At 44.8% G+C, this 57387-nt stretch carries 59 protein-coding genes (2 of these 59 running past the window's edge); 40 read left to right on the top strand and 19 right to left on the bottom strand.

Features of this window, described 5'->3' with window-relative positions:
• Window positions 1-478 carry the beginning of a sensor domain-containing phosphodiesterase gene (locus tag K6Y31_RS03910; RefSeq protein ID WP_233051538.1) on the bottom strand. It extends 1922 nt beyond the left edge of the window, so 478 of the gene's 2400 nt are visible here — the first part of the coding sequence; the start codon lies at window positions 476-478; the stop codon falls past the left edge of the window.
• A gap of 405 nt (window positions 479-883) precedes the next feature.
• Between K6Y31_RS03910 and K6Y31_RS03915 the strand changes: the two genes are divergently transcribed.
• The 14 genes from K6Y31_RS03915 to K6Y31_RS03980 all read left to right on the top strand — a co-directional run bounded on the left by K6Y31_RS03915 (window position 884) and on the right by K6Y31_RS03980 (window position 13552).
• Window positions 884-1786, top strand: a complete 903-nt coding sequence (locus tag K6Y31_RS03915; RefSeq protein ID WP_233051539.1) for a LysR substrate-binding domain-containing protein — start codon at window positions 884-886, stop codon at window positions 1784-1786.
• A 298-nt stretch (window positions 1787-2084) separates the two neighbouring features.
• Complete coding sequence (locus K6Y31_RS03920) at window positions 2085-2747, top strand: cysteine hydrolase family protein (protein ID WP_233051540.1); 663 nt, start codon at window positions 2085-2087, stop codon at window positions 2745-2747.
• An 8-nt stretch (window positions 2748-2755) separates the two neighbouring features.
• Complete coding sequence (locus tag K6Y31_RS03925; protein ID WP_233051541.1) at window positions 2756-3601, top strand: oxamate carbamoyltransferase subunit AllH family protein; 846 nt, start codon at window positions 2756-2758, stop codon at window positions 3599-3601.
• Window positions 3602-3626: 25 nt separating this feature from the next.
• Window positions 3627-5171 carry an acyl-CoA synthetase FdrA gene (gene fdrA, locus K6Y31_RS03930; RefSeq protein WP_233051542.1) on the top strand — a complete coding sequence of 515 codons (1545 nt, stop codon included), beginning with the start codon at window positions 3627-3629 and terminating at the stop codon, window positions 5169-5171.
• Between the two features lie 13 nt (window positions 5172-5184).
• Window positions 5185-6597: a YlbE family protein gene (locus K6Y31_RS03935; RefSeq protein ID WP_233051543.1), complete on the top strand. Its 1413-nt coding sequence runs from the start codon at window positions 5185-5187 to the stop codon at window positions 6595-6597.
• A gap of 9 nt (window positions 6598-6606) precedes the next feature.
• On the top strand, window positions 6607-7560 hold the full coding sequence (arcC, locus tag K6Y31_RS03940) for a carbamate kinase (RefSeq protein ID WP_233051544.1): 954 nt from the start codon (window positions 6607-6609) through the stop codon (window positions 7558-7560).
• A 58-nt stretch (window positions 7561-7618) separates the two neighbouring features.
• Window positions 7619-8014: an allophanate hydrolase-related protein gene (locus K6Y31_RS03945; protein ID WP_233051545.1), complete on the top strand. Its 396-nt coding sequence runs from the start codon at window positions 7619-7621 to the stop codon at window positions 8012-8014.
• Window positions 8015-8091: 77 nt separating this feature from the next.
• Complete coding sequence (locus tag K6Y31_RS03950) at window positions 8092-9108, top strand: cytosine permease (protein ID WP_233051546.1); 1017 nt, start codon at window positions 8092-8094, stop codon at window positions 9106-9108.
• Window positions 9109-9119: 11 nt separating this feature from the next.
• Window positions 9120-9353, top strand: coding sequence for a hypothetical protein (locus K6Y31_RS03955; protein WP_233051547.1), 234 nt, complete (start codon window positions 9120-9122; stop codon window positions 9351-9353).
• 384 nt (window positions 9354-9737) lie between these two features.
• Window positions 9738-10403 (top strand): amino acid ABC transporter permease, encoded by a 666-nt coding sequence (locus K6Y31_RS03960; RefSeq protein ID WP_233051548.1) that lies wholly within the window; start codon window positions 9738-9740, stop codon window positions 10401-10403.
• The gene (locus K6Y31_RS03965) at window positions 10403-11077 is read left to right on the top strand and encodes an amino acid ABC transporter permease (protein ID WP_233051549.1); all 675 of its coding nucleotides are present in this window, start codon (window positions 10403-10405) and stop codon (window positions 11075-11077) included. The genes K6Y31_RS03960 and K6Y31_RS03965 overlap by 1 nt, the downstream gene beginning before the upstream one ends.
• Window positions 11078-11086: 9 nt before the next feature.
• Window positions 11087-11821 carry an amino acid ABC transporter ATP-binding protein gene (locus tag K6Y31_RS03970; protein WP_233051550.1) on the top strand — a complete coding sequence of 245 codons (735 nt, stop codon included), beginning with the start codon at window positions 11087-11089 and terminating at the stop codon, window positions 11819-11821.
• Window positions 11821-12735 (top strand): glycosylasparaginase, encoded by a 915-nt coding sequence (locus K6Y31_RS03975; RefSeq protein ID WP_233051551.1) that lies wholly within the window; start codon window positions 11821-11823, stop codon window positions 12733-12735. The genes K6Y31_RS03970 and K6Y31_RS03975 overlap by 1 nt, the downstream gene beginning before the upstream one ends.
• Before the next feature lie 22 nt (window positions 12736-12757).
• A complete protein-coding gene (locus K6Y31_RS03980; RefSeq protein WP_233051552.1) occupies window positions 12758-13552 on the top strand; it encodes a transporter substrate-binding domain-containing protein in 795 nt (264 codons plus the stop codon).
• Window positions 13553-13562: 10 nt separating this feature from the next.
• Here K6Y31_RS03980 and K6Y31_RS03985 read toward each other — a convergent pair whose 3' ends face one another.
• Window positions 13563-14588, bottom strand: a complete 1026-nt coding sequence (locus K6Y31_RS03985) for a LacI family DNA-binding transcriptional regulator (RefSeq protein WP_233051553.1) — start codon at window positions 14586-14588, stop codon at window positions 13563-13565.
• Window positions 14589-15092: 504 nt separating this feature from the next.
• On the opposite strand from K6Y31_RS03985, the gene K6Y31_RS03990 reads away from it, so the two are divergent.
• Window positions 15093-16091 (top strand): YecA family protein, encoded by a 999-nt coding sequence (locus K6Y31_RS03990; protein ID WP_233051554.1) that lies wholly within the window; start codon window positions 15093-15095, stop codon window positions 16089-16091.
• A gap of 86 nt (window positions 16092-16177) precedes the next feature.
• Here K6Y31_RS03990 and K6Y31_RS03995 read toward each other — a convergent pair whose 3' ends face one another.
• The 3 genes from K6Y31_RS03995 to K6Y31_RS04005 all read right to left on the bottom strand — a co-directional run bounded on the left by K6Y31_RS03995 (window position 16178) and on the right by K6Y31_RS04005 (window position 19475).
• Entirely contained in the window at window positions 16178-18100 is a 1923-nt protein-coding gene (locus tag K6Y31_RS03995; protein WP_233051555.1) for a DUF2075 domain-containing protein, read from the bottom strand.
• Between the two features lie 31 nt (window positions 18101-18131).
• On the bottom strand, window positions 18132-18362 hold the full coding sequence (locus K6Y31_RS04000) for a helix-turn-helix domain-containing protein (RefSeq protein WP_233051556.1): 231 nt from the start codon (window positions 18360-18362) through the stop codon (window positions 18132-18134).
• A gap of 249 nt (window positions 18363-18611) precedes the next feature.
• Window positions 18612-19475, bottom strand: a complete 864-nt coding sequence (locus tag K6Y31_RS04005; RefSeq protein WP_233051557.1) for a YicC/YloC family endoribonuclease — start codon at window positions 19473-19475, stop codon at window positions 18612-18614.
• 199 nt (window positions 19476-19674) lie between these two features.
• Here K6Y31_RS04005 and K6Y31_RS04010 point away from each other — a divergent pair, with 199 nt between their 5' ends.
• From K6Y31_RS04010 to pyrE, 3 genes are all read left to right on the top strand, one after another.
• Window positions 19675-19902, top strand: a complete 228-nt coding sequence (locus K6Y31_RS04010; protein ID WP_233051558.1) for a hypothetical protein — start codon at window positions 19675-19677, stop codon at window positions 19900-19902.
• An 87-nt stretch (window positions 19903-19989) separates the two neighbouring features.
• Window positions 19990-20706: a ribonuclease PH gene (gene rph, locus K6Y31_RS04015; protein WP_232801646.1), complete on the top strand. Its 717-nt coding sequence runs from the start codon at window positions 19990-19992 to the stop codon at window positions 20704-20706.
• Window positions 20707-20723: 17 nt separating this feature from the next.
• Window positions 20724-21365 carry an orotate phosphoribosyltransferase gene (gene pyrE / locus K6Y31_RS04020; RefSeq protein WP_233051559.1) on the top strand — a complete coding sequence of 214 codons (642 nt, stop codon included), beginning with the start codon at window positions 20724-20726 and terminating at the stop codon, window positions 21363-21365.
• A 99-nt stretch (window positions 21366-21464) separates the two neighbouring features.
• Here the strand turns inward: pyrE and K6Y31_RS04025 are convergent, their stop codons facing one another.
• On the bottom strand, window positions 21465-22724 hold the full coding sequence (locus K6Y31_RS04025; protein ID WP_486624565.1) for a vWA domain-containing protein: 1260 nt from the start codon (window positions 22722-22724) through the stop codon (window positions 21465-21467).
• 190 nt (window positions 22725-22914) lie between these two features.
• On the opposite strand from K6Y31_RS04025, the gene K6Y31_RS22575 reads away from it, so the two are divergent.
• The gene (locus K6Y31_RS22575; RefSeq protein ID WP_486624566.1) at window positions 22915-23205 is read left to right on the top strand and encodes a hypothetical protein; all 291 of its coding nucleotides are present in this window, start codon (window positions 22915-22917) and stop codon (window positions 23203-23205) included.
• A gap of 175 nt (window positions 23206-23380) precedes the next feature.
• Here the strand turns inward: K6Y31_RS22575 and K6Y31_RS04030 are convergent, their stop codons facing one another.
• On the bottom strand, window positions 23381-25714 hold the full coding sequence (locus K6Y31_RS04030) for a glycosyl hydrolase family 18 protein (RefSeq protein ID WP_233051561.1): 2334 nt from the start codon (window positions 25712-25714) through the stop codon (window positions 23381-23383).
• A gap of 418 nt (window positions 25715-26132) precedes the next feature.
• Between K6Y31_RS04030 and K6Y31_RS04035 the strand changes: the two genes are divergently transcribed.
• Both K6Y31_RS04035 and K6Y31_RS04040 read left to right on the top strand, forming a co-directional pair.
• Complete coding sequence (locus tag K6Y31_RS04035) at window positions 26133-26381, top strand: hypothetical protein (protein WP_233051562.1); 249 nt, start codon at window positions 26133-26135, stop codon at window positions 26379-26381.
• A 349-nt stretch (window positions 26382-26730) separates the two neighbouring features.
• Complete coding sequence (locus K6Y31_RS04040; protein WP_233051563.1) at window positions 26731-28242, top strand: hypothetical protein; 1512 nt, start codon at window positions 26731-26733, stop codon at window positions 28240-28242.
• 80 nt (window positions 28243-28322) lie between these two features.
• On the opposite strand, the gene mscS is transcribed toward K6Y31_RS04040, so the two are convergent.
• The 4 genes from mscS to coaBC form a co-directional block, all read right to left on the bottom strand.
• Window positions 28323-29153, bottom strand: coding sequence for a small-conductance mechanosensitive channel MscS (mscS, locus tag K6Y31_RS04045; RefSeq protein ID WP_233051564.1), 831 nt, complete (start codon window positions 29151-29153; stop codon window positions 28323-28325).
• A gap of 184 nt (window positions 29154-29337) precedes the next feature.
• Window positions 29338-29931: a nucleoid occlusion factor SlmA gene (slmA, locus tag K6Y31_RS04050; protein WP_233051565.1), complete on the bottom strand. Its 594-nt coding sequence runs from the start codon at window positions 29929-29931 to the stop codon at window positions 29338-29340.
• An 82-nt stretch (window positions 29932-30013) separates the two neighbouring features.
• A complete protein-coding gene (gene dut, locus K6Y31_RS04055) occupies window positions 30014-30469 on the bottom strand; it encodes a dUTP diphosphatase (protein ID WP_233051566.1) in 456 nt (151 codons plus the stop codon).
• Window positions 30470-30482: 13 nt separating this feature from the next.
• Window positions 30483-31679 carry a bifunctional phosphopantothenoylcysteine decarboxylase/phosphopantothenate--cysteine ligase CoaBC gene (coaBC, locus tag K6Y31_RS04060; RefSeq protein ID WP_233051567.1) on the bottom strand — a complete coding sequence of 399 codons (1197 nt, stop codon included), beginning with the start codon at window positions 31677-31679 and terminating at the stop codon, window positions 30483-30485.
• A gap of 132 nt (window positions 31680-31811) precedes the next feature.
• Between coaBC and radC the strand changes: the two genes are divergently transcribed.
• The 14 genes from radC to mutM all read left to right on the top strand — a co-directional run bounded on the left by radC (window position 31812) and on the right by mutM (window position 44183).
• Window positions 31812-32486 carry a RadC family protein gene (gene radC / locus K6Y31_RS04065; protein WP_233051568.1) on the top strand — a complete coding sequence of 225 codons (675 nt, stop codon included), beginning with the start codon at window positions 31812-31814 and terminating at the stop codon, window positions 32484-32486.
• 144 nt (window positions 32487-32630) lie between these two features.
• The gene (gene rpmB, locus K6Y31_RS04070; protein WP_232801663.1) at window positions 32631-32867 is read left to right on the top strand and encodes a 50S ribosomal protein L28; all 237 of its coding nucleotides are present in this window, start codon (window positions 32631-32633) and stop codon (window positions 32865-32867) included.
• Window positions 32868-32877: 10 nt separating this feature from the next.
• Window positions 32878-33048: a 50S ribosomal protein L33 gene (rpmG, locus tag K6Y31_RS04075; RefSeq protein WP_232801664.1), complete on the top strand. Its 171-nt coding sequence runs from the start codon at window positions 32878-32880 to the stop codon at window positions 33046-33048.
• A gap of 1108 nt (window positions 33049-34156) precedes the next feature.
• The gene (locus K6Y31_RS04080) at window positions 34157-34525 is read left to right on the top strand and encodes a response regulator (protein ID WP_233051569.1); all 369 of its coding nucleotides are present in this window, start codon (window positions 34157-34159) and stop codon (window positions 34523-34525) included.
• Between the two features lie 17 nt (window positions 34526-34542).
• Window positions 34543-34875, top strand: a complete 333-nt coding sequence (locus tag K6Y31_RS04085) for an STAS domain-containing protein (protein WP_233051570.1) — start codon at window positions 34543-34545, stop codon at window positions 34873-34875.
• A complete protein-coding gene (locus K6Y31_RS04090; protein WP_233051571.1) occupies window positions 34868-37054 on the top strand; it encodes a chemotaxis protein CheA in 2187 nt (728 codons plus the stop codon). Before K6Y31_RS04085 ends, K6Y31_RS04090 begins: the two co-directional genes overlap by 8 nt.
• 10 nt (window positions 37055-37064) lie before the next feature.
• On the top strand, window positions 37065-37601 hold the full coding sequence (locus K6Y31_RS04095) for a chemotaxis protein CheW (protein WP_233051572.1): 537 nt from the start codon (window positions 37065-37067) through the stop codon (window positions 37599-37601).
• A gap of 47 nt (window positions 37602-37648) precedes the next feature.
• Window positions 37649-39616, top strand: coding sequence for a methyl-accepting chemotaxis protein (locus K6Y31_RS04100; protein ID WP_233051573.1), 1968 nt, complete (start codon window positions 37649-37651; stop codon window positions 39614-39616).
• Window positions 39617-39628: 12 nt separating this feature from the next.
• Window positions 39629-40180: a chemotaxis protein CheW gene (locus K6Y31_RS04105; RefSeq protein ID WP_233051574.1), complete on the top strand. Its 552-nt coding sequence runs from the start codon at window positions 39629-39631 to the stop codon at window positions 40178-40180.
• 24 nt (window positions 40181-40204) lie between these two features.
• A complete protein-coding gene (locus tag K6Y31_RS04110) occupies window positions 40205-41047 on the top strand; it encodes a CheR family methyltransferase (protein ID WP_233051575.1) in 843 nt (280 codons plus the stop codon).
• 1 nt (window position 41048) lies between these two features.
• Window positions 41049-41651, top strand: coding sequence for a chemotaxis protein CheD (locus K6Y31_RS04115; RefSeq protein WP_233051576.1), 603 nt, complete (start codon window positions 41049-41051; stop codon window positions 41649-41651).
• Window positions 41652-41665: 14 nt separating this feature from the next.
• Window positions 41666-42733, top strand: coding sequence for a protein-glutamate methylesterase/protein-glutamine glutaminase (locus K6Y31_RS04120; RefSeq protein ID WP_233051577.1), 1068 nt, complete (start codon window positions 41666-41668; stop codon window positions 42731-42733).
• A gap of 77 nt (window positions 42734-42810) precedes the next feature.
• Entirely contained in the window at window positions 42811-43284 is a 474-nt protein-coding gene (locus K6Y31_RS04125; RefSeq protein ID WP_233051578.1) for a hypothetical protein, read from the top strand.
• An 86-nt stretch (window positions 43285-43370) separates the two neighbouring features.
• Window positions 43371-44183, top strand: coding sequence for a bifunctional DNA-formamidopyrimidine glycosylase/DNA-(apurinic or apyrimidinic site) lyase (gene mutM / locus K6Y31_RS04130; RefSeq protein ID WP_233051579.1), 813 nt, complete (start codon window positions 43371-43373; stop codon window positions 44181-44183).
• Window positions 44184-44304: 121 nt separating this feature from the next.
• On the opposite strand, the gene coaD is transcribed toward mutM, so the two are convergent.
• Window positions 44305-44790, bottom strand: coding sequence for a pantetheine-phosphate adenylyltransferase (gene coaD / locus K6Y31_RS04135; protein ID WP_233051580.1), 486 nt, complete (start codon window positions 44788-44790; stop codon window positions 44305-44307).
• Window positions 44791-44926: 136 nt separating this feature from the next.
• Here coaD and K6Y31_RS04140 point away from each other — a divergent pair, with 136 nt between their 5' ends.
• Both K6Y31_RS04140 and K6Y31_RS04145 read left to right on the top strand, forming a co-directional pair.
• A complete protein-coding gene (locus tag K6Y31_RS04140; protein WP_233051581.1) occupies window positions 44927-45919 on the top strand; it encodes a hypothetical protein in 993 nt (330 codons plus the stop codon).
• 120 nt (window positions 45920-46039) lie between these two features.
• Entirely contained in the window at window positions 46040-47320 is a 1281-nt protein-coding gene (locus K6Y31_RS04145; RefSeq protein ID WP_233051582.1) for a nucleotide sugar dehydrogenase, read from the top strand.
• 183 nt (window positions 47321-47503) lie between these two features.
• Here K6Y31_RS04145 and K6Y31_RS04150 read toward each other — a convergent pair whose 3' ends face one another.
• Window positions 47504-48541 (bottom strand): glycosyltransferase family 9 protein, encoded by a 1038-nt coding sequence (locus tag K6Y31_RS04150; RefSeq protein ID WP_233051583.1) that lies wholly within the window; start codon window positions 48539-48541, stop codon window positions 47504-47506.
• Window positions 48542-48664: 123 nt separating this feature from the next.
• On the opposite strand from K6Y31_RS04150, the gene K6Y31_RS04155 reads away from it, so the two are divergent.
• Complete coding sequence (locus K6Y31_RS04155) at window positions 48665-49366, top strand: 3-deoxy-D-manno-octulosonic acid kinase (RefSeq protein ID WP_233051584.1); 702 nt, start codon at window positions 48665-48667, stop codon at window positions 49364-49366.
• 36 nt (window positions 49367-49402) lie between these two features.
• Here K6Y31_RS04155 and waaA read toward each other — a convergent pair whose 3' ends face one another.
• On the bottom strand, window positions 49403-50689 hold the full coding sequence (gene waaA, locus K6Y31_RS04160) for a lipid IV(A) 3-deoxy-D-manno-octulosonic acid transferase (protein WP_233051585.1): 1287 nt from the start codon (window positions 50687-50689) through the stop codon (window positions 49403-49405).
• Between the two features lie 334 nt (window positions 50690-51023).
• Here waaA and K6Y31_RS04165 point away from each other — a divergent pair, with 334 nt between their 5' ends.
• Window positions 51024-52070, top strand: a complete 1047-nt coding sequence (locus tag K6Y31_RS04165; protein ID WP_233051586.1) for a CDP-glycerol glycerophosphotransferase family protein — start codon at window positions 51024-51026, stop codon at window positions 52068-52070.
• Between the two features lie 3 nt (window positions 52071-52073).
• Window positions 52074-52838: a glycosyltransferase family 2 protein gene (locus K6Y31_RS04170; protein WP_233051587.1), complete on the top strand. Its 765-nt coding sequence runs from the start codon at window positions 52074-52076 to the stop codon at window positions 52836-52838.
• A 16-nt stretch (window positions 52839-52854) separates the two neighbouring features.
• Here the strand turns inward: K6Y31_RS04170 and K6Y31_RS04175 are convergent, their stop codons facing one another.
• The 5 genes from K6Y31_RS04175 to K6Y31_RS04195 form a co-directional block, all read right to left on the bottom strand.
• Window positions 52855-53778: a WavE lipopolysaccharide synthesis family protein gene (locus K6Y31_RS04175; protein ID WP_233051588.1), complete on the bottom strand. Its 924-nt coding sequence runs from the start codon at window positions 53776-53778 to the stop codon at window positions 52855-52857.
• Entirely contained in the window at window positions 53775-54503 is a 729-nt protein-coding gene (locus K6Y31_RS04180) for a glycosyltransferase family 2 protein (protein WP_233051589.1), read from the bottom strand. The genes K6Y31_RS04175 and K6Y31_RS04180 overlap by 4 nt, the downstream gene beginning before the upstream one ends.
• Complete coding sequence (locus tag K6Y31_RS04185; protein WP_233051590.1) at window positions 54500-55519, bottom strand: WavE lipopolysaccharide synthesis family protein; 1020 nt, start codon at window positions 55517-55519, stop codon at window positions 54500-54502. Before K6Y31_RS04185 ends, K6Y31_RS04180 begins: the two co-directional genes overlap by 4 nt.
• Before the next feature lie 32 nt (window positions 55520-55551).
• Window positions 55552-56496: a glycosyltransferase gene (locus K6Y31_RS04190; protein ID WP_233051591.1), complete on the bottom strand. Its 945-nt coding sequence runs from the start codon at window positions 56494-56496 to the stop codon at window positions 55552-55554.
• Between the two features lie 68 nt (window positions 56497-56564).
• On the bottom strand, window positions 56565-57387 hold the 3' portion of the coding sequence (locus tag K6Y31_RS04195; RefSeq protein WP_233051592.1) for a capsular biosynthesis protein. Its footprint extends 770 nt past the window's final position; the window shows 823 of its 1593 coding nt (coding positions 771-1593); its start codon lies off the right edge, out of view — the gene reads right to left on this strand; its stop codon occupies window positions 56565-56567.

The following is a 57387-nucleotide window of genomic DNA, read 5'->3' on the forward strand; positions in this document are numbered from 1 at the left end:
TGAGTATATGCAGTGACAGCTGTTCGATAGCAGGTGACGCGCGTTCGGCGCTGATCAGTAAGTACAGCGAGGGGCGCAAAAACAGGTTGTTATTGAGCAGGCTTATACTGCGCCAAGGCGTTGATATATTAAGTTGATTAAGGGCTTCGAGCGCGCTGTGATTTGACTGATTGAAATGAATTTCTTGTTCTATTCGATGGCTGAGCTGAGGCGACCCTATTTGAGCGTGAGCTAATATTTGTCCGCCGCCAATGCCAGAAAACTGCACTAAGTAGACCTGCTCAACTTTGACACATTGGCTCAACAGGCCGTAGCCAAACTGACACACATCTGAATACTGAAGTAACTGTTGTTGCGGTTCATAATCAAATAGGTGCTTTAACTGCTCCAGTGGCTCAGACATTGAATCATTAAAAATAGGCGATCGCGGAGAAAAATATTTTGGCTCTGAGCTTGGTTTAAAGTTTCGGTCATCCATGCCACTACACGCCTATACAGCCATTATCGGAGTACTTTTGAGTTTAGCAGGGATTGCTTATTGAGCAAAAACTATACAGAAATGATGGCTACTTTAGTGAAATAGCCGTTTTATGTCTTTCTGTGTAGTTGTTCAATCTGGCCACTGGTTTAGCTGGGGTTCAGAACCCGCGCATCCATGCGACAGATATTCGCCTAATAATTTATCTCTCATCGTTTGAAAGTGTTCACCTTCTCACCCTAGGAGGGGGTTGGACTGAAGCATAAACGAACAAAATTCAACCATAAAAGATAAACTGCGCTTAAGGTTTGCGAGCTGAGCCAAAAAGCTCACTAGAAACCCATGCGGCGATTAGAATTTATATTAGCATAACGTTTTTAATCACACTCCTCGATGGAAAAAAGCATGACCTTGTCTCGAGATACGCTTAAAACTATTCATGTCATTGCGCAATCAGGTAGTTTTGCAGTGGCTGCTAATCGACTCAACCGAGTGCCATCCGCAATTAGCTATTTGGTCAAGAAAATGGAAGAAGAGCTGGGGTTCTCATTGTTTGATCGCAGCAATAGGCAAGTAAGGCTGACCCCTGCGGGGCAATATTTTGTCGAACACAGCCAGTGGATGCTCGATTCCTATGAAGAGTTGTTGCGTAATACGTCCATGGTTAGCTCGGGAGTAGACACGTCTTTCTGTATCGCGATCAATAACGTTATCAATCGCGATGGCCTGATTGATTTTGTTGAACAACTTAACCAACAGTTTCCCTCTACACAAATTGAATTAAAAACAGAAGTCTATAATGGTTGTTGGGATGCCTTGTTTGATCGCCGAGCTGATTTGGTGATTGGCGCGCCGCATTCTGCGCCTAAAATAGAAGGCATTATTCATCACGCCATTGGCGCCATTGAGTGGGACTTTATTGTGGCGCAGTCGCACCCATTAGCAAGCCAAATAGATGTCTTAACGGCAGAGCAACTGCGTTACTACCCCGCCATTTTGGTAAAAGATACCTCACAGCATATTTCACCAAAAAATACATGGTCGTTGGCCGGACAGAAAATCATTTATGCGTCTGATTTATCAACCGCAATAAAAATGATGGAGCGTGGAGTGGGCATTGGTTATGTTCCTCATCACCGGATCAAAGAACAGTTAGATCGGGGTTCAATTATCAAAAAAGCCATTGTAGAGCATAAGCAACCGACACAACTTTTTTATGCTTGGCATGCCCATCGTGAAAGCCCGGTCTTAAACTGGTGCGGTGAATATTTAATGCGGCCCGAAAATAAAGGGCTTTGGTGTCTCTGATTTTTGCTGGTTAGCATGACTTGATTTAGGTCAACTCTAGTGCAGCTTGAGCAACTGATTATTTGTCGTGACTCATCAATTTTTTTGATGGGTCTATTGTAAGTGTGATGCCGTTCCAAGCTTTACCCATGCTTAATCTAGCAATGTGAGTAAGCTCACTTCTTTTTTTATCTCATCAAAAATTTTGATTTAACAGGTCTGATTAACTCACTTTTTTAATCAAACACCACTCGATAATATCAATGGCGTGTTAACCACTTTGAGTTAATTTAGCTAACTATTAAAAGGTAATTAAACTATGACTAGAACATTTAATGCCGACCCCTTTGCTTTAGAATTTAACCCAGTAACAACTGCATTGGTGATCATTGATATGCAGCGAGATTTTGTCGAACCGGGTGGGTTTGGCGAAGCCTTAGGCAATGATGTATCACTGGTACGTAGCGCCATTGCACCGTGTGAAAAAGTACTAAAGACTGCAAGAGATGCGGGCATGATGGTTATTCATACCCGAGAAGGCCATCGTGCTGATTTAACTGATTGTCCACCGGCAAAATTAACTCGTGGTGGCAAAACTTTCATCGGTGAGAAAGGACCTAAAGGCCGCATTCTTATTCGCGGTGAAGAAGGGCACGATATTATCCCTGAGCTGTACCCTATTGCGGGCGAAGCGGTTATCGACAAGCCAGGCAAAGGTGCTTTCTACCAAACAGATCTGCATCTTATTTTGCAAAACCACAGTATTAAAACCCTGATTGTTTGCGGTGTGACCACTGAGGTGTGTGTGAATACCACGGTTCGTGAAGCAAACGATCGCGGTTATGAATGCATAATTCCTGAAGATTGTGTTGGCTCTTATTTCCCTGAATTTCAAAAGTATGCTTTGGAAATGATCAAAGCTCAGGGCGCGATCTTTGGTTGGGTTTCTCACTCAGAGCATATCATCGACGCAATTAAATAAGCGCGTAAATGATGATCGCGCTGACTAAGGGATACCTTTGTCCGTCTCAACCATTTAATGGCAAGGTGCACAGTGTTTTTCGTCGCGCTATCAACATCACGACGGATCTTACTTCAGAACCTTGGGTGTCTCTTTTAGGTCAGGCGTTACCAGCGACGCCAACCGCATTTCAATGTGACTTTGGCGCACACGGTGATTTAACCGCCTTAGTAAAAGCTGGCGATGTTGTTTTTATGCGTGGTGGTGTTATTCGCCTGCCTGCCGCAGCTTTGGTTGTTAATACCTCGGCGGCAAAGGATTGGCCACAAACCGAGCCAATAATGTTGCTAAACCAAGCGCTGATTCAGCGCAACTTTGGCCTAGCTGAAGCGGGTTTAAGTCAGCATTGTGTTGCGCCACAGCAGCAGCGCATTCGGTCAGCGCATGAATATATTCAGCACTTAGGGTTAACCACGCCGATGTGCTTGGCCTCGGCGCCAGAATGGCTAACCAATAACATTGGTTATGGTAAGGGACTCACCCCGTCAGGCGATGATTTTTTACTGGGTGTGTTGGCGGTGTTATCTAGCGTTTATGAGATATATCCAAAGGCGGCTGATATTTTCCAGCGCATCGCCTTACAAGTGCAGCAGCAGTTAGGGAAAACAACGGATATCAGTGCGCACTATTTGTCTTTAGCGCTATCCCGTCATTTTTCACAACCGGTGCAATGGCTGGTTTATTACTTACTGACCACTCAGGACGAGTCAACTATTGCCATCGCTATGGCCAAAAATCTCAGTATTGGCGCAAGCTCTGGTGCGGATACGATTGCAGGTATCTTGTACTGCATTACTCAATTATTACTTAGCTAATAAGCTAAAACTAACTGGTATTTATATGGTTATTAAATATAAAGCGTTTGAAAACCTTTATCAGGATTCTGTTTCCTTGATGCAGATCTCGGCCCGCCTGAATAAAATTGTAGGGGTTGATGAGGCCTCTGTGGTGATGGGCACCGAGGCTAACTTATCGCGAATGGCCGATGCTGGTTTTGGCGATAATATTGTCGCAAAACCGAACGATCTCGTGATCGCCGTTAAAGGCGAAGAAGAGGCTTGCAACACTGCTATCGAACAAGCGCAGCAAGCACTAACCGCAAAACCTGATGAGGGGAGTGGTGGAGCATCATTTTCACCGCCACTAACCAGTTTTGCACTGGGCTTAGAGCAACACGCTGATGCTAATTTAGCGCTCATTTCTGTTCCTGGCGAGTACGCTGCTGCCGAAGCGATTAAGGCATTAAACCTCGGTTTAAACGTGATGATGTTCAGCGACAATGTGTCACTAGCAGATGAGCTGCAGATAAAACAACTGGCACAAAAGAAAGCACTGATGGTGATGGGGCCTGATTGTGGCACCGCCATCATCAACGGCATTCCCCTTGGTTTTGCTAACGTGGTGCGCCGCGGTGCTATCGGGGTAGTCGCCGCTTCAGGCACTGGTTTGCAAGAAGCAACTTGCCGTATTCATCAACTAGGTGGAGGGGTATCGCAAGCCATGGGCACTGGTGGCCACGACTTACATCAGGATATTGGCGGTATCTCTATGTTACAGGGCTTGCTTGCCCTTGCCGAAGACGATGCCACCAAGGTGATTGTATTAATCTCTAAACCGCCGGCCGCGGCGATTGCTGAGCGTATTTTAGCTACTGCCGCACAAGTCGACAAACCTGTGGTGGTGCACTTTCTCGGTCAAGCCGATAGCCAAGCAACCGCGACAGGCGTTTACTTTGCCCATTCATTGGCGCACTCTGCGGAAGTAGCGGTTGCGGTATTACGTAACCAAGCCTTGCCTAACGCGCAATTTATACTTAGCGCTCAGGTTCAGGAGCAAGTGACTACCCTGAAAACACAGCTTACGCCTACTCAGCGTTATATTCGCGGCGTATTTGCTGGCGGAACCTTTTGTTTTGAAGCGCAAATCATCGCTAGCCAATATGGGCTAAGTGCTTTCTCAAACACGCCAATCCAAGGCAACCATTGCTTAGAGGATGTTTGGACGAGCCAGCAGCATACGATAGTGGATTTAGGCGATGATGACTTTACACAAGGCCGACCTCATCCAATGATCGATCCCAGTTTGCGTAACCAACGCATGTTACAAGATGCCCGTGACGCCAGCACCGCCGTGATCCTGTTTGACGTGGTGTTAGGCTATGGAGCCTCCGAAGAGCCCCTTGCTGAGTTGCTCGACACCTTAGATCAGATCCGCAATGAGCAAGTTTCGATGCCAGCATTAATAGCCCATGTTTGTGGCACCGATCTCGACCCGCAAGCACGTGATGTGATCCGCCAAGCGCTAGAAGATGCGGGTGTCATCATTGCTGACAGTAACGCGGATGCTGCCCATCTGGCTGCTTATTTTGTCTCTCAACTTGGCTAATTAGGTAATTAAAATGAAAGCACTCTTTTCTCAACAGCTGACGGTTCTTAATGCCGGCCTAGCGAGCTTTGCCGATAATATTGAACGCGCTGGTGGTCATGCTATTGCCATGAATTGGCAGCCTCCTGCGGATGGTGACCGACTTGGCGGACTGGCATTGGCGCAACTACTGAATCAACCTGAAATTGAACTCGCTAACCAAACGGCGATGAATCACTACCTTGCAGCCCAGCCCACCTTGGTGGACGTGATGATGGCGGGCGAAGCCATCCCTGCTTTAGCTGAGCAGCAATTAATTTTACATGCCGGCCCGCCTATCGCCTGGCAAGACATGTGTGGTCCAGTGCAAGGGGCGATTTTAGGTGCCATTTTATTTGAAAAATGGGCCGATGATCTCACGCAGGCCGAAGCGCTAGTGCGTAATGGTGAAGTGACTTTTGAACCTTGTCACCACTACGATGCCGTTGGTCCGATGGCTGGTATTATCAGTCGTTCAATGCCGTTATGGGTGGTGGAAAATTCAACCAATAACAATGAACGTGTTTACTCAAACTTTAACGAAGGTCTCGGTAAGGTTTTACGTTTCGGCGCGAACAGCGACGAAGTGATCAAACGACTTAATTGGATGGGCACGGAATTGGCTCAAGCCATGAAAGCCATGTTGCTAGAATCTGGCCCTATCGAACTAAAACCGATTATGGCTCAGGCGCTGCACATGGGGGATGAAGTACACAACCGCAATGCTGCTGCGACGGGGCTGCTGTTGAAGCAATTAGTACCAGCATTGCTTAAAACCAGCTTGCCGCAAGCGCAAGTGCAACAAGCTATTAGTTTTGTTATGGCTAATGATCACTTCTTCTTAAACTTGTCGATGGCGGCTTGTAAAAGCATGCTTAAAGCGGCGGAAAATGTACCCAACAGCACCATGGTGACCGTTATGGCGCGTAATGGGGTTAACTTTGGTATTCGCCTTTCTGGTACCGGTAACACTTGGTTTCAAGCGCCAGCTAACCCTGTTAACGGCCTGTTTTTCCCAGGTTATGGCGTAGAAGATGCCGCCGCTGACTTAGGTGACAGCGCCATCACAGAAACCGCAGGTGTCGGTGGTTTTGCCATGGCTTCCTCTCCTGCCATCGTAAAATTTGTCGGCGGCACGCCAGCGGATGCCACCAACAATAGCCGCGCGATGCAAGGAATAACCTTAGGTGGCAACCCGGCCTTTACCCTTCCTGCGCTTAACTTTGCGCCGACTGCGGCGGGAATTGATGCTCGTAAAGTGGTCGACAATTTGGTGCTACCTATTATCAACACCGGAATTGCCCACAAAAAAGCGGGTGTTGGACAAATTGGTGCTGGTATTACGACTGCGCCAATGCAGTGTTTCGTTGATGCGTTAAGCGCACTCTCAACACAAATTAACCGTTAGGATCTCGCTATGAAAAAGAAGCCTTTAGCTGTTGTCGCCTTTGGTGGTAATGCTTTGATTGATGATAACGCTCATTGCTCGATCCACGATCAATACCTAACAGTCACCAATAATGTCAGTTATTTAGTGGATTTAATAGAGCGCGGCTGGGACCTGGTTTTAACCCACGGTAACGGCCCGCAAGTTGGCTTTATCTTACGTCGTTCTGAGTTGGCGTCGCATGAAGTGGCGCCTGTGCCAGTGGATTATGCTGTTGGCGATACGCAGGGCGCAATTGGCTATATGTTCCAAAAAGCCCTCAGTAATGAGTTGCAACGTCGTGGTCTTACCCAGCCCGTGGTGACCTTAGTCACGCAAACGCGAGTAGAAACCAGCGACCCCGCTTTTCAGGCGCCAAACAAGCCGATTGGCTCGTTTATGGATCAAGCCACCGCAGAGCAATGCGCCGCCGAATTAGGTTGGCACATAATGGAAGATTCAGGCCGTGGTTGGCGTCGCTGTGTTGCCAGTCCTCGCCCGCAAGAGATTATTGAAATTGGCAGCATTAAAACCTTACTCGATGCTGGCTCATTAGTGATTGCCGGTGGCGGTGGTGGTATCCCCGTTGAGCGTAATAGCAATGGTGAGTTGATTGGCGTAGAGGCGGTGATCGACAAAGATGTTGCGTCAGCGTTACTTGCCAAAGCGCTTAACGCCGACATGCTGATCATTCCCACGGGAGTTGAAAAAGTGGCGATTAACTTTGGCACGCCTGAGCAAAAATGGCTTGATAATTTAAGCCCAGCAGAAGCCAAAATTTTAAGCGAGCAAGGCCAGTTTGGTGAAGGGTCAATGAAGCCGAAAGTGGACGCTTTACTGCAATTTATTGCTGGCAATCCTAATGGTGCAGGCCTAATCACTAAAGCGAGCACGGTGATCCAAGCAATTGATGGCAACACCGGTACTTGGATCCGCAATCACTAATTTTTATTTGTCCTTTGGCCTAGTACGTCTAGGCCGCTTTTTTTACGGAGTAACATATATGTCTAACACCACTCTTTTAGCTGTAAACGGCACGTTAATGCGCGGCCTAGAGCTGAACCCTAACCTGACTAAGGTGGGCGGTAAGTTCATTCGTGAAGATAAAACCGACCTACATTATCGTCTTTGGTCCATCAATGACGTTCACCCTGCGATGATCCGCACCTTAGAAGAAAACTACAGTGTTGATTTAGAAATTTGGCAGCTGCCAATGGAGGCGTTTGCTGCAGTGTTAAGTAATGAGCCGGCGGGTTTATCTATCGGAAAAGTCATTTTAGCCGACGGCTCTGAGGTATTGGGTGTGCTGGGCGAACCTTGGTTAGTTGAAGGTCAGCGTGAAATTACAACCACCGGCGGCTGGCGGGCCTACACCAAAACGATGATGGCCACGGCATAATTATGCCAATAAGCTAAGCGTTATGGTGCTGGGGAAAGTTTTAGCCATAAAAGTCTTTATATAAAAGGTAGCATTTTATGAGTAGCAGAAATAAAACAGAGTCATCTAACACTGCGTCTGGGGTTCAAATTGCAATGATCTTGTTAGGGATCCTTGTTACTCCAGTTTTATTGGCCTCATCAAGCTTAGGCAGTCAGCTGACATTAGGCACGGCCGCCACGGTGATTGCGGTCGGCAGTCTAATTTTAACGGTATTGGCTGTCATCAACATTTTGATTGGTGAAAAAGCACGTTTACCTACTTACGGGATAGTTAAATATTCCTTTGGTAGTAAAGGCGCCACGGCCATCAACATTATTATGGCGATTAGCCTGTTTGGCTGGATAGCGGTCACGGCCAATATGTTTGGCCACAGTGTTAATGACCTGCTGGTGACTCAATTTAATGTGCACTTGCCCATTCCCGCGATCATTGCTTTTGGCTGTGTCATCTTTGTGGCTTCAACGGCGTTTGGCTTTGAAACACTAGGTAAAGTATCTAAATTTGCCGTGCCAATTATTGTGTTGCTGATGTTGGTTATCCTCTACTTGGCACTTAATAGCTCTGTTACCGTAGCTGATAAGCTCAGTGGCTTAAGTTTTGGCGCCGCGGTTTCTTCTGTGGTCGGGACTATCATCGTGCTGGTGGCAACATCGCCCGACTTTGGTAGCTTTGTGCATAACCGTAAGCATGCCGTTATCGCTGGTTTGCTTACGTTTGGCTTGGCTTATCCGGTATTGTTTCTGATGGGCGCCGTGCCCGGATCAATGACTTCAGAAGGTTCGTTACTTGGCGCAATGGCTGTCATCGGTACCACTTTACCTGCGGCTATCTTGTTGGTGTTTGCTTGTATTACGGGTAATGCGGGCAACATGTTCCAAGGAACATTAGTCGTTTCAACCTTGTTCGCTAAGCTAGCGAAATGGAAAATTACTGTGCTACTTGGCATTTTAGCCACCATTGTCGGCAGCATGGACATTATGGCTTGGTTTATTCCTTTCCTTTCCTATTGTTTCTTGGTATTGCCACGCCACCGATTTCGGGGATTTATATAGCGGATTTCTTTATGAATCGTCGCAACGGCTACAACGAAGCCAGTTTAAATAAAGACGCAGCCATTAAACCGCTCACTTTTGTTGCTTGGGGGTTAGGTTCGTTGGTCGGCTTTTGCACCGTTAATGGTTGGTTCACTTTCACTGGTATTCCATCGGTAGATTCTATCTTAGTGGCTTCTGCTGGCTATTTTCTCATCTCTAGTGTCACCGCGGCAAAGAGTAAGCAGTGTGTAAAAAGCGCTTAGTTTGTTACGATTATTTGTTGCCATAAGCCCCCTTTAAGCTTGTTGAAGGGGGCTTGTTTTATGTCCAATCACCTTGCTTCCTTAGCTAACTGCACCTTGCCAAACGATTATATTTCCTTGTTTTTGGTGATGTCAGCATTGCGAATGTTCTAATGACAAATAATGAAACAAAAAACTAAACGCCAGTTTAACAAATTTTATTTATGTATTTAAAATCATGGTCTTAGGGTTTTGTTGTCTGGCTTTGGTTGTTAATGAAAAGTTAACTTGGTGCGGTGTTAAAGCCAAAAATAGTGTGACTTGAGTTGCAGTATATATAAATCCTCGTTGAGATTGGAGGTTCATTATCGCATAGTGAAACCGGTTTCACTATGAGGGGAAGGTATGTTTGATATCAGTATTATTGCTAAATATTCAGGCGCATTTTTAGATGGGTTTGCGATTACGGCAGCGGTGAGTGTGATGTCAATCCTTGGCAGTTTTATTGTTGGTTTAGGAGTGATGTTTGCCTGTGTTAGTCAGAGCAAAGCCCTTAATAAGTTTGGCTATGGCTATATAGAATGTTTCCGCAATATTCCTTTTATTGTTCAAGTGTTCTTTGTTTTTTATGGTCTACCAGAGCTTGGTGTTTTTATTGATCCCTACACCACGGGGGTTTTAGCATTATCTGTTGCGGTGGGGGCTTATTGCGCGGATATTCTGCGCGCCAGTGTTCAGCAAGTTGATCGAGAGGTTATCGAGGCCGCTCAATCTTTTGGTCTTGAGCGCAAAACAATTTACCGCAAAATAATTCTTCCTATCGCGCTAAGAACGTCAATTAGACCCATTGGTTCGGTTTTTATTAACCTGATTTTAACGACGTCTATTTTGTCGACCGTCACCCTAAACGAGTTAACGGGCACCGCTAAGATTATTGCAGCTGAAACCTTTAGACCTTTTGAAGTGTATTTCTTTTTACTGCTGTTTTACTGCGTATTGACCTATGCCTTGTCACTAATCATTTCGGGTATTCACCGCAAACTTAACCGACAGTTTCTGGTGGGAGAATAATGATGTCTAACCATGAATTTGTTCCGTACGACATACTTGTGTTACTGAGTGGTATTTCTGTTTCCTTGTACGTGTTTATTATTTCAACCGTATTGGGCTGCGCGATGGGCATTGCACTAGCACTTACTCGGCACTACCGGTTTCCAGTGTTAAGCCAAGCCTCAACCTTTACCAGCGAATTTTTGAAAAATTCTCCGGTACTGGTACAGCTGTTTCTTATTTACTTTGGCTTACCTATTTTTCTCGGCATTAACCTCACAGCTACCGAAGCCGCTGTGATTACCTTAACCGGTAATACTGCCGCTTTTGTGTCGGTGATTGTTGTTTCAGCAATTGCCTCTATTGATAAAGGCCAGATTGAATCTGCCAGAAGCTTTGGTTTGTCAGAAGTTAAGATCCTAAGCAAGATTATTACCCCTCAAGCCCTGCTGGTGGCCATTGCGCCTTTGATTGGCTTAGCGGTGAATCAATTGCAGGTGACTTCACTGATCTCGGTTATTGGGGTGATGGATATTACTAAGGTTGGCCAAATATTGAATCAGCGTACTTGGCAGCCCTTTGTGGTCTGGCCCGTCATTGGGATGACGTATTTCTTATTATCTTTCTTACTTGCCAAGGTGGGTAAGCGCATTGAGAACAAGCTAAAACAGCATCAGCACTGGGAAAATATCTAAGGGTTTATCATGATTAAAATTGAAAATGTAGAGAAGAGCTTCGGTGAGCTTGATATTCTGAAAGGTGTTTCACTGACCATTAATAAAGGCGATGTGGTCTCTATTTTAGGTGCGAGCGGCTCTGGAAAATCGACACTGGTTCGCTGTATCAATGGGCTAGAAAAAATCCAAGCTGGCACCATTCTGGTTAATGAACTCAGTGTGAGTGATAAAAAAGATCTCTCCAATATTCGTAAAAATGTATCGACGGTTTTTCAACACTTTAACTTATATCCTCACCTTTCTATTATCGACAATATCACGCTGGCACCCATCGAAGTGCTTGGTCAGTCGAAAGAAAAAGCGACCAGTAAGGCATTAGAGCTACTGCAAGTGGTCGATCTTATGGACAAGGCCAACGCGTTTCCGGCGCAATTATCGGGTGGTCAAAAACAGCGTATCGGCATTTGCCGCGCCCTCGCGATGGAGCCGGAATATTTGTTACTTGATGAAGTCACCAGTGCGTTAGACCCCGAAATGACATCAGAAGTACTGGATGTGTTGGCTGAGTTGGCACGAACGGGGACCACCTTAATTTTTGTTACACATGAAATTGCATTCGCCAAAAAGATTTCAAATCGCATTGTTTTTCTTGATGAAGGCAAAGTAAGAGCCGACCTCGATAAAGACAATTTCTTTTCAGCTACGGGTGGTAAGAAAGATCCACGCATCGCTCGATTTTTAGAAAAAATGGACAGTAAATAATGATAGTTCTTTCCAATTCAGAAGCTTGGCCAGGTATTGATGAAACAGCAACCATGCTGGACGACGGCGCAAATGGCTTAGACGCCATTATTCATGGCATTGAGAAAGTGGAGGCAGAACCTCGCATTCGCAGTGTGGGTTACGGCGGTTGGCCGAATTTGTTGGGAGAAATGGAGTTTGATGGTGCCGTGATGGACGGCGACTCTCGATTAACTGGCGCGGTGGGAGCGGTGAAAGATCACTTTCATGTTACCCGTATTGCAAGAAAGGTTATGGAGCAGCTAAACCATGAAATTCTAGTGGGTGAAGGAGCCACGCGCTTTGCTTATGAAATGGGATTTCGTTGTGACAATCCATTATTAGATGACTCAAAAGCGGTGTGGTGGAAAAAGTTACAGGAGATCACTGGTGAAGCATCGCCTGATTTATCGAGTTGCGACTTAGCGCCGCTGAATACCATGATTACTGATCCTGAAAAAGTACGAGATACCACGGTGTTTCTAACCAAAGACAGTAACGACAGTATCTATTCGGCGACGAGCACCTCGGGCTGGGCATGGAAATATCCGGGTCGATTAGGTGATTCACCGATCGCTGGGGCGGGGTTTTATGCTGACAGTCGATATGGCGCAGCGGCTTGTACACACACGGGTGAAATGACTATACGGGCTAATACCTCTTACTCCATTGTGATGGCGATGCGCTTGGGTTATTCACTGCAACAGGCGGTTGATCTGGCCATTGCCGAGTTGGTTTCGCTAAAAGGCGGGTTTTTAGGTGGCGTGGTTATCCATGCTATTGATAACAAAGATAATCACCGAGTAGTCAATGTTGGCTGCGAAGGCGATATAAAATACTGGTTGTATAAATCCGGTATGGAAAAGCCGCAAGAGTGCATTGCGGAAAAGTACTAAAACGCGAATAAAGGACGAGAACATGAAATTAAAATTTGTTGTAGCCACATTATTATCTGGATTTATCGCATTGGGATCTTCTTCAGCGATGGCCGGTAAACTGGAAGATATTAGAAAACAAGGGTTTATTAGAATTGGCGTGTCCCTTGGTGGAGAGCCCATTGGGTTTCGCGATGCTAAAAATCAGCCTGCAGGATATGATGTTGATCTGGCTTACCGCTTGGCCGAAAAGCTGGGTGTTGAGCCTAAGTTTACGGACGTGCACGGTGACGCTCGTGTTTCCATGCTGTTTTCGGATCAACTTGATGCGGTTATCGGTAATATGTCAGCCACCTTAGAGCGAGCTAAGTCAGTTAACTTTTCAATCCCTTACGCGCGGGCAGGGCTACGTGTTATTCACCAAAGCAATGCCAAAATAACTTCGCTGGCTGACTTGGCGGGTAAAAAGGTAGTGGTTGGTCGTGGCTCAACAGGTGAAGCCTTCCTTAAGCGTGAAGTGCCCGAAGCCGAGTTGGTTTATACCGATAATTTTGCACCAGATGGCATATTACTACTACGCCAAGGTCGAGTTGACGCCGGTATTGAAGATAGCTCATTGGTTGACTATTTGGCGACCCAAACCGATCGCTTAGTCACCCTTCCGGGTTTGCATTCTAATGACCCGATTGGGGTTGGCATTAAGAAAGGAGATGCTGAGTTTTTGCGCTGGATGGATATGTTTGTGTCTGAATACATTAGCTCTGGTGATTATGAAGCATCATATAAAAAATGGTGGGGAGCCGAGGCTAACCCACCAACGCTAAAGCCGATATGGTAATCAGCCTTAACTAAGGTGTGTTTAAGTAAAATTGTGTATCGATAATTAAATGGCTTTCCTTGGTGGGAAGCCGTTTCTCGTTGTGCTCATTTGCAACCGACAAGTCATTAGATTGCGCTTGTTTTACCAAGGTGATTATCGACTGCACGAAATCGTGTTTATCAAAACCTATGGTTGAAAATTGATAGCATCCACGACGAGAAAACTCTGTGTTATCAAAGCCAAAAATATGCGATGAGTACTTAGTTACTCCATTGGCTTGGCAATAATCGACCGCTGCCATCGCCATCGAGTCAGAAGTGCAAAAAATACCTAACTCATCGCTCATATCAATGTTGGCCGCGGTTAAATACGCCAAGGCTTCATCATAGGAATAATCACAAAAAACGCTCGACTCTAGTTTGATATTCGCTTGGGCTAAATGAGTTAAGTAATGCTCGACTCGTTGCTCTTCATTCACTGATGACTGACGGCCAGCGATCAAAACGGCTCGCTTTATGCCAATACGCTGGGCATAGGCGATGGCGTCTTTAATGCCGAGCGCCTCGTTTACCTTAACCGAGTACCCTCGGTCTTGGCTTTTACCATTAAGCATGATCACATTGTGGGTATAAAACAGTGACTCGGCCAGCTGAGGTTCAATTAGGTCGGACAAAACTAAAGCGGCATCCACTCGTTGTATAAACGCATTTTTTTGTAGCTGATCAATGTCTTGTAACGACTTTAAACGCACAAATAGTGCTTGCTTACCAATCGACTGGATCCCTTGAATAAGGGAGTCAAATAAGGTCAAATCACTCACGTTTGAGATATGGTTTATCACAATCGCAACCAGCCCCGTTTCTTGATTAGCAAGGCTTTGAGCAAAAGGATTAGCAACATACCCCAGTAACTCTGCCGCTTGGCACACTCGCGCTTTTTTGTCGGCAGAAATGGGCCTATTTTTACCCGAAAGAGCTCTTGAGGCCACGGCCTTTGACACGCCTGCAAGCTCTGCAACATCAGAGAGGGTGGCGGGAGTATTTTTCTTCATCATTGCGTGTCCTTTGCGCCTTGATCATCCATGCTGCTGTTACTTATCATTTGTTTATTGTTATGCTTCAGCACGAATATATCTCATTGTGGCTGATACCATAGACATTAATGACAGCAGTATACCATTGAGTGATAACAACGCTTATTCGTCAACCAAAAATTATGCCGAATCCTAAGTATTAGATGATTTTTAGTATTAACTAGCCGTTTATTAATGGCCTCTGGCTTGGTTAAAGCCGATAAACAGGCTTCTCTGATTGATTAGCTCTGAAATTGAGGTTAGGAAGATTTACCCTTGTAAATAATTGATATTGTAGCTTTTAACCGAGTAGAATGCTTTTCCTCAGCCTTTGTGCTTGGGTGTTAGTAATACCGTTGAAAGGTACATGGCAAACAATGCTCAAAGGGTGTGGCTGATAAGGCGAAGAAAGCAGCCTTAGAGCGGCGAATAGAACAGATATAATGACGTAGCAGCAAAGGCTAAAATAGCGCAGAGTGAGTCAACATGAAGATAAGTCGAAACGATCTTTGCCCATGCGGCAGTAGTAAAAAATATAAACGTTGTTGTATGAATAGCGTAGCAAAACAACAGGCCGGCGTGTTTGATGACATTGCGCAAACCGTGGCAATGAATCCGAACCTTACTCTTGATGAGTTAAACCTAGTCGCGCAGCGCAAAATGGAACAAAGGAACAATCAACCCCATGCCGATTTTTGTGGTCTCTCACCCACACAAATGGCCAATTGGTTATATGCCCCGTTTAATGAATTGGCTGGGGTGACGATTAACACACCACCAGACTTATCCTCTAGCCCTGTGATGCGTTATTTAGCGCTAATGTTAGATGAAGCAATGCAACAAGATGGCTCATTTAAAGCGACCACCAAGGGTAATTTACCCGCAAAGCTGGTTAAGCAAGCCAGTGGTTTATTGCCTGAGTTTGCCGTCGCAGAGTATGAACTGGAGCCCAGTATTAGCGACTATATGGGCAGTAATGAGGACAAATTTAACGCCCTGCATTACACGCGAATACTGGCCGAGATAGCCGGTATAATTTACCGCCGTAGTGGCCGTTTTCATATTAAAAAAACCACGCAAACGCAGTATCAACGTCATGGTCTCAATGTCTTCTTCAAGCCGATGCTTGAAGCGGCCATTACGCAGTATAACTGGGGTTACCTCGATAGCTGGCAGGAAGATGTTGATTTACGAACCTTCTGGGTATTTATGTTGTGGCGACTGCAAAGCCATGGTGTTATTGATCAGTTGATGGAAGAGGTATACGTTGCATTTCCTGATCTTGTGCGGCTGTTCCCTAGTGATGCTTATACAACGTCGTCACAGCACCTTTGCGCGCGGATTGAAGCCCGCTTTATTGAACGTTTTTTACAGTTTTGGGGATTTATCACTGTTAACCCGAAGCGCTATTCAGGCACCAAGCGCATAGCAAGAAAGGTAGCTATTCAGCCGCTGCTGACGCAGACGTTTGAGTTTAGTATTTAGCAGCAATGCGTGAGCGTTGAGTGGGTGTTGAGGTGGATTAATCGTTGAAGTGAGGCGCGGTTGCAGCAAACAGTGCCTCTCCTTTCTTATATTTCCTCGATCCCACAGGCTTGCAAGAACGCGTAAGTTAATTGATAAAATTGAGTCTGACGAGTCAGATCGGTCTCTGAGCCTTGGGGGATAAAGATAACCATGCCTTGTCTGGCTCGGGTTAGCAGAACGCGATAAGCGTTGGCTAAATATTGCTGATCTTCTGCTTTTTTCCGCTGTTGCCATCTTGTCCCAACAAAGCGCCAATGTTCAAATTGACTCCCATTGAAACGGTAATCAGCATCCCAGCCGACCAGACACCAATCGAGCTCTAGGCCTTGAATATCAAACTCAGTCGCGACATCTTCTAGGTAATGGCAGGCGCGAATATCCGTTGCATCGTTCAAAAACCATTCCTTGGCCTGAAAATGATTTTTGACAAATATACCTTCAGGCTTTAAACGAATAGCGCCCGAAGATGCGATCATTCCTTTGGTTTCGTTTGCTCTCACCTGCGATTCTATCCAGCTCTTTGCTTGGCTCAGATTTCGCGTCATTTTGATGGGGAAAAGGTGATCAAATAGTTGATATATTTGACTCGCTCGCTGGGCATCCCCTGCAATTAAATAATGTACCATTTCTGATAAGTTCTCTGTTCGAAAAGAGCGCATAGAGGTTGATAAATGCAAATTACTTTTCGCTATTGTTGGCGACCTTGCGAAATTAAAACTCCCTGTCACATACTTCTCGGTAGTAAGCTCAGTAGAATAATAAGCGTCCCAGTGAGAAAACTTATCAGTGACGGCGTTAAGCCATTCGACGATCCCTGCTTCACCGGTATTAATTTCTTGTCCACCACCAATTAATGCAACTACCACACACCAATCTTGATGTTTATCCATTACTTCGATTAAAAACTCAGGCTCTGATTGATTAAAATTCTTCTTCCCTTTTTTCGACTGCATGAATTTACTTGCTTGTTCTTTATTCCAAGCGCGTTGCGCTTCATCAAAAATAACCACTTTCTCACACGGGGCAGTATTATCAACGATGGCAGTATCTCTAAAATGATGGATATTTTGGATAAATTGACTCGCTTTTCTAAATGCAGCAGCCTTAGTCACACCGATACTATTTGCCGCTTCATCACGCGCCAAAGCTTCCCGAAGCACCTCTACTAACGGGCCATTACCACTTAAAAAGACTGCATGCTCATCATCTTCTATATTCGCATGTTGAGTCGCTATATTTAAACCGACTAACGTTTTTCCCGCACCTGGCACCCCTGTGACAAAGCAAATTGACTTGCGTTTTTTTAAACGGGATTGATGAATAATCTCCAATATCTCATTTGATGTTTTCGCCATGTTTTTAGCGCTCGCATCTGAACGAGAAATATCCTCAACAGAATGGTTGCGATACAAAGCCTGTGCTGCTTCAATAATGGTTGGGGTGGGTTTGTAGCCCTTTTTAGACCAATCGAAGGCACAAAAAAATGAAGGCGAAAAAGTATCCACTGCCCGGTGAATAACGTTTAATAATCCGTCTGGACCAATTAAAATAGGCGAGGCGACTTGATCATTTGCCATCGTAAAATTAAACGAGTGGGACTGAGCTTTGCTCGCTAACAAAATGGGAATGATTAATTTCTCATGACTACCTTGGTGGAAGTTCTTTAAATCCAATGCATATCCATGCGCTTGGTTTACGTCTGCAGAGGAAAAACGATTGGCGCCCACTTTAAATTCAATGACAAACACGATACCAGCGGAGATTAATACCACATCTGCCCTTTTCCCCATCCTTGGGATCATAAACTCAAAGAAAATATAGCTAGAAGGATCAAGGTTAAGAACATGCTTCAACTCTCGCTGCAAAATATCGACTTGACCTTGCCATGCTCCCGTTTGTAAATGCTCTATTTGCTGAGCATGGTTTTGCGCAATCGCACCGATAATTTGCTCTACGGGGGTCTGCAAAAAATCCTTCAAATACGCACTGTAATAAGCCCTATCCATTTAAATAACCATCGAATGTGAGCAACTGCGATGGTTCAACGTTTAAAGCTTTGGCTATTTTGATAATATTGAGTAGGCCAACATTGCGCTTGCCTCGCTCAATACTGCTAATATACGTTCGGTCTAAATCACAACTAAGCGCTAATTGCTCTTGGGATAAATTTTGCTCTAGACGACGTTTTTTAACAAGCAGGCCGAATTGAATAAGCTCTTGATTTTCCATAAAAGCCAATCTGAATTGTAGATAATTCAGTTTGACTTGTGTTGACTATAAGTCTACGGACTATGAGTCACACCCGTTGATGTAAAATGGCTATAATCCAACAGTTTGCAAATAATGTGTTACTGCATTCTTTACAGCTGCGGTCAAGTTTACTCATGCAGCTTATCTACAGGCATTGCTGTAAATCAAAAGGCTTAAAAAAACCCTGCATAGCAGGGCTTCTTAAGGATTTCCTAAAGTACACAGACTTTATTCAATATTCTGGATCTGCTCTCTCATCTGCTCAATCAAAACCTTGCAATCCACCGACGCATTGGTGATTTCTGAGTTAATCGATTTCGAGGCTAGGGTGTTCGCTTCGCGGTTAAACTCTTGCATCATGAAGTCTAAACGTCGGCCGATGGCGCCGCCTTTTTTCAGGATGTTACGGGTTTCGCTGATGTGTGAATCAAGGCGATCGAGCTCTTCGGCGACGTCGACTTTTTGCGCGAGCATCACCATCTCTTGCTCTAGGCGGCTTGGCTCTAGTTCAACTTTAGCTTCTGCAAGACGATTGCTGAGGCGCTCACGTTGCCATGCCATTACTTCTGGCATTTTAGTGCGTACAAATGCCGCTTGCGTGCTGATTTCTTCTAGGCGTTGCTCGATGAATACTTTTAGGTTGGCCCCTTCGCTGGCGCGCGCTTCTAAAAATTCATTAATGGTAGTGTCGAGTGCGGCGAGTAGCTCTTTTGATAGGGCGTCAACGTCTTGCTCTGGTGCTTCCATTACACCTGGCCAACGTAGTACGTCGATAGGGTTAAGCTGGCCGCGGCCACACTCTTCCATTACCCATTGCGCGTGCTCGATGATTTGGCTGGCAAGGGCTTGATTTATTTGCAGCTCTGCGGCGTTATCTTGTGCGGCTTCAAAACGTAAATTAACTTCGAGTTTACCGCGTTGCATGCGTTTGCGTAGTTTTTCGCGGATCACAGGTTCTAAGCCACGAAATTGTTCTGGCGCACGAATATAGGTTTCTAAATAACGTTGATTGACTGAACGGATTTCCCATACGGCGCTGCCCCAATCGCCCTTGAATTGTTTGCGGGCATAGGCTGTCATACTGTGGATCATAAGCGTCTCTTGTTAATTGCAGTGGGCGAATTATAAGAGCAAAAACGCAGCGCGCAAACCCTTCTCTGATTTTGTCGTATTTTGCTTGATCTTAAACGTGCTTGGTTGCGCACTTTTGGTCAGAGTTGAAAGATTCTTTTTGCTAGCTTTATGGGTTTTAAGGTTTTGTTTGTATGGAGTAAGCAAGGTGAAACGAGTTATGCAACTCTTACTGGATTTTTGTTTCCTTTGGCTAAAAGTGTTTGCCTGTTTTTGCTTATTGATAGCAATCAGTGGTGGTATGTTTAATCTTTGTTTATACGTATGGGCCAAAGGGAATATTACCTTGTATAGTGACGGTTTATGGCAGCTAATTCCGATCCAAGCGGCTTTTTTTAGCTGTATTTTTATGGTCACTCGTACTGGGCGTAGTGAGCCATTCATGTAAACCTGCGGAGAAAACTTCAGCAAAGGTGGATCCCTTTCACTGTGGGGTTATAATGAGCGCCAGTTTTTTTAATCTAGGTAATTATCTATGCGCCCAAATGGCAGAACCCCCGCTCAAGTTCGTCCTGTAACCATCACTCGTAACTACACTTTGCATGCTGAAGGCTCGGTATTAGTTGAGTTTGGTAATACTAAAGTTCTCTGTACAGCCAGTGTCGAAGAGTCGGTGCCACGTTTCTTAAAGGGCCAAGGTAAAGGGTGGATCACGGCTGAATACGGCATGTTGCCACGCGCAACTCATACCCGTAACCAGCGTGAAGCGGCGAAAGGCAAGCAAGGCGGCCGTACCTTAGAAATCTCTCGTTTAATCGCTCGTGCATTGCGCGCTGCGGTTGACTTAAAAGCCCTAGGCGAAAACACCATTACTATCGATTGTGACGTGATCCAAGCTGATGGCGGCACGCGCACGGCGTCTATCACTGGCGGTTTTGTGGCATTAGCCGATGCGATTAATTACCTCATTAACAAAGGTGCGCTAAAAGTTAACCCAATCAAGCACATGATTGCAGCTGTGTCAGTAGGTATTGTTGACGGTAAAGCATTATGTGATTTGGAATACGTTGAAGATTCAGCCGCTGACACCGACATGAACGTGGTAATGACGGAATGCGGTAAGATGATTGAAGTGCAAGGTACGGCAGAAGAAGCGCCATTTAGCCATGAAGAGTTACTGGAAATGTTAGCGTTAGCGAAAGCCGGCATTGACGATTTAGTGGCGGCGCAAAAAGCAGCACTAGCAGAATAATTAAAGGGGACTTATCGATGAAACAATATCAACGCGACTTTATTGAATTTGCTCTGAGCAAACAGGTGCTTAAGTTTGGTGAGTTCACTTTAAAATCTGGCCGCACCAGTCCTTATTTTTTCAACGCTGGCTTGTTTAATAGCGGTGGCGATTTAGCTAAGCTGGGTCGTTTTTACGCAGCAGCGTTGCAAGATTCAGGCATTGCATACGATGTACTGTTTGGCCCTGCTTACAAAGGCATTCCGATTGCAACCACCACCGCGGTGGCGTTGTTTGATGGCTATCAAGTAGACACGCCTTACTGTTTTAACCGTAAAGAGAAGAAAGATCACGGCGAAGGCGGTTCATTAGTGGGCGCGGATCTAAACGGTCGTATCATGCTGGTGGACGACGTGATAACCGCGGGCACCGCTATTCGTGAATCGATGGATATTATCCAAGCTTGCGGCGCGTCACTAGCGGGAGTGCTCATTGCGCTAGATCGTCAAGAGAAGGGCAAGGGCGAGCTATCTGCAATCCAAGAAGTTGAGCGCGATTACGATGCGAAAGTGATTTCAATCATTGAGCTGAATGATTTGATTGAATACTTAAGCGAAAAGCCAGAAATGGCAGCGTCACTTGAGTCGGTTAAGGCTTACCGCGAGCAATACGGTATTTAATTAAACGGTTTGCGATAAACTGTTAAAAAGAAAACCTCAAGCGTTGATGCTCGAGGTTTTTTTATGCGTTAGCGGTCGTTAGTAACGCCAGCGACATGCTTAAGGTATTGTTATCTCACGGCTCACTGGTGTTTCACCATTGACCGATAGGCTGACGTTAAGCACTTGGCCTGAGATCAATGGGGTATTCAGATTCGCATCGTAGTTAAAAGTAACGCGAGTTGAAATACCAGCAAGGAAACCACCCAATTTACTAAGATCGGCTACTTCAAAGTATTCACTGCCAGTTTCATTTGAGATACGTTTCATATCATCAATGTCATAGCTGGAAAACCCGGTACCTGCAGCAATCACGGTAACAGGGTAGTTGTATTGATTAGCGCGCGTGATGATTTCATCAACCGTTTTTTGTGAGCTATTGTCAGCACCATCAGTCAGCGCGACAATAACGGGTTTAGTGGGGTTAGTGCTTTCTAGTGTAGTAATAGCTTGATCAATACTATCTAGGAAAGCGGTGCTGCCGCCAAATGGGTAATAACTGATTTTAGCAATGTTGTCTGTGCGATCTGGATGTCTTTCTATGACTGGCGTACTGTAAGAGCCGTACATAGCAGAGTACTCATTGTAGATATCAATGAGTGTGTGCAGCGTTGACGCGTCTTGAGTAAAGTTATCAGTGCGCCCGGTGTCAAGGAGCATGGCATCGCCACTCGCATCGAATATTTTTAGCTTGCTATTCAGCGTAGTATCGGTCATCGGGTAGATTACCGATGAGAACATGATAATAGCCATTTCCGAGTTAGGGTCATTGGCTTTGGTCATATCAATTAGTTGATGTGCTGCGCTTGCTGCAATAGTTTGGCGGCGATGCGTATTTCCATCTGGTGCTAGAACAGGTCTATTATTTTCATCATAAACTAGCGCGCCCATTGAACCACTCGAGTCTAGCGTTATCGCGACAGAGGCTGAGTCTGTTGCTGTATTTTGTGAGCTAGTAATAGTTGGGCTGGTAATAGTTTGACCGTCAAGCGAGAAGGTAAATGCCGAGTTTTGAAGGCCTAAAATGGCTTTTTTAGATTCGCTGTCAGTGATAATAAAGTTAATGCTTTGAGCGCTGCTTTTTTTCAGGCCCGTAATTTCGTAGCTCGCTTGATCTGATATAGTCGAGGCGATGCGAGATGCATTGCTCTCAAGAAAATTATCGACATCTGCAATGATGTTTTTAAAGCCGCTTTTTGCTGCAACGACGTTACTGATGCTATCTACTAAGCTCTTTGGTACTACAAATTCAAATTTACCACAGGTGTCTGTAGTGGTTGATGATTCTAGGTTATCACCTGCAGCATTTTTTAGTTCCACAACCGCATCAGCTAATGGGCTGTAACCGTCAGGTACACCTGGACAGGCTTCAGATCGCGCTTGAATAGGTGCAGGTATTAAAGTTTTTCTAGCGCTAGCAGTGATAGTAACAGGGACAACTAGCTGCCCATTAATATTGGTTAAAACGGGCGCAGGTGTAGGCTCTGCAGTTGGTGTAACAGTGGGCTCTATGGTTGGTGCAACAGTCGGCTCTATGGTTGGTGCAACAGTCGGCTCTATGGTTGGTGCAACAGTCGGCTCTATGGTTGGAGCGGGAGTTGCCTTAGTTGATTTGTCGGCCGTCGAAGAACTACCACCGCCACAAGCAGAGAGGGACAGACTCATTAATATAGCCAGTGTGACACTCGTTTTGTTCATTCTAATATCCATGATTTGGTCAAAGTTAAGTCAAAATTATATATTCATCAGGTCGTGGTGTAAATGGTCACCAGCGCTTTTTGCGCAAGCAAAGCGTGACTAATGAACTAAAGGGGTTGCTACTTTTCATTTACAGAGTGAGCCCCAACTTTAGAGGTTTGGCGGGGGGGGGTGAGAAAAGTGAGTTTTGGGCGACAACAAATTGGTATATTACGAAAGCCCCAACTTGAAACAAGTCGGGGCTTTGATGTTAGCCGATTTTGAACACGTTTCTTAACTTAAACCGGGCAGTTTACCGAGCTCCAAAACCATGATGTACTCTTTGGCGTTTCCCATGAGCCGGGATTGTTTTTAGCTTTAAAGCAAGCGCCTTGGTAAGACACTATCTCACCATTTTTCACTACCGTTTTACCCGCCACAAACTCCGTTACGGTTGGCACTGGCGTAGGCGCTACGGTTGGCGCTACGGTTGGCGCTGGCGTAGGCGCTACGGTTGGTGCTGGCGTAGGTGCTACGGTTGGTGCTGGCGTAGGTGCTACGGTTGGTGCTGGCGTAGGTGCTGGCGTAGGTGCTGGCGTAGGTGCTACGGTTGGTGCTGGCGTAGGTGCTACGGTTGGTGCTGGCGTAGGTGCTGGCGTAGGTGCTACGGTTGGTGCTGGCGTAGGTGCTACGGTTGGTGCTGGCGTAGGTGCTAAGGTTGGTGCTGGCGTAGGTGCTAAGGTTGGTGCTGGCGTAGGTGCTACGGTTGGCGCTGGCGTAGGTGCTACGGTTGGTGCTGGCGTAGGTGCTAAGGTTGGTGCTGGCGTAGGTGCTACGGTTGGCGCTGGCGTAGGTGCTACGGTTGGTGTTGGTGTTGGTGTTGGTGTTGGCGTAGGCGCGGTTTGATCTTTAAGTGGATGCCCCAGTGCGACTTGCATCGCATTGGAAATATCTCCGTTATCGGTATCAAATTCCCATGCAAATAAACCCGCTAGGTTTTCTTGGAACACCAGTTTGCCTTTTTCAGCCACCGACTGTTCATCGTCATAACTGATTAAATCGCCAGTTGAAGGGTTGTAGATGTAGGCGCCATGGGCATCATAATCATAATGGTATTCCCACTCGGGTGAGTCTTTCCATTGGGCGATGTTGGCATACATAATGGTGCCAGGCTCGAGCTTAAATGAACCAGCAGGTTGCGCAGGTCCAGTGGCCTTGCCATCCATATGGTGTTGACCCGGTTCAACTTCTACACCGGTCCAACCGCGGCCGTACATCGCCACACCAGCGACTAACTTGGTCGAATCAACGCCTTGGGCTTTTAATAAGTCGATGGCGGTTTTCAGGTTGTATTTTTGCGTGCGCGGGTCGTCGGTGCGGAACGTCGATGGATAAACGGAAGTTTGATGACCTAATTGTTCAGTGTCCCAAGCACCAAAGTAGTCATAGCTCATCATTAGCACGTAATCCATGTAACGGCTAGCTTGGCCATAATCGACTTTATCTAGTTTATCGAAACCTACGTTGATCGCGCCAGTTAGTTCATAAGTGCGGCCTGCTTTTGCGCCTTCCTCATCGAGCATTTCGCGCAGCTCTTGCATTAATTTTACGTAAGTGTCGCTATCTGATGGTTTTCCTAGATTAGGATTGGCAGCGGATACACCGGGAAACTCCCAATCAATGTCGATGCCATCAAAAAACGGCCAAGTGCGCAGGAATTGACGGCAAGACTCAACAAAGGTTTTACGGTTGGCATCATTGTCCATGTAATAGAAGGGATCAGACAAGGTCCAGCCACCCACGGATGGGATGATTTTTAGATCGGGGTAGCGTTTTTTTAACGCCATCATTTGTGCGTAATTCCCCTTAATCGGATCACTGTGTACTTGTGAGCCCATGGGCTTTTGCATCGCCGCCCACATATCGGGTGGCGCTAATTCAAAGTCTGCTAACCCGGCGCTGATTTTTTGGAATGACGCATAGCCTTGCGGGTTTTCATCAGCAAAGGACTCATTGGGGCCAGTAATAGCAATAAAGCCATAAAATAAGTGGGTTAAATTAGCCGCAGGTAGGTTGTCGATATAATAATCCATACCCTCTACGCGATATACACTCCATTCAGCCGCATAACCTGCGACCATTTTTCCGGAGGTGTTAACGTATTCTTTGTTAGTCATTTTCACCGGAAAGCGCGGGTCGTTCACTTTCATTGCCAAGGGGGCTAAATGATTGCCCATTGCGTCAGCAATAATGATTTTTTTACTGTCTTTGCTGGTGCTACAGCCGTCTTGATTACACAATTGAGCGTGAATATCGAATTGTCCGCCTTGGTTGAATGTCAGGCTTTCGCTGGCTGATTGTGAAGGCGCGGCAGTAATCGCGCGGGATAAGGCGATATCACCATTAACGAGGATATTAATGCGATCCCCTGCTTCGCCTGTCCATTTAAACCAAGGCACGTTGACGGTCACGCTATCTTTTATAGTAACGTCTTTGTAGGCAAAGCCATCTGGCACTTCAATTAAGCTGTATTTAGTTTCCATCCAACCTATGCCTGGGGCAGCTGGTATCGCAGCATGGGCTGAAGCGGGTAAAATAATCGCAAATAATGCACTTAAGGTTGTCTTTTTCAAGTTGTACTCCATGTACTCTGATTTTTCGCTGTTAGGGATTTGATCTTATTGGTTAATAATATATTTCGTGTTTTCCGCCCCTTTTTAGCGGAGACTTAATATTCACAAATGAATAAAATGACTCTTTTGTTATTAGTAATCACTTCAAAGGATTGGTTGACTGTGCAACTATATCAGAAAATTGTGAATTAATTATTAACTTTCAGCTGTTTAGTGTTTTTGGCGGTGAGTTTAGATGTTAGTTTTTTGATGAAGGCTTATTGATTTAATCGAAATCCGAATAGCTCATTTATTCGTTATAGGCTGAGCTAATAAGCGCTGCGGTAAATTCTGGCTTAGTTGGTGTTAACTCGCGCCATTATCGGTATAGTGTTACCGCTTGAAATAATGAACGGATAAATGAATCGAGAGTAGTCTGATGATTGATGACCAAAATGTGATTGAAACCTTGTCTGAGTTAGAAGCGTTTTTGCTAGCGGTAGAAAGTGGCAGCTTAGGACTGAATGATGTGGCAGGGGTGGCGTTAGCGACCAGTAATGCAGATGGCAGGCCATTTGTGGCAGTGCTAGATAGTCAGCATCAGTTGTTGTTAGGGCGTTGGGTATCGCAAGATGTGTATGAAAATGGCAAAGAGTTAGTGCGAAATGGCCCATCTCGCGTACATTAGGTCGATGTGTTAACTTGTAATATATCAAAAAGCTCACAAGCGTGGGCTTTGTCATTTTAAACATGAGCGAGGGTATGGCATCCAGTTAAAGCAAAGGTGCTGTCATCAAGTCTTGATACCGCTCGTCCAGTTCGATCTAAGTCTCCCCGTTAAGCGCCAAACAGATAAATCTTGTAACCTGATTCAAGCGCTATGCCTGATGTTTTCCTGCCACATTTTTTGTTCGAAATTGTAAGATTGAGAGCAAAAAAGTATCAATTAATGAGCATTTTGGGTAAATTTATCAACTGATAATCAATATCATTATTATGCCAGCTGTTTGGCATTAAATTAAATTGTGGAGGGAAGTATGAAACCATTGTTTTTATTAACGCTGTGCTTTGCTTTGTCGGCTTGTGGTGGCGGCGGCGGGGGAAGTGATCCGACTAAACCATCTGATCCGCCTAGCGTGCCAACGCCAACACCGGCTCCGGTGACCCCAACCCCAGAGCAACCTCCTATTGAAACAAAAATTAGTTTTATTGAGCATGCTGGCTTTACCAATAACCAACTCGTTAAAATTGGTGATATTAGCAAGAGCAAAAATGCGTCGATTAATAAATTGGTGCAGTTTGATGATGGTCAGTCAATCATCGTAGGCCAATATCTTGCTTCAGATGACTATAAAGATAGTAAAGGCTTTTTTGCTTTAATGGATAAAGAGCAGCATGTATTAAGGCAAGAGGTCGTTTCAGGGGGCTTTGCAGATATTTGTATCCATGACTCGGGTGAATATAGCCTAGCCAGGTATGTTGAAAATAGCGCTGATTCTTCACAAGGGAAAGAGTTTGCTCTTCAGCTAGAAAAGTACACCCGTGCGGGTGAATTAGTGCATAAAACCTTGTTAACCGACCCTTATTCTGAAAACTATTACCTCCCTCCTTTTACTAAGGAGGAGTATCTGGTCAGCGAGTTTACCCTTAAAGAAAATACCCGCCCCCCGGCGCCGAACCATAAAGTAACATTTACTAATTTTATTAATTATTCCAGTCATATTGGTAATGTGGAGCTACATTGCCAACAAGAAAAATTATTGGTTTCGTATAATTACGAAGGCTTGAAATTGAGCCTTTTTGATGAAAACTATGCTCAGCAATGGAGTCAGGTGGTTTCTATTTGGGATTATTATGTTGGTAGCTTTGGTGGCCTGAGTCATATCGCTGTTGATGAACAAGGGCATATCTTTACTTTGTCCAGTCGCAATATGAATTCATTAGCTGCTTATAACCACCGATTTGGAACTAAATTTACTCCCGATCTAGATAGACTGCTGGATACGCACATTGTACTGAAACGCTACAACTTCGCGGGTGAGCTAGAGTTTGAAACGCTGCTCGACAGTGGTGAAAGTGACGTTATTGCCGATGCGTTGATTAAGGCTAATACCTTATATGTCGGCGCCAATAGTCGTCGAGATAAATTCCCTAGCGGTAATAATTATACCACCGAATGGGATATCAGCTTTTATCGCGTCAATTTAGCAGACCGTACCTATATTCATGACTTTCTCGACCTGAATAAGGAAGACTTACTGCGCGGGCTTAGTTGGTTAAACCAAGATCTTTACCTCTATGGTATTAATGGTTTTACTCAGGTTGATAGTAATAGCTGGCTCAGCGCTGGTGATGGCTTCTACAAAGTATTACCGCAAGGTCAGCTTTTGGCTCCCAAGTCATTTGTTAATATTGCTGGTACCAGAAATACCTATATTAACAGTGTTGGATTACTCGACGATAAACTGATTGCGGCAGGTCGTACCGATGGGCCGCTAACCCATGATACCGATGATACTTCGTCAGCAATGATCTATAAAGAGCAGTAAAGTCGATTACTGTTACTTTCATAGCCCAAGATGCAAAAAGCCCACATTAGTGGGCTTTGTTAGTTCAGGCATGGGGTGGTTTATGCCACTTTATTTAAATGCACATCCATTTGTGGGAATGGGATCTCAATACCAGCTTCGTCCAAGCCCATTTTGATCTGCTTATTGAGATCAAAGTAAACCGCCCAGTAGTCTGGTGTTTTCACCCAAGGGCGAACCACGAAATTAACAGATGAATCCGCCAATGCAACAACCTCAATAGTCGGCGCCGGATCTTTTAGCACTTTCTCATGTGCCGTTACAATCTTTCTTAATACATCTTGAGTTTGCTTTAGGTCAGCTTTGTAGCTAACGCCAATCACCATATCTACGCGGCGGGTAGGCAGGCGCGAGTAGTTGACAATGTTGCCACCAAATACAGCTGAGTTTGGTACTACAACTACCTTGTTATCAGGCGTGGTTAACACGGTTGAGAAAATTTGGATTGAGTCAACAGAGCCTGCAGTGCCGGCGATTTCAACATAGTCGCCCGCTTTGAAAGGGCGAAATAGGATAAGTAACACGCCAGATGCAAAGTTAGACAGTGAGCCTTGTAGTGCTAAACCAATCGCTAAGCCGGCGGCACCGATAATAGCAACGAAGGAAGCTGTTTGTACGCCAACGCGACCAAGTGCAGCAATGATAACAAATGCGATAATGCCGTAACGGACTAAGCCTGCAACAAAATCAACAATGGTTTTGTCTAGGTTTTTCTTGCTCATGACTTTGGATACGCCGCCAGCAACCATTTTTGCTGCGATAAAACCAAAAAATAGAATAAGAATAGCAGCGGCAATATTGACGCCGTATTCAATTAATAAGCCTTGGTTGTTTTGCAACCAAGAGCCAGATTCTTTTAATATCTCGTCCATTTAAAGGGCCCTTTAATATGTGGTGGTAAGAGGTTTTTTAATCGCCAGTATATTAGCGTAAAAAGTGATGTAAACAATAGGTAACAAGACCATCAAGTTAATCATTTTTTGTTAAAGGCAATAAAGCCTTGTTATTACCTTAAGGCGCAAGCTAAAGGTTGTATCTTGCGCCAGCTGTAGTGGTTTAACTATTGAGTAACTGATTGCGAATAAAACCCCACTGCTCGTCAAAATCTGCGGTTGGTTTGCGCTTAAATTGAGTGCGCACGTATTGGTTTATCTTGCCTTCGGCAAAAGCCAATAGCAAATTAGCCAGCATGCTTTCATCAAGGTTAAAGCCCTTGCCATCGCGCAAGCGTTTTTCTCGTAACACTTGTTTGAGTTGCATTTCTAGCTTTTCAAATAGTACTTGAATACGCTCGCGTAGACGCTCGTTTTCGCCTAGTAAGGCATCGCCTGTTAAAATGCGAGTGATGCCCGGGTTACGTTCGGTAAAACTAAGTAGCAGGTGCAGTATGTGGTGAATACGGTTAAAGGTATCTTTTTCTTCTTCTAAGATCAGATTTATCCGTGAGAGTAGCGATTCTTCAATGAATTCAATTAAACCCTCAAACATGCGCGCTTTGCTGGGGAAATGGCGATACAAGGCCGCTTCTGATACACCAACTGCTTTCGCTAGCTTAGCGGTCGTGATCCTTTGCCCCGGCGCTGTTTCAAGCATTTGTGCTAACGCTTGTAAGATTTGCTCTTTGCGGTTGGTTTTACTGGTTCCTGACATGAATGTTCCTTTACCCAAACTGTTACCTAAAAGGCGTGTTTACCGATGCGTTTTAGTGCGTAATTAACTCTAAGCGACAAGCTTATTGACGGCCTGAGTGACCAAAGCCACCTTCACCGCGTTCACTGCCATCAAATTCATCCACTATTTCAAACTGTGCTTGCACCACAGGCACAAACACCAGTTGTGCAATACGTTCGCCGGGCTCAACAACAAACGTAGTATTACCACGATTCCAGCACGACACCATTAATTGCCCTTGGTAATCAGAATCAATTAATCCAACCAGGTTGCCAAGCACAATACCGTGCTTATGACCTAAACCCGAGCGGGGTAAAATGGTGGCGGCTAGGCCAGTATCGTTAATGTGGATAGCCAGTCCTGTTGGCAATAATTGTGTGTCGCCGGGCGCTAATGTCACGGCTTGGTCCAAACATGCGCGTAAATCCATCCCTGCCGAGCCGGGCGTAGCGTAAGCAGGTAAAGGAAACTCATTACCGATGCGTGGGTCGAGTATTTTTAATTCTATTTGTTTCATTTGTGCTGTCTTATTATTTTTTATAATGGATCAAAACCAAACTCAATAGCGCATTGGCCACGTCAAGTTTACTGGCTAATGGAATATGGATGGCGTCTGTTTTTGAAAATACCGTGAGACTATTATGTTCCGCGTTAAATCCTTGACCTGTCTTTGCTACATCATTGGCGGCTATAAGGTCTAACTTTTTTCGCGTTAGCTTGTCTTTGGCGTAGTGCTCTACATCTTGGGTTTCGGCGGCAAAACCGACACAAAATGGTCGCGGCTCACTATTCGCGATATCGGCCAAAATGTCAGGGTTTTTTACCATTTTTACGACTAACTCATCATTACTTTTTTTAATTTTGTTATCTGCTACTGATTCTGGTCGATAGTCGGCGACAGCCGCGCAGCCGATAAATATATCGTGTTCAGCACTGCGTGATGTGGCGGCGTGGTGCATTTCAAGGGCGCTCATTACTTTGACCACTGCTACGCCGGCTGGCGGTGTTAAGTTAACGGGGCCAGAAACTAAGGTTACTTTGGCGCCAGCCTGCTGCGCGGCTTGGGCTAAGGCGTAACCCATTTTGCCTGAGCTGTGATTTGATAAATAGCGCACGGGATCGATTGGCTCACGCGTCGGCCCAGCGGTGATTAATATACGAATACCGGCATAGTCTTGGCTCGGGTTGAGTTGCTGCTGGCAATGCTGGACAAGCTCATCAGGCTCTAACATGCGTCCTGGGCCGACGTCGCCACACGCTTGCTGACCTTGCGCGGGTCCCCAAATCAACACGCTGCGCTGTTTTAAGGTGGCTAAGTTAGCTTGCGTCGCTGCGGCCAAGTACATTTGTTGATTCATCGCTGGCGCAATGGCAATGGGGGCCGGCGTGGCCAGACACAAGGTGGAGAGCAAATCATCGGCAATGCCTGCGGTTAAGCGCGCGATGGTGTTGGCACTGGCTGGGGCAACCAAGATCAAGTCGGCCCACTTTGCTAGTTCAATGTGGCCCATGCCCGCTTCAGCGGCGGGATCGAGCAGGCTGTCAGACACTGGGTTACCGGATACGGCTTGCATGGTCAGCGGCGTAATAAAGGCCTTGGCCGATTGGGTCATTACCACACGGACATTGGCGCCTTGATCTTTTAATCTACGCGTCAGTTCAGCGCACTTATAAGCGGCAATGCCGCCGCAAATACCCAATAAAATATTTTTATTATGAAGGTTCATGTTTCAGCCCAAGGAAAAATAAAGCGCAACGATAGCATAACTTAATTGCCAATTTCCCCTACTTGGATCATAGCCATCGACTAGATTTAAGGGATTAGTGATTTCGTTCACCTTAGTGTGCAGGGAGAGCAAATGGGTATTAAACAATGGCCTGCAGCTGAGCGGCCACGTGAGAAGCTATTGGATAAAGGCGCGCAGGCGTTGTCGGACGCAGAGTTACTGGCGATTTTCTTACGCACGGGGTGTGCTGGGCTTGATGCGGTGCAGTTAGCACGCCATTTGCTTAATGATTTTGGTTCCCTAAGAGCGATTTTAAATGCCCAGCAAGGAGAATTTTGCCAAGGCAAGGGACTGGGTACCGCAAAATACGTGCAGTTACAGGCGGTGGTGGAAATTTGCCGGCGTTATTTAGCAGAAAAAATGCTTAAAGAGGACGCCTTGACCAGTCCACAGGCGACGCGACAGTATTTGACCGCAAAAATGCGTGATTATAAAAATGAAGTTTTTGCTGCTTTATTGCTCGACAATCAACATAGGGTACTCAATTTTGTCGAATTATTTCACGGCTCCATCGATTGTGCGGCGGTTTATCCGCGTGCAGTAGTAGAACAAGTGTTAACAGCGAATGCAGCGGCGATTATTTTAGTGCATAATCACCCGTCGGGAATTTGCGAGCCCAGTCAGGCTGATCGACGGATCACCGAAAGACTGATCGCAGCCCTCGCATTGATCGATGTGAGAGTATTAGATCATTTAGTTGTTGGTGACGGTGAAACCGCTTCTTTTGCTGAAAGAGGGTGGATTTAGCCGAAAATTCGACCAGATTTGAACATTGTGTTGATCTTATATGGGCTTTACTGTATAAAATGCGCCCTCGTAGTGCCTCGGGCGACGGCCACACGAGGCACTAATATTGCTCGAGCAAGAAAGTTATATTTGGAGAAGAGTGACATGTCAAGAGTATGTCAAGTTACCGGTAAGCGTCCAGCTGTAGGTAACAACGTATCACATGCGAAAAACAGAACAAGACGCCGTTTTCTACCTAACCTACAAACGCATCGTTTTTGGGTTGAAAGCGAAAACCGCTTTGTAAAATTACGTACTACCACTAAAGGTATGCGTATCATCGATAAGAAAGGTATTGATACAGTATTAGCTGATATCCGTGCCCGTGGTGAGAAGGTTTAGGAGATAGATTATGGCAGCTAAAGGCGGTCGCGAAAAAATTCGTTTGAACTCAAGCGCTGGTACTGGTCACTTCTACACGACTGACAAGAACAAGCGTAACATGCCTGAGAAATTCGAGATCAAAAAGTTTGATCCTGTAGTTCGCAAGCACGTAATGTACAAAGAAGGCAAGATCAAGTAATTGATTCTTCTCTTTTTAAAAAGCCCAGCCTAGCTGGGCTTTTTTATATCTGCGATTTAGCAGTCTTCTATCCCTGAAAAAGATCAATCAGGATCAACACAAATGACTGTCAGTCAGCATTGTTGAACTGCTCTCTGATAAGCACTTATGTCATTAAATTTACTTCACTCCGCTCCAACGTATTGGTGGCGGATGGCGGCTGCCTTCGCATAACAGGTCAGGGCGAACGAATGAAGGAGCAAATTTCAATCACTCCGTGATAACCTCCTAGACGAAGCGCCGTAAAATCATCCTTCAAAAGCTGTTGATGGCTTAATCGCCGCATCCATGCGGCAGATATTCGTCTAATAATTTATCACTTGTTGTTTGAAAAGTGTTCAAGCTCTCTCAGCCTGCATAACCGGTGCATTGAGCCTTGTTCGTATCAGGCTAAAGCTTGTTGCCTATTGACTTCTTCTCGAAGTGTTTCGCTTTTAGCGCTACGCAAGGAAGTCGTGATATATCCCCTGCAATCCTGCTCTCACAAATCACTATTTTTTCCATCCTGAACTTAGTGTAAGGCGATTTCCTTGTTAGGCATTTTTTCCATTAATTAATAGTTAATTTTTGTTTGTTTTATCAGTAGTTACGCTGATTTTGGTTATCAAACACCTGAACCTAGTCAATATTTAATCAATAAAATAGTGAAGAACTCTAACTGCCTTACTACACTCTTTGTTATGAAAACAATAAAAAAGTTATTTTTAATTGACAGGTTAAGAGAGCCTGCGTGAGTTTAAGCTGGAAAATGACTCCTATTCTCCCCGCTGCAGAGGGCATGACTGCTGGTTTCTTCGGTATTTTATTTCGCATGGAGAATTTGGAATTAGCGGCAGCTTTACTTTCTCTTATCTTAATACTTGTTTACTTAAGCAAGACGTGGATTAAGTTACTACATAACAGTACTCCGTTTTAAGTAACTAATTAATTTGGATATTCAGTCGGAAAATAGAGCAAGCTGGATCCAGAATGGATTATTAAGAGATGAATAAATAAAAAATTGCGGGTAGGGATTCAATAAATTTCTTTTAGTGATTATTCATTAATAAAAGATGAGTAAGGAGGTTATATGGCAAAGACCATTTTGGTAGTTGATGACTCTGCGTCAATTCGACAAGTTGTTGGTATTGCATTAAAAGGTGCTGGCTATGATGTTATTCAAGCCTGTGACGGTAAAGACGCATTAGGCAAAATGTCAGGCCAAAAAATTAACCTCATTATTAGTGACGTTAATATGCCTAATATGGACGGAATTTCTTTTCTCAAGGAAGTAAAGCAGCATCCAAAATATAAGTTTACGCCCGTTATTATGCTGACCACCGAAGCTGGCCAGGGAAAAATGGCCGAGGGGCGTGCTGCGGGGGCAAAAGCATGGGTCGTTAAGCCATTTCAGCCTCCGCAAATGTTAGATGCTGTCGCTAAATTAGTTTTGCCGTAAATAAGGGGGACCTCTCGATGAGTATTGTTACTAGAGAGCTTAATGGCGTCCATTTTTTTGAAATTAACGATGAGTTAACTATTTATACTGCAGCAATGATGAAGCAGGAATTGCAAGACTTACTGTCAAAGCAAGACGAGTTAGAAATTTCATTAGAAAAAGTATCTGACATTGATAGTGCTGGCGTACAAATCTTGATTTTATTACATCAACAAGCAGAGAAAAAAGGTAAAGCACTTCGATTCATTAAGCATAATCGTCAAGTGATCGATGTACTAGAGACCCTTAATCTTGAAGCGTTCTTTGGGGATCCCATCGTATTGCCAGCAAAGGAATTTGAATATGCTTGATGATACTAAAAAAATATTTATCCAAGAATCAGAAGAGCTACTAGAGCAAATGGAGAATGCCTTGCTCGAAATGGAGCAAGTTCCTGATGATGCAGAGCATTTAAATAGTGTGTTTAGAGCAATACACACAATAAAGGGAGCTGCGGGGATTTTTGGTTTTGATGCCATCGTTGCTTTTACTCATCCTGTTGAGTCGGTAATGGACAATGTTCGTAATGGTATTCGCTTGGTTGACCCTGATTTGGTTGCTCTGTTACTAAAGTGTAAAGATCATACCGCCAACTTAGTTGAATCGATTTCAGATGGCCAGGAGGATATTTCCGAAGCATTACTTGAGGCCGGTCAAACGTTACTAGATGAATTGAATCCTGAGCAAAAGTCCGGTGCGCTTGATGTCGTCAAAAATAAAAGAGAGAACATAGAGGTCAGTGATAGGAAGAACGCTTCGGACGATAATTGGGTTATTTCATTAGACTTCAAATCCGATGCCTTAAGGAATGGGCTTGATCCTTTATCTTTCATTAACTATTTGAAGCGAATGGGTGAAATAGTAGAAATAATTACGTTTACTCATGACTTTCCTTGTTGGGAAGACATGGAGCCTGAATCATGCTACCTCTCTTTTAGAATTGCATTGTTAAGTTCAGCCAGTAAAGAAGAAATAAAGTCAGTCTTTGAATTCGCCATGGACGATTGCGAGCTACGTATTATACCTCCGCGCTCTGAGTTAGAAAAATATTTGGCATTATTGGAAGAGTTAACAGGTGAGGAGCTCAATAAGCTTGGCGAGTTATTGATTCAAGTCGGGGCATTAACAGAGCAAGAACTAAGTAATGCATTACAAGTTCAAAGCAGTGTATTGAGTGATGATGCTGCAACGCAAGAGGTTAAGCCCTTAGGTGAAATTTTAGTTGAGCAGCATGTGGTGAGTAAAGGCGTGGTCGATAAGGCGGTCGAAAAACAAGAGTCCATTCGAGAAAAAATCGCTCAAGAAACACAATATATCCGAGTGGACGCTGATCGCCTTGGCCAGTTAATTAATTTGGTGGGTGAGTTAGTTATTTCTAATGCTGCCGTTAAATTATTAGTCGAGAAGCATGACCTTGCTGACGTGCAAGAAGTGGTTAATGGCGTTGAAGGCTTAGTAGAAAATATACGTGATCACGCTTTACAGCTTCGCATGGTGCAGATTGGCGACACTTTTTCCCGTTTTCGCAGGGTGGTTCGCGATGTCAGTAAAGATTTAAATAAAGATGTTGAACTAGTTATTACTGGCGGTGAAGCAGAGCTAGATAAAACCGTGGTTGAAAAAATAAATGACCCCCTTACTCACTTAGTTAGAAACTCACTCGATCACGGCTTTGAAACGCCTGAAGAAAGAGTGGCCCAAGGTAAGCCAAAAAAAGGGGTGTTGCGCCTAAACGCATTACATGATTCTGGCCATATCGTGATTCAAATAGCTGATGATGGTGCCGGTTTAGACACCAAGAAAATACGGAAAAAAGCGGAAGAAAAAGGGCTGATTTATGCTGGGCAGGAATTGAGCCATCGCGAAATATTAAGGTTAATTTTTGAACCTGGCCTAACCACTAAAGATACCGCCAGTAATATTTCTGGACGCGGTGTCGGTATGGATGTGGTTAAGCGCAATATCGACGCTTTAAGGGGCTCGATTGAAGTGGATAGCGAGCGAGGTAAGGGCACGTTAGTGACGATTCATCTTCCGTTAACGCTCGCCATCATCGAGGGCTTTATGGTTGGTGTAGAGAAAGAGCGCTTTGTTATTCCATTAAGCATGGTTGAAGAGTGCGTTGAAATGGACACCAATGAATGGCACCTCGATAAAAACAGTCACTATGTGAATTTGCGTGGTCAGGTCATGCCCTACATTAAGTTGAGCGAATTTTTCGGTGTTAACTATCAACATGGTCGTCGCGGCCGAGAAAGCCTTGTGGTAGTCAGAGTCGGAAGAGCGAAAGCCGGCATTGTTGTCGACCGATTATTTGGTGAGTTACAAACTGTCATAAAACCGCTTGGTAAAGTATTCCAAGGGCTAAAAGGCGTCAGTGGTGCCACCGTGTTAGGCAGTGGTGACATCGCATTAATATTAGATGTGCAAGGTTTAATTGGCTTAGCCAGTGCTAAAGCGTCTGATGTTAAAACACTTGAATCGGTTTAGGGGGTAACTCATGGCAGAACTCATTACAGGTTATGGCATTGAGCATGAAGAATTTCATCAACAGTATATTGAAACACTTACTCAGTATTTAACCTTCTCTGTGTCTAATGAAACCCTAGCGGTAAATATTTTAGCGGTAAATGAAATTATTGAAGTAAGCGAAATGACGTTCATCCCTAAAATGCCAGACTTTATTCGTGGCGTCATTAATTTAAGAGGGGCTGCGGTACCCGTGGTCGACTTGTCAGTAAAAACAGCTAAAGGAGTGATGAGCAAGTTAAGCGATAAGAGTTGTATCGTGTTAGTTGATGTTAATACTCCATTTGGCGGCAATCAACCTATTGGCCTTTTAGTCGATGCAGTAAAAGAAATTGTTGAATTTGATCAAGATAGTATTCAGTCGGCACCGAATATGGGGGGCGGAAAAGATGCAGATTATATTCAAGCGATGGGCAAGTTAAATGAAGTGTTTATCATTATTTTGGATGTCGAAAATATACTGTCCTCTGCCCAAATTGAAACGTTAACGGAAATAAGTAAAAACTGAATCTAAGTGGTTATCTAGTGCGAACAGCTCTTAATAAGGAGAGGAATATGTTCAAAAACTTAAAGCTAAGTTATCAAATAAGTCTAGGCTATGCGTTGGTGATGTTATTGCTAGTTGGGGTTTCATTCTCAGCATTTATTGGCTTAGAAAAGTCGATGAATGGGTTTAATGAATATCGTGAATTGGCCATTGATTCTAATCTTGCTAGTCGAGTTGAAGCTAATATGTTGTTGGTTCGTTTGTTTGCTAAAGATTACACCATTCAGCACAGTGACGAAACAATCGCTTCTTTTAAAGAGCGTTATGCAAAACTGTCGGAATATACGGAAGAGGCTCAAGCTGAAATAAAAAAACCTGAACGTGCAGAAAAGGTAGAACTTATTGCTAATGAAATAGGTAATTACAATAAAGCTTTTGATAAAGCGGTTGGGCTGATGTCTGAGCTAAAAGATATAGAGAAGTCGAGACTCGTGCCGTCGGGTGATGCAATGCAAAAATTGATGGGTAACATCATGGGCTCAGCTCATCGAGATCAAGATCCAAATACGGCTTTTTATGCCGGAGATGTGCAAGAAGCGGTGTTGTTAGGTCGTTTATATGCGGTTAAATATTTAGCTTCTGCTAGCCAAGAAGACATGGATAGAGCCCTAGAAGAGTTAAATCAGAATGTAGTCGTTAGGGTTAAAACACTAGACGAAAATATACAAACTCCTGAGCGGAGAAGGCTACTTGAGGAGTTTATACAGCAACACGAGATATATGTTAAAGCGCTAAATAAAATCAATGAAATAATGATTGCGCGCAACAGCGTTATCAAAAATGAACTTGACGCGATCGGTCCCAAAGTAGCGAGGGCATCAGAAGAGGTGAAGCTATCGGTTCAAGCAGATCAAGAAGTGTTAGGGCCTCAAGTTAAAGCTGAAAACCAGAATACCATTTCGCTGATTATGTGGGTGTCGATTTTAGCGACACTATTCAGCATGCTGTTATCTTGGTTTTTGGTTCGATTGATCAAAAAACCGTTAGGCGGAGAGCCAAGAGATATGGAAGCCATTGCGCGTGAAATCGCGGATGGCAATCTAGATATTAAATTTAATAACCAAGCTAATGCCACTGGCGTATATAAAGCCATGATGGATATGGTTGACCATATTAGCGGCGTTATTCAACAAGTGAGAGGGAATGCTGATAATTTAGTAAGCGCTTCTCAAGAAGTGAGTGCCACTGCGCAAACAATTAGTCAAGCGGCCACAGAGCAAGCCGCCAGTGTTGAAGAAACAACCGCCTCGGTTGAAGAGCTCAATGCGTCGGTGCAGCAAAACACAGACAATGCCCGCGTCACTGATAGTATGGCAACCAAGGCCGCCGAAGAGGCGACCAAAGGTGGTGAAGCGGTTAACCGTACTGTGCATGCCATGAAAGAAATCGCCAATAAAATTGGTTTGATAGAAGATATTGCCTACAAAACTAATTTACTTTCCTTGAACGCTGCGATAGAAGCGGCAAGAGCGGGTGAGCATGGCAAAGGTTTTACTGTGGTGGCAGCAGAAGTACGCAAGCTTGCTGAAAACAGTCGATTGACAGCTCAGGAAATCAATGCATTAGCAACAAACAGTGTCTCTATTGCAGAAGACGCGGGTCGCTTGTTAGAAGAAATTGTGCCCAGTATTAGTAAAACGGCTGATTTAGTACAAGAGATTTCAGCAGCCTCAGAAGAGCAATCTTCAGGCGTGGGTCAAATCAATAGTGCAATGTCTCAGTTAGATAAAGCAACCCAGCAAAATGCAGCTTCCTCTGAAGAGCTGGCAGCCACGGCAGAAGAGTTAAGTGCGCAGGCGAATGGATTACAGCAAGCTGTCGCGTTCTTTAAGTTGTCATCGGCGCAGATGGCTGGTAAAGGTCAAGATAACAGGTCTGCTCCCGCAGCAACTAAGTCAGCGCCGACTAAGCCTCGAAATTCAACGGGCGGTAGTTTGGAGTTGGCGTTTAACGAAAAGAACTTTGAGCGCTTTTAAGAGGCAATCAAAATGAATGATTTAGCAATAGCTGAAAATAATAATGACCCCTATGGCTTAGGCGGAGTGGTGATGGATGATGCTTATCAATTCTTAACCTTCTCCGTGCTGGGAAAGCTAATGGCCATTGGTATTTTAGATGTGAAAGAGATCATTGAGGTGAGCTCAATGACTCGGGTACCCATGACACAAAATAGTATTCGAGGGGTGATTAATTTACGCGGTAATGTTGTTCCTGTGGTCGATCTAGGGGCAAGACTAGGCTCTCATGTTATTAAACTAACCAAAAAGAGTTGTATTGTTTTGGTTAGTTTGGCTTTTCACGGTGAGACGCAAACCATGGGAATTCTTGTTGAGCAGGTTAATGAAATACTGAGTATTCCCGAACAAAACAGGCAGAAGCCACCAGACTTTGGTACGGATATTGATAGTAAATTTATTAGCCAAATCGGTCGCTATGAAGATGACTTTATCATTTTACTTAACAAGGAAAAGGTTTTGTGTGTTGAGGAGTTATCTGACCAGATAGTCGCGGCTCAGTCTTCTCTTTGTGTATACAAATGACTTCCTTAGGAAAATATAAAAACCGTGAATCAAGCATGTGAAATAGCGGGTCGCAACCCTTTCCAAGTTCGGCCTATTACCGACAAGGAATTTTATCAATTTAAAACATTGATATATGAAGTTGCTGGAATTTCAATGGCGCCCGGTAAAAAGAACTTGGTGATGTCGCGCTTAACCAAGCGTTTGGTCCATTATGGATTAAAGCGCTTTGATGAGTATTACGCCCTTATTCATAGCAAGCAATCGCCGGACGAATTTCAAATAATGGTGGATTTGTTAACCACCAATGAAACGTATTTTTTTCGCGAGCCACAACATTTCGATTATTTAATTGAACATCTTATCCAGTCTTGGAAAGGTGATGAATTGAGAATTTGGAGTGCAGCTTGTTCATCAGGAGAAGAGGTTTATACCTTGGCGATGGTGCTGGCGAAATATTTAACAGGTAAACCTTGGTATGTATTAGGCTCAGATATTAGTACCAAAATGCTCGCTAGCTGCAAGCGTGGCGTATACCCAATCAGCCGCATGGGCAGCATGAATCAAGAATTTCTGCATAAGTATTGCTTGCGCGGGGTGCGCGAGCAAGAGGGGACTTTTTTAGTGGACAGCAAGCTAAGGAATTGCTGTCAATTTGAGCAAATTAATCTAACTAAAACCTTACCTAATATTGGTTTGTTTGATGTGATATTTATACGTAACGTAATGATTTATTTTGATCAACCCGTTAAAAGAGTCGTGGTTGATAAATTAATTCAAAAGCTTAAACCAGGCGGCTATTTAATCACTAGCCATTCAGAAACCTTGCACGGTATTACCGATAAATTAACCATGATAAAACCTTCTATTCACCAAAAGAAAGGGTGATATGAAGCGATATAAAATTCAAGGCGGTGAGCGTATTGTTATTGATCCTGGTGAATTTTATGTCAGCACTAATGATGATGTCATCTCGACACTCCTTGGCTCTTGTGTCGCGGCTTGTTTGTGGGATCCGATTAACCGCGTTTTTGGCATGAACCATTTTTTGTTAGCAAGTCGCCAAGGCAACCTCCATCAGCCGATTATTGAATCGCAAGCGGGGCGTTATGGTGTGCATGCGATGGAGCTACTAATTAATGGCATGTTACATAAAGGTGCGCAGCGCAGCTTATTGCAAGCAAAAGTCTTTGGTGGTGGCAATGTGATTAATAATGGCTGTTCAGATCGCAATTTTTTTGCTGTAGGAAGTGCAAACTGCCGGTTTATTGTCGATTTTTTGGCAAATGAAAGGATACCACTACAGGCTCATCATTTAGGTGGTGAGCATGGTCGAATGATCCACTTCGTCGGAGATGACTACTCCGTGTTCATGAAACGTATCGCAACAAGTGTCGAACAGAGCGTTGCCGAAGAAGAGCGACGTTACTTTAATCGAGAGTTGTCTTATCTCGAACAAGATCGCGTTACTCAGCATGTGAAATTTTGGTAAATAATGGAGTTCAATTGGCAATTAACGTATTAATAGTCGACGATTCTGCCGTCGTGCGCCAAGTGCTCACGCAACAATTGGATGGCGCCGCTGGTATTAGAATCATTGGCGCTGCTTCTGACCCTATTTTCGCCATGAAGAAAATGGAAAGCCAATGGCCTGATGTGATTGTACTGGATATTGAAATGCCGCGAATGGATGGTATTACTTTCCTGAAAAAAATCATGGCGGAAAGACCGACCCCGGTAGTGATTTGTTCAACCTTAGCGGGTAAAGGTGCTGATGCGACAATGCAAGCCCTTGCCGCCGGTGCAGTTGATGTGATTACTAAACCAAAGGCAGGGCTAAAAGGCTTTTTACAAGAGCAAAGAGCCATGATGATTGATGCTATCAAGGCGGCTGCGATGGCTAAGGTTGGCAGCAGAGCGCGGGTAAATGCTGTGCTTCCCGTGACCGCGAAGTTAAGTGCTGACGCGGTTATTGCTCCCTGCTCCAATAAACCCATGTCTGAAACAACTGATAAAGTGATTGCTATTGGTACTTCGACTGGCGGCACTCAAGCGTTAGAGGCGGTGTTAGTGAATTTACCGCGCACTGCGCCGGGTATTGTTGTGGTGCAACACATGCCTGAGAACTTCACCGCGGCTTTTGCTGGTCGCTTAAATTCTTTGTGTCAGATGCATGTGAAAGAAGCAGAGCACAATGATCGCGTCTTCCCGGGTCAGGTATTGATCGCTAATGGTGGCAAGCATATGTTGCTAATTCGCAGTGGCGCACAATATCGAGTGGAGTTGAAAGATGGCCCATTAGTCAGTCGACACCGCCCTTCAGTAGATGTGTTGTTTCGCTCTGTCGCAAAGGCGGCTGGCGCGAATGCGGTTGGTATTATTATGACAGGCATGGGTGATGATGGCGCTAGGGGACTAAAAGAAATGCACGACGCGGGCGCCTATACCGCCGCGCAAGATGAAAAAACATGTGTGGTTTATGGCATGCCAAAAGAAGCGGTGAAACTTGGCGGTGTCGATATACAGTTACCCTTGCAGCGGATCCCTGAGCTAATAATGAAAGCGATAAAGTAACAAACGACGCCCTCCTACTTGGTAGTGCTTGCATCTTGGTGCGACTGCATTATGATCGCAATATAGGCTCAGGAGGCATGATGAAATTAAGTAAAAAAGCGTGGAATAACGTATTAATCTTTGCTGTGCTTGGCATGATTTTTATTTTTAATTTCAGCCATAAGCGCATGCTCAATGAAGAAATTTCCAGCCCTAAACAAACTACTCTATTGCCCAGTCACAGTATGATTTTAACGATGCAAGGGCCAGATTATACCATCGAGCGTATTGGTCGCAGTTGGCGTAGTCGTCCCGATATTGGCCTTGCCCCTGAACAGCTCAATAAAATGATGAATGCGTGGTTATCTGAGCCACTTGCAACGCTAGAATTACCTACTGGTCAGTTACCTGTGAGCCAATTTAGTCAGGTTTATCAATTTTGGTTAGCAGGTGTCGATGAACCCGTGAGTTTGACTCTCTATCAATTAGAAAGTGGTCTAGTGATCAGTAATTGGCAGTCACAGCTATTACAGCTGGATGAGCTTAATATTCATAAGCTGTTGCCGAAGTAAGCGTTAATTTAGCGTAAACCAGTATTTATTCGTTTACGTATCATGTCCTTTAGATTTAGCCCGTTTCATGACCCGAAGAGCCTATCATGCCTGAGTTACCCGAAGTTGAAGTTAGCCGCCAAGGCATCGCCCCGTTTTTAACGGGTATGACCATTAATCAGATTGTTGTTCGTGAGCCGCGAATGCGCTGGCCGGTGCCTGAATCGATACAAGAAGCCTGTGGTCAAGTGATTGAGCGGGTAGAGCGCCGCGCTAAATATATTTTGCTGCGCACGCAAGTGGGCAGCATTATTCTACATTTGGGGATGTCGGGTAACCTTCGCGTATTACCCTTAGGTTGTGAGGTGCAAAAACATGACCATATTGATATTGAATTAAGTAATGGCCAGTTATTGCGCTTACATGATCCGCGCCGCTTTGGTGCGTGTTTGTGGGTGAAAGGGGAGCCCGAATTGCATCCACTACTGGCTAAGCTCGGCCCTGAGCCGTTAACCGCTGATTTTACCGAGCAAACCTTGTTTGAGCGTTCGCGAGGCCGTAAAACCGCGGTGAAGCAATTTATTATGGATAATGCCAATGTGGTGGGGGTGGGTAATATTTATGCCAACGAAAGTTTGTTTCGCAGTGGCATACACCCTAAACGTGCCGCGGGGAATATTTCCCAAGCACGTTATCAAGTACTGACGGATCACATTAAAACCGTGCTCGCAGAGGCCATTACTCAAGGTGGCACCACGTTAAAAGATTTCACCAAGGCCGATGGCAAACCGGGTTACTTTGTTCAGCAACTGGCCGTATATGGTCGCGGTGGTTTACCTTGTACAAAGTGTGGTAAAGCCTTACAAGAGATCCGTTTAGGCCAGCGCAGTACCGTTTTCTGCGCGCAGTGTCAGCGTTAGTTAAAGGCGCTTTAATCTAGTACTGGCTGTTTACCCATTGTGGTGAAACCTTCTCAAGCAAGCCGATTAGGTCAACAACGTTGCACAATGTCTTGCGCGCAGTGTCAGCGTTAAACGCGTGTTAATCTAACGCTAACTTATCGATCAATGCTTGTTTTACTTGAGCAGGTACCAGATCTTGCACATCGCCGCCATGCTTGGCGATTTCTTTGACTAGGGTGGAAGAAACCGCACTGTTTTCCGGGCTAGGCGTGAAGATCACGGTTTCCAATTCAGGGTTGAGTTTACGGTTCATGTTGGCCAGTTGTAACTCATAGTCAAAGTCGTTGCTGCCACGCACGCCTCGGATCAACACTTGAGCGTCATGCTGCTTGGCAAAATCGGCCAGCAAGCCCTTAAAACCGATGATTTGCACCTTAGGTAAGTGGGCTGTCGCTTGTTGTAATAAAGCCACTCGCTCGGGCAATTCGAACATCGGCTGCTTGCTCGGGCTGGCTGCTATGCTGATGATCACAGTTCCAAACATTTTACAGGCACGCTCAATCAGTTCTATGTGACCATTGGTGACGGGATCAAAAGTGCCGGGGTAAAGTACGCGTACGGTCATGTGGAGATATTCCTGTTGTCATCTAAAACGGCTATCAATCGCGTTAGTATATACCCAAGCAACTCGCGCTGAACAGGCGCCTTAAAGTTGTTTGGGGTTACTGCGTGACTGATTAAGATAAATAAGGAAGGTTGAAGTGTTAACAAGACAGTGTTTCTTTTCATGTAACAACTTGATTGCAAATCTGGTTTTATGGTCAAGTTTTATCTGGCTCAATGGTTGTAGTGTGTCACCGGTTTGGGATGACAAGGCAGAGGTTACCCAGAGTGTACAACCTATAGTCCCAGTATCAGGTGATATGCAAGTTCGCACTTTAACCGAGCAGCAAGTGAAATTTACTGTATTGGCGTCTTTGCCCAGTGACGTGAGTGAAACATCCGGTTTAGCGATGCGTTACGGCAAGCTGTGGACCATTAATGACAGCGGTGATGGCGCTTTTCTGTATAAGCTAAATTTGAGTAACCAGTTTGTTGAAACCAAGCTAAAAGTCACTAACGCGGTCAATCGTGATTGGGAATCTCTGGCTCAAGATGATACCTATCTTTACATTGCTGATTGTGGCAATAACAGCGGTAAGCGCGATACATTTCAAATTTATCAAGTGCCTTGGCATGAAATAGATGTGGCTCCTAGCGGCTCGCGCTTAAGCAGTGAGCGCATTAATATTAAGTTAGAGGGACAAACGCCAACGCTAGAGGCTTATGAACACAATTACGATTGTGAAGCGATTACGGTAGTGGATAATAAGCTATGGCTGTTTTCAAAGAATTGGCAAGATCAACAAACTCAATTGTATCAAGCTGAATTTGGCGTTTCTCCACCGTTATTAAAGGCGCAGCAAACCTTGCCTGTGCAAGGGCTGATCACGGCTGTCGACTATCATCAGCCTTCCGGTCAACTGGCTTTATTGGGTTACAGTAAGCAGCGTTTGTTTGGCCATGCTTTTATTTGGATTTTTGATGTGGTTGGCGGCGAAGTGGATTTAACCCACGCTAAGTATTACCAGTTACCCGAGTATTCACAATGGGAAGGGTTGCTGTGGAAAAATGATAAAACCTTATTAATCAGTGCGGAAAGTAGCCCGTTAAGCTCTGCTGGTTTAGCCGAGGTTGTGCTACCTAATCATTGATTATGCCCAAGTATCTTGCGGTTAATTGGGAATAGAGATTATTTTATTGGATCCCTAATTAAACCGAGCGCTCTGTACTAAGCTTTCTGAAGGCGAATCATCGCATTCAAGGGAGTGAATATGTCCAGTTTGCAAATGCCACAAAAAGTGGCCGTGCTTGGTTTAGGTTATGTTGGCTTACCGCTGACTCTTGAATTTGCTAAGCATTTTGAGACTGTGGGTTTTGATATCAATGCTCAGCGGGTGACGGAATTACGCCAAGGGCGCGATCGCACGCTGGAAGCCACCACTGAGCAGCTGCAAGCCAGCCAAGCCGTGTTTAGCTCTGATAGTCAAGATTTAGCGGATTGTCAGTTTTTTATTGTGTCTGTCCCCACTCCTATCGATAAACATCATCAACCCGATTTATCACCATTAGTGGGCGCGTCAGAAACCGTGGCCAAGGTGTTAAAGCGCGGCGATATCGTGGTTTATGAAAGCACTGTTTTCCCCGGCGCAACTGAAGAGGTGTGTGTACCGCTATTAGAGGCAGGTTCAGGGTTGGTATTTAATCAGGACTTTTATTGCGGCTACAGCCCAGAGCGGATTAACCCTGGTGATAAAGAGCACACCTTAACCAGTATCGTTAAAGTAACCTCGGGCTCTACCCCTGATGTGGCTGAGATTGTTGATGCCATGTATGGCAAGGTGATCATGGCAGGTACCTACAAAGCCAGTTCCATAAAGGTGGCAGAAGCGGCGAAAGTAATCGAAAACACCCAGCGTGATGTCAATATTGCCCTCATTAATGAGTTAGCGCTAATCTTCGATAAAATCGGCATTAACACTGAAGAGGTGCTTGATGCGGCGGCGACCAAGTGGAATTTCTTACATTTTCATCCTGGCTTAGTAGGCGGTCACTGTATTGGCGTTGACCCTTATTACTTAACCTACAAGGCGCAAGAGTTAGGTTATCACCCGGAAATGATTTTAGCGGGGCGACGGTTAAACGATGACATGGGCATTTACATTGCTGACCGTGTGGTACGCTTGATGCTTAAACAAAAAATCCAAGTTAGCCAATCTAATGTATTGATTATGGGGTTAACCTTTAAGGAAAATTGCCCCGATTTACGCAATACCAAAGTGATTGATGTGATCAATGAGCTGAAAACCATGGACGTTAACGTGGCAGTGTTTGATCCGTGGGCCGATCCGGAAGAAGCGCAGCGTTTATATGGCATTGAATTACACACAGAGTTACCCGAACAGCAATATGACGCTTTGGTGCTCACTGTGTCTCATCGTCAAATCATGGCGCTGTCTGAAGCGGACTATAAGGGGTTGTCAAATCCCAATGGTTGCGTGATATTTGATGTGAAAAGAATTTTAGATAGCCCGCTAGTGACCGGGCGATTGTAGGCGGGTGTAGGAGCTGTATTTATACAGCGAAACAGCGCGTAAAGGGCTGGTTATTCGTGATTTAAAAATCGCTCCTACTGGGAACTGCGCACGGTCGGAGCACCAGTAATCGTGCGACGTTGTCATCAGAATGACCTATGTTGTAGCTAAATATCGAGGTATCACTGCGCCTCCTACAGGCGCCTAAAGGATTACCTTATCTAGCTCGGCTTGCACCGCTGCTAGGGTGATATCTTGCATCACATGATCGCCTTTCACCCGAGTTGCCCAGGCTAATTGCTCGATAGGCTTTTGCTGTTGCTGAACCACATGCTGCTCATAAACACTTACTACTTTATCTAAATCGTTGTAAGGGCCGGTGCGCTTAGGATTGCTATGACCATATAAACCGATCACTGTGGTGCCTTGTGTGGTGGCTAAATGAGCTGGACCCGAGTCGGGCGCTATCACCACATCAGCAGCGGCCAACACGGCTGTGAGCTGCTTTAATGAGGTTTTACCTGTTAAGTTGATAATGGGCTTCTGGCACAGATCGCTAATGGCTTGTGCCAGTTTTAGCTCTCGCGGAGCCGGTGAGCCACATAAGATCACTTGTAAACCTTGTTCAGTAGCATAATCGGCAATGGCGGCGTAGCGGTCTGTGAGCCAGTTACGTTCATCTTTACTGGCCGCAGGTGAAATCACTAAGGTTTTTTTATCTTTAATAAGGTCTTTTGCAAAATCACGTTCAGCATCACCTAAAGGGATGTTCCATCGCGGCGCATTAAACGGAACACCTAAGTAGCGGGCAAATTCGGCAAAGTTGTCCAGTACATGTATGCTGTTGGAGCTTGGCAAATGGCGATTGGTGACTAACCACTGCCCCTCTTTGCTGCGATCTTTACTAAAACCAACGCGGTATTTCGCCTTAATTCCTAACGACAACATACTGGCGCGTAAGGCAAGCTGCATGTGTAAAAGGGCGTCAAAACGCTGATTTTTTAGCTTAGACCAAACTTGACGCATGCCAGCAAAGCCTGCTTTTTTATCAAAGATGACCACATCAATGCCCGGTAAGTCACCGATTAATTGCGCTTCAATTTTGCCACAGACCCAAGTGATTTTAGTGCTGGGCCAATAATCTTGAATGGCTTGGATCACGCTAATCGCGTGGCACACATCGCCAATCGCTGACAAACGTAAAACACATAAAGAATTGGGCGCAGCAGTAAACAAAGCCATGGACCAGTCTCGCTATAAATGGGAGATGAAATTGATTGAAGACAGAATTATGCAGCTTGCTCAGTTAATTGTAAAATGCCCCCTTAATCGTTAATTGATATTGTGACAAAAGGGACAGGATGAATGCAGCACCTTACACTTCCCCAAGGCCAAGTTTGGTTTGATGAAACATTACTCAAAGAAGATCCCATGCTGTGTTTTGACGCTGATTTTTGGCAACAGCAAAATGCGGTGATAGGCTCGGCGCTAGGCCGCGGCACCACTTGGTTTGTTCGTGGTGAAAAAGCTGATATGGCACTGCGTCATTATCGCCGCGGTGGTTTATTTGGCAAGCTGGTGGCCGATGCTTATTGGTTTACCGGTTGGCAGCAAACCCGCAGCTATCAAGAGTTAATGCTATTACAAAAGCTGGCACAAGGTGGCGTCAATGTCCCGCGTCCGGTGGCGGCTCGTGCCATTAAACGTGGCCTAACTTATCACGCCGATATTCTGGTTGAAAAAGTGCCCAATGCACAAGATTTAGTCGGGTTGTTAATTAAGCAAGGGTTACCCGAAAGCGTGTGGCAGCAAATTGGCCAAACAGTGGCAAAAATGCATCAGTTGCAGGTGAATCATACCGACTTAAATGCGCACAATATTTTGCTCGATGAGCAAGACCAAGTTTGGCTCATCGACTTTGATAAGTGTTATGAGCAAAAAGGTAAAGCTTGGCAACCGGGGAATTTAGATCGCTTACAGCGATCGTTTCATAAAGAAGTCGGCAAGCGTCAAATTCACTTTAATCAGGCTGATTGGCAAGCGCTGATGGCGGGTTATCAAGGCTGACCTTTCGACATCTTCACGCTTTTTCGCTGAATAAATTCAGCTCCTACTCTGCTCGAGATAAGCAGATAAGCCTTGTACGGTTTTCGCTACTGCGCCTTGGTTTTGCTTTACCACTTGTAATGCGGCTTGGCCCACTTGCTGCGCTAATATCTTATCGGATAACAGCCGCGCCATTTGCTCGGCGAGTTGCTCGCTGTTTTGACAGACCCACAACCCTTGCGCTTGACGTAACTGTTCGGCGATTTCGGTAAAATTATAATAGCTTGGCCCAGTAATCGTCGGTTTTGCCAATGCAGCAGGCTCTAGCATGTTATGGCCTCCCACCGCATCACCAATTAAACTGCCGCCCATAAACGTGGCATCGGCTGCGGCGAGCATAAGTAGCATCTCGCCCATGCTATCGGCTAAATACACTTGACATGGTTGAGTGGGATTAAACCCTTGGCTGCGCCGCTGCACACTGAACCCCATATCTTGGCAAAGTTGTGCCATGGCATCAAAACGTTCAGGGTGGCGGGGTACTAAAATCAACAAGCTATCAGGTAAGGTTTTAAGTACGGCCTTAAATGCATCTAGCACTTGCTCATCTTCGCCTTTATGGGTACTGGCTGCGACCCAAACAGGGCGCGTAGCGCCAAGCTGATGGCGTAATGTTTGCGCTTGTTCAGTAATACTTGAGTTTATTTGAATATCGTTTTTTATTGAGCCGGTAACACTGACTTGTTGCGCGGTTAATCCGAGTTGTTTAAAGCGATCAGCATCACTTTGGGCCACGCAAAACAGGTGATCTATGTGGCGTGATATTTCATTAAATACCCATTGAAACTTGCCATAACGGCCAGCAGAGCGCGCAGATAATCGAGCGTTAACGATGCAAACGGGTATGCCTGCCGATTTAGCGCTGGCAAGCGTGTTGGGCCATAGCTCTGTTTCCATGATCAGCAAGCAACTGGGCTTAATGTTGCGGATAAAGCCGTTAATACAAACGGGCAGGTCGATAGGCATATAGCGATGGCTGACGAGATCGCCGAGCTTTGCAATTTGCGCTGCGCCTGTACTGGTGGTAGTAGTCACCACGATTTGGTAATCAGGGTAGCCTTGCTTTAGCGCGCGAAGCACTGGAATAGCAGCAAGAGACTCGCCGACTGACACGGCATGTAACCAAATAACCGGCTGGGCATTTGTGAGTGTCGGTGTTAAACCAAAATGCTCTTTCCATCTTTTGCCAAACTTGGGCTTGTTCGGTTTGGATTGGTATAAACCAAATAGCAGTAAAGGGGCGGCAAGTAACAAGATCAAAGTATAGAGAATACGAATTAACACTGGATCACCAAGAAAAAGGGCTTTGAAAGTTGAGTTTATACCTATACCCAATCAACTTGAAGATGCATGTTTAAAGCATCTCCAAGTTGATTGGGTCTAAACGTCTATTAGCTAAATAGTTTACCCCCTTTCTACTTGAAGCCGCACCAGTGTTGGCTAAGCTCATTCACCCCTATCACATCGTTTATCTATGCTCATGGGGTGGACGAGCGTGCCGTCTACCTACAACTCCAAGTAGTTTGGGTATAGAGCAACGAGTAACGGCTCGCTCTAGTGGTTTTTTCTGATATGATTTGGCCACTTGCTTGCATTGAATGGGTGTATTTGAAAATTCATGATAAAGACGATTAATGGTACATCTGGGCCCTACCGATTTTTATTCTATATCGAGCAGAATTATTCCTTTGCTATTTTGCGGCCTTTACAACAAGTGGCAAAAGCGGAAGGTAATGAGGTAGCTTGGCTGTTGGTGGGTGATGAAGTGTCACCGACGTTTTTAGCGGATGATGAAGTGGCTTTGGTTGATGTGGCCGCCGCTGTTAACTATCAGGCCGACGCTGTATTTGTTCCGGGCGACCGCGTGCCAGCCTTTATCCCAGGTCTTAAAGTGCAGGTTTTTCATGGTTTAAATGAGAGTAAGCGCGGTAATGTTTACCCTGAACGTGGTCTGTTCGATCTGTATTGCACCGAGGGGCATGAGCGCAGTGCTACCTTGCAAGCACAGGCCAATAAACGTGGTTACTTTCAAGTACAAGAAACCGGCTGGCTGAAACTAGATAGTCTGTTTAATTACCAGTGTGAACAAACTTGGCCTAGGCCGCAAATATTATTTGCCTCAACCTTTAGCCCGACTCTATCGTGCGCAGAAGCCGTGTATGAGCAAATAAAATTGCTAAGCCAGTCTGACCAATGGCATTGGCTTATCACTTTGCATCCAAAAATGGATCACACTACGGTGGCCAAATATCGCGCGTTAGAAAATGCTAATCTGAGCTTTTTCGAGAACGACCAAGTGATCCCATTGCAGCATCGTGCTGACTTAATGGTATGTGATAACTCTTCGGTATTTCAGGAGTTTCTGCTGCTGAACAAGCCTGTGGTGACAGTGAATAACCGTGACCCTCAGGCTTGTTTTATTAATATCACCGAGCCGGAAAAATTAGCCGATGCAATTGAGCTGGGGCTAAATCCTAGCCATGAATTATTAGCCGCGATAGCGCAGTATGGTCCAAGTGTGACACCTTATTTAGATGGGCAATCGGCTCCTCGTGTATTGAAAGTCGTGAGTGATATTTTGCAGCGTGGCTGGCAGGATAAAAAGCCAAAGAATGTCTATCGTAACTTTCAAATGCGCCAAAAACTTAATTATTGGAAATGGTAACTCATGAGTAAACATACCCTGTCTGTTATTTTAATCACCAAAAATGAAGCCGATCGTGTTGAACGTTGCCTTCAGTCTGTTGCTAAGGTTGCCGACGAAATCATTGTGCTCGATAGCGGCTCGACTGATAGCACGGTAGAAATATGCCATCGTTATACCGACAACGTGACAAGCACAGATTGGCCCGGCTTTGGTAAGCAAAAACAGCGTGCATTAGCGCAAGCGAGTTGTGACTGGGTGCTTTCTATTGATGCTGATGAAGCCCTTGATGACACCATGGCACAAGCCTTATCGAACTTGTTGGCGCAACCGACTATTAAACACACGGCTTATCGTTTACCTTGGGGCGTTACATTGTACGGCAAAACCTTAAAATACGGTCGCAGTGCACGTTCGGTGCTGCGTTTGTTTAAGCGTGAAGGTGCTGCATACACACCCGATGAGGTTCATGAAACGGTTATTCCAGCAGCGGGCAGTACTGGCACATTAAAAGGTTTTTTACTCCATTACACCCATCGTGATTACGGTCATGGCCTTGATAAAGCGGCGCAGTACGCTTGGCTAGGGGCGCAGAAATATCATCGTAAGGGCAAAAAGTCTCATGGCTTATTGCTGGCATTACTGCGCGCCAGTTGGACTTTTTTTCATATTTATTTTTTACGCCGCGGTTTCTTAGATGGCAGCGTCGGTTTTATTATGGCCATGACCTACGCCCAAGTTAACTTTAATAAGTACGTTGGGCTGTGGCTGTTGGAGAATGGGCGTTAAATGATTGGCGTAATTGTCATTTTGGTCGACAAGATTTAATTAATCGCACGGCAGATAGCCTAATTTGTTCAAAGCTAAAAGGCGTGCTGATAGTCGGATCACAATACTGTTTGTACAATACAAGCCAATCAAGGTGGCTAAATTCATTGGCGCGTTTAAAAGCTCTCTTTGATATTTTCCGTAAACCCAGTCCCATGTTCTCTGGTTCACAAATAATGATATTACTGGCCAAAAAACGCTGCCAAAATGCTAAATCTTCGCTGCTATGATCAAATCGATGACCCATCAAAGGCGCTCGTTCAGTAAGGCTACGGAGCCAAATTTGGCAATATGTTTGCTCTGCTTCTAAGGCGTATTTAGCTTGGCTTTGTTGTGTTTTGGTCAGTAAGGCTTCAGCAAAAGGCTGATCCAAAAAATTAGGCTGTTGCCAAATTTTATTCAAATCTTCGGTTCGACCATAATAAAAAAAATCACTTGGACTCATGATGACATCACGGCCATGAGAGTTTTTGCGAAATAGGTTGGCGTTTATCACTACTTTTTCTGCAAACAGCTTATCAGCAGGATCATGTGCAGTGTATTGCTGTTGCAATGCGACAAATTCATTGCCGTTCAGGAAATTGTCACTGCGCAGTTTAACTGCATAAGGTGTCGTGACATGCGCCAAACCAGCCTTGGTTGAAGTGATTTGTCGATAATAATTAACTGGGCAGAAACCATCTTTGTTCTGACCTGGATCGTCACTGAGCACCAGTTCGTCGTATTCTAGTCCCGTTAGATCTTGCTGGTGCCACGTCGATAAAATGATCCTGGCTCCGGGTAAAAATGTGCGAATACTGGATAAACAACGCTGGGTGATCCCTTCTTCATGATGAGTGCGATCAGGTGTGTTTTGCACCGGCCCCTGTACAACGACGCTGATATGCTCAAATTGGCTCATAAAGCCGCCTCTTTAAAGGCGTCATATTCTGCTGGCACGCCGCAAAAAATAACCTCACTTCGCTCAATCAAGTGGTAATGAATTGTTTTACCTTGCGCGATTAAATAATTGTAAAGAGGGGCGATATAAAGCTCTCCTTTCTCCCACTGGCTTTGCGGTAGCGCGGCGTAATGATGATAAGCGCTGAGGTAATCTTGCATCTCGGCAAAATAGTAAAGACCAGTACTGCATAAATCAGAAATAGGGCGTTTTTCAGCTGTTTCAATCACTTGAGTTGATTTTTCAGACATCGGTTTAGCAAAAGACCAGTTATCGCCCGAGCCGCGAAATACTTCTAAATAACCGTCACATTGAGTCTGAATGGCTGGAAATAGAAAGTTGGGTCGAAAGGTATCAATATTAAAGATAGTAATGGGACCTGACTGCTGCTCAAGTTGCGCTAAGCCTAGGGTGACAGTTTCAGCTTGACCGCGAGTCGCTTCGGTTAGTTCGATTATGATGATACTTTTTATGCCTAAGGCCCGCGCTTGTTGTTCGACAAAATCTCGTGTTTGGTACAAATCACGGACAATGAACAAAAATGTTTCGCTGGCAAAATAAGCTCTAAAGCTATTAATGGCATGAGCAAAAAGGGTTTGCTGATGTGCCATCAACATATACTTAGGCTGTTGGTAGCCCGCTTTGAAAAAGCGTGAGCTCAGGCCCGCCATTGGAATCACTATCATTTGCTGTCCTTAGCTAATATTTGGCTATAACGGTGCATTTTTTTGGTCCGACTGATTATTTTCATTTTTGTTTCAAACCGACTTGGAAAAACATATATAAGCCGCTGTAGAAAAAGTTTAAACAGGGCTGGGTAAGGCAACGGGTGACTGGGATCGCAATACTTTCTATATAATGCGTGCCAGTCACTCAGCTGATAAAAGCTACATTTGCCTCGAGTACGGTTAGCTCTTGATTTACCTAGAAATTTTTGACAAAGCGCGAGGCCGATTTTTTCTGGCTCTGCAATAATAAGATTGTTAGCAATAAAGGCTTCACTGGCCTTTAGTTTGTCACCCGCTAGATCGTGCAAATGCAGCAACTCAATTTGCTGGTTGAATTGTTTTAATCCTTCCTGCCAAAACATTTGCGTACAATCAATTGGGAAATCAGGGTAGTGCGGGCTGACCTGGTGTTGCTGCGATAAGTCATAGTTATCTTGTAAGGGGATATCCCAAAGTTTTAATAAGTCTTGGGTCAAACCGAAGTAAAAAAAGTCGCTAAGGTGATAAGCAACGGGTTTTCCTTTAGCGTATTTGCGACTAAAGGTATTGCTGATCACTATGCGCTGCTGAAACACGCTTTGTTCTGCTTGTCGAATCAGTGGCTGCTCAAATAATGCAACAAAGTCATTTGATATTAGGTAGTTGTCGGTTCTTATTTTTAGTGCATATTTAGTGCTCACGGCTGCTAACCCGTTCAGTGTCGACACAATTTGGCGATTGTTATTGAATAACTTAGGCTTATCGGGTGCGGTAAAATAGCGGATGTTGGTACCTGGATCTTGATTTAGCAATAATTGGTCGAAATCCAAATTATTAAGATCTTGGTCTTCCCAGGTCGATAAGATAATTTTTGCACCCGGTAGGTAAGTTCGAATTGATTGCAAGCAACGCTGAGTAATGCCTTCATCCATGGCTCTTGCAGCATAGTTTTGCACCGGGCCTTGAACCACAACGGTAATGTCTTCAAATCTCATTTGCTTGTACCTGTAAGTCTATATTCTAGTGGCTACCAAGATGAATGTGCGGCTTTTTCTAACAAATCGAGATGTGCAGTTGCCATTTTTTCCGCGCTAAAATGTGACAAAGCATGTTGTCTGATAATGTTAGGGTCGAGAGTAGCCGTTTTATCTATGGCAGCAATAAACTCAGCTTCATCATTACAAACAAATCCGGTCACGCCGTCAATGATGAGTTCATTCATTGCTCCACGGTTATAGGCAATGACGGGAGTGCCCGACATCATCGCTTCCACCACCGTTAACCCAAACGGCTCTTCCCAACTAATAGGTACCCATAACGCCTTAGCATGCTTTAATAAGTCGCGCTTTTCTTGTCCATCGACATAACCGACCGGTTTTATTTTGGGGTGCCAAGAAAACCAGGTTTCAGGTGAACCAAGCCGATGGCCTCCAGCAATGATCAGGGACTGACTGGTTTTCTTGGCAATGCTAATCGCCTGTGCGACGCCCTTTTTACTGCGCTTAACTTTAGCAAGAAACAATGAAAAATCGGATTTTTTGGCATGGAACTCGACGCTTTCAACGGGGATACCATTGTGTACATAAACCTCAGCGTTCGCTTGTTGAGCATGAGATTTAGACACATAGACACAATTGGGAGTGTTTGCCGCGCCAGCATGGACCACTGAAACAAATTTGTTAAATCTTTGTTTTAGCGCGCTGGCTAACTCGTCACTTAAGCCGCCATGATATTCAATATCGGTGACGTCCTCAGGGATCGCTTTAATCAAGGCATCAATATCAACATTTTTGACATCACAGGCCACATGTTGGTAACTGCTATTAGATGCTCCCCGTGGAGATAGGGCTGTTACTTTGCAGCCCAGTTGACTTTGTGCGCTCGCTAACCAATCAATCAACCGATTTGAGCCGCCGCATGATGGTGTAGGTGGCAGTGCTTGATCATGTATATGTAATATGTGTCTCGTCATTTACTTATATCTCTGATTCTTCATGGGCAGCATGACGTTATGCTATTGGTTTGGTTTTATCAGGTAAATCATGACAGTTCTTCGGCTAACAGCTGATATAGCCGGAAGGCATTGGCTAATAAGGCATTTTGGCGGTTTTTATCATCTGCATGTAAAGGCAGCATAGATAAAAACAGCTGGATCTGCATGGCGTAGATTTCACTGCGAGTAAGGCCATATTTTTGCTCAACTTGCGTCATGAAAAATTGTTGTGTGGCTTTCAGCTCTTTGGGCTGTAACAGCGCAAAATCGATGATGTTTTCAGTGATCGTTAAGTTGAAATATCCCGCGATAATCCAATCATATAAACCAATAATTGAATGGCTTAATTTGGCCAAGTCGTAGCGTACATCACCAAAAATAGTCAGTTCTTGCTGCTGGTTTAAACCACGCGGATCAATGGTTTTTATGCTGTTAGTGCGAAAGTCGTACAAAATATTACTGAAGCAGAAATCGCCATGCATCACCGTACTAGCGTGTTGTATCTTTGGTAAGCAATCTTGACTTAACCGATCCAGTTCAGTCAGTGATAAAGTGAGACTTTGGTTATAGTGCCATTTTTTTTCTGGGTCTAACTGCTGTGTTTTACAGTACTGCGCTAATCGCGACTGAGTTTTTTCGGCAAATAGGGTGGCTAAATCCGATACGGGTTGCTGTGACGGCGCGGAATGAAACAAGCATTCATCGATAAAATGTAAGCAGCCGTTAATGATGCGTCGCCAAACCATGTCTGGTAGGGCTGAAAACACGTAAAGCTCATTGAGCGCAGTGTAGTGTAAATACTCGAGACGATAGGCACAGCTTTCAGCATTTTTATCATGAGTCGCGCCTAAAAACTGTGGAGTAAAAGTG

This window comes from Motilimonas cestriensis (genome assembly GCF_021295315.1).
In the GTDB taxonomy this organism is placed as follows: domain Bacteria; phylum Pseudomonadota; class Gammaproteobacteria; order Enterobacterales; family CBDFNC01; genus Motilimonas; species Motilimonas cestriensis.

Bases quoted from the DNA above. Each gene is read 5' to 3' on its own strand.
- radC (WP_233051568.1), top strand. From the start codon at position 31,812: ATGGGTATTAAACAATGGCCTGCAGCTGAGCGGCCACGTGAGAAGCTA.
- K6Y31_RS04165 (WP_233051586.1), top strand. From the start codon at position 51,024: ATGATAAAGACGATTAATGGTACATCTGGGCCCTACCGATTTTTATTC.
- K6Y31_RS03965 (WP_233051549.1), top strand. From the start codon at position 10,403: ATGATGTCTAACCATGAATTTGTTCCGTACGACATACTTGTGTTACTG.
- K6Y31_RS04100 (WP_233051573.1), top strand. From the start codon at position 37,649: ATGTTCAAAAACTTAAAGCTAAGTTATCAAATAAGTCTAGGCTATGCG.
- rpmB (WP_232801663.1), top strand. From the start codon at position 32,631: ATGTCAAGAGTATGTCAAGTTACCGGTAAGCGTCCAGCTGTAGGTAAC.
- K6Y31_RS04175 (WP_233051588.1), bottom strand. From the start codon at position 53,778: ATGAGCCAATTTGAGCATATCAGCGTCGTTGTACAGGGGCCGGTGCAA.
- K6Y31_RS03925 (WP_233051541.1), top strand. From the start codon at position 2,756: ATGATGATCGCGCTGACTAAGGGATACCTTTGTCCGTCTCAACCATTT.
- coaBC (WP_233051567.1), bottom strand. From the start codon at position 31,679: ATGAACCTTCATAATAAAAATATTTTATTGGGTATTTGCGGCGGCATT.
- K6Y31_RS04005 (WP_233051557.1), bottom strand. From the start codon at position 19,475: ATGATCCACAGTATGACAGCCTATGCCCGCAAACAATTCAAGGGCGAT.
- K6Y31_RS03985 (WP_233051553.1), bottom strand. From the start codon at position 14,588: ATGATGAAGAAAAATACTCCCGCCACCCTCTCTGATGTTGCAGAGCTT.
- K6Y31_RS04150 (WP_233051583.1), bottom strand. From the start codon at position 48,541: ATGGCTTTGTTTACTGCTGCGCCCAATTCTTTATGTGTTTTACGTTTG.
- K6Y31_RS04105 (WP_233051574.1), top strand. From the start codon at position 39,629: ATGAATGATTTAGCAATAGCTGAAAATAATAATGACCCCTATGGCTTA.
- K6Y31_RS03920 (WP_233051540.1), top strand. From the start codon at position 2,085: ATGACTAGAACATTTAATGCCGACCCCTTTGCTTTAGAATTTAACCCA.
- K6Y31_RS04090 (WP_233051571.1), top strand. From the start codon at position 34,868: ATGCTTGATGATACTAAAAAAATATTTATCCAAGAATCAGAAGAGCTA.
- K6Y31_RS04170 (WP_233051587.1), top strand. From the start codon at position 52,074: ATGAGTAAACATACCCTGTCTGTTATTTTAATCACCAAAAATGAAGCC.
- K6Y31_RS04180 (WP_233051589.1), bottom strand. From the start codon at position 54,503: ATGATAGTGATTCCAATGGCGGGCCTGAGCTCACGCTTTTTCAAAGCG.
- K6Y31_RS04190 (WP_233051591.1), bottom strand. From the start codon at position 56,496: ATGACGAGACACATATTACATATACATGATCAAGCACTGCCACCTACA.
- K6Y31_RS03960 (WP_233051548.1), top strand. From the start codon at position 9,738: ATGTTTGATATCAGTATTATTGCTAAATATTCAGGCGCATTTTTAGAT.
- K6Y31_RS04080 (WP_233051569.1), top strand. From the start codon at position 34,157: ATGGCAAAGACCATTTTGGTAGTTGATGACTCTGCGTCAATTCGACAA.
- K6Y31_RS03955 (WP_233051547.1), top strand. From the start codon at position 9,120: ATGAATCGTCGCAACGGCTACAACGAAGCCAGTTTAAATAAAGACGCA.
- rpmG (WP_232801664.1), top strand. From the start codon at position 32,878: ATGGCAGCTAAAGGCGGTCGCGAAAAAATTCGTTTGAACTCAAGCGCT.
- K6Y31_RS04010 (WP_233051558.1), top strand. From the start codon at position 19,675: ATGCAACTCTTACTGGATTTTTGTTTCCTTTGGCTAAAAGTGTTTGCC.
- mscS (WP_233051564.1), bottom strand. From the start codon at position 29,153: ATGGACGAGATATTAAAAGAATCTGGCTCTTGGTTGCAAAACAACCAA.
- coaD (WP_233051580.1), bottom strand. From the start codon at position 44,790: ATGACCGTACGCGTACTTTACCCCGGCACTTTTGATCCCGTCACCAAT.
- slmA (WP_233051565.1), bottom strand. From the start codon at position 29,931: ATGTCAGGAACCAGTAAAACCAACCGCAAAGAGCAAATCTTACAAGCG.
- dut (WP_233051566.1), bottom strand. From the start codon at position 30,469: ATGAAACAAATAGAATTAAAAATACTCGACCCACGCATCGGTAATGAG.
- K6Y31_RS03975 (WP_233051551.1), top strand. From the start codon at position 11,821: ATGATAGTTCTTTCCAATTCAGAAGCTTGGCCAGGTATTGATGAAACA.
- K6Y31_RS03970 (WP_233051550.1), top strand. From the start codon at position 11,087: ATGATTAAAATTGAAAATGTAGAGAAGAGCTTCGGTGAGCTTGATATT.
- K6Y31_RS04095 (WP_233051572.1), top strand. From the start codon at position 37,065: ATGGCAGAACTCATTACAGGTTATGGCATTGAGCATGAAGAATTTCAT.
- K6Y31_RS04035 (WP_233051562.1), top strand. From the start codon at position 26,133: ATGATTGATGACCAAAATGTGATTGAAACCTTGTCTGAGTTAGAAGCG.
- K6Y31_RS04040 (WP_233051563.1), top strand. From the start codon at position 26,731: ATGAAACCATTGTTTTTATTAACGCTGTGCTTTGCTTTGTCGGCTTGT.
- K6Y31_RS04145 (WP_233051582.1), top strand. From the start codon at position 46,040: ATGTCCAGTTTGCAAATGCCACAAAAAGTGGCCGTGCTTGGTTTAGGT.
- K6Y31_RS04115 (WP_233051576.1), top strand. From the start codon at position 41,049: ATGAAGCGATATAAAATTCAAGGCGGTGAGCGTATTGTTATTGATCCT.
- K6Y31_RS04155 (WP_233051584.1), top strand. From the start codon at position 48,665: ATGCAGCACCTTACACTTCCCCAAGGCCAAGTTTGGTTTGATGAAACA.
- K6Y31_RS03935 (WP_233051543.1), top strand. From the start codon at position 5,185: ATGAAAGCACTCTTTTCTCAACAGCTGACGGTTCTTAATGCCGGCCTA.
- arcC (WP_233051544.1), top strand. From the start codon at position 6,607: ATGAAAAAGAAGCCTTTAGCTGTTGTCGCCTTTGGTGGTAATGCTTTG.
- rph (WP_232801646.1), top strand. From the start codon at position 19,990: ATGCGCCCAAATGGCAGAACCCCCGCTCAAGTTCGTCCTGTAACCATC.
- K6Y31_RS03915 (WP_233051539.1), top strand. From the start codon at position 884: ATGACCTTGTCTCGAGATACGCTTAAAACTATTCATGTCATTGCGCAA.
- K6Y31_RS03990 (WP_233051554.1), top strand. From the start codon at position 15,093: ATGAAGATAAGTCGAAACGATCTTTGCCCATGCGGCAGTAGTAAAAAA.
- K6Y31_RS03980 (WP_233051552.1), top strand. From the start codon at position 12,758: ATGAAATTAAAATTTGTTGTAGCCACATTATTATCTGGATTTATCGCA.
- K6Y31_RS04185 (WP_233051590.1), bottom strand. From the start codon at position 55,519: ATGAGATTTGAAGACATTACCGTTGTGGTTCAAGGCCCGGTGCAAAAC.
- pyrE (WP_233051559.1), top strand. From the start codon at position 20,724: ATGAAACAATATCAACGCGACTTTATTGAATTTGCTCTGAGCAAACAG.
- K6Y31_RS04125 (WP_233051578.1), top strand. From the start codon at position 42,811: ATGATGAAATTAAGTAAAAAAGCGTGGAATAACGTATTAATCTTTGCT.
- K6Y31_RS22575 (WP_486624566.1), top strand. From the start codon at position 22,915: ATGGTTGGTGCAACAGTCGGCTCTATGGTTGGTGCAACAGTCGGCTCT.
- K6Y31_RS03945 (WP_233051545.1), top strand. From the start codon at position 7,619: ATGTCTAACACCACTCTTTTAGCTGTAAACGGCACGTTAATGCGCGGC.
- K6Y31_RS03950 (WP_233051546.1), top strand. From the start codon at position 8,092: ATGAGTAGCAGAAATAAAACAGAGTCATCTAACACTGCGTCTGGGGTT.
- mutM (WP_233051579.1), top strand. From the start codon at position 43,371: ATGCCTGAGTTACCCGAAGTTGAAGTTAGCCGCCAAGGCATCGCCCCG.
- fdrA (WP_233051542.1), top strand. From the start codon at position 3,627: ATGGTTATTAAATATAAAGCGTTTGAAAACCTTTATCAGGATTCTGTT.
- K6Y31_RS04000 (WP_233051556.1), bottom strand. From the start codon at position 18,362: ATGGAAAATCAAGAGCTTATTCAATTCGGCCTGCTTGTTAAAAAACGT.
- K6Y31_RS04085 (WP_233051570.1), top strand. From the start codon at position 34,543: ATGAGTATTGTTACTAGAGAGCTTAATGGCGTCCATTTTTTTGAAATT.